The organism is Variovorax sp. 01N429, from assembly GCF_056399425.1.
The window spans coordinates 282,858-337,901 of the sequence record NZ_JBFTRG010000002.1 but is presented as its reverse complement, the minus strand read 5'-3'; the positions used below and the strand labels follow the sequence as shown (position 1 = coordinate 337,901).

Annotated in this window: 55 protein-coding genes (2 of these 55 running past the window's edge); 33 read left to right on the top strand and 22 right to left on the bottom strand. The window is 65.5% G+C overall.

Features of this window, described 5'->3' with window-relative positions:
• Both AC1DSF_RS04830 and AC1DSF_RS04825 read left to right on the top strand, forming a co-directional pair.
• Positions 1-161, top strand: the 3' portion of a protein-coding gene (locus AC1DSF_RS04830; protein ID WP_478123726.1) for a patatin-like phospholipase family protein. 1,048 nt of this gene lie to the left of the window's left edge; the window shows 161 of its 1,209 coding nt (coding positions 1,049-1,209); the start codon falls outside the window, past its left edge; the stop codon is at positions 159-161.
• 83 nt (positions 162-244) lie between these two features.
• Entirely contained in the window at positions 245-1,027 is a 783-nt protein-coding gene (locus AC1DSF_RS04825; RefSeq protein WP_478123725.1) for a 3-hydroxybutyrate dehydrogenase, read from the top strand.
• Here the strand turns inward: AC1DSF_RS04825 and AC1DSF_RS04820 are convergent.
• Positions 1,017-2,003: a bifunctional helix-turn-helix transcriptional regulator/GNAT family N-acetyltransferase gene (locus AC1DSF_RS04820; protein ID WP_478123724.1), complete on the bottom strand. Its 987-nt coding sequence runs from the start codon at positions 2,001-2,003 to the stop codon at positions 1,017-1,019. The two genes, AC1DSF_RS04825 and AC1DSF_RS04820, sit on opposite strands and share 11 nt — an antisense overlap.
• Before the next feature lie 186 nt (positions 2,004-2,189).
• Here AC1DSF_RS04820 and AC1DSF_RS04815 point away from each other — a divergent pair, with 186 nt between their 5' ends.
• Positions 2,190-4,550 (top strand): YgiQ family radical SAM protein, encoded by a 2,361-nt coding sequence (locus AC1DSF_RS04815; protein ID WP_478123723.1) that lies wholly within the window; start codon positions 2,190-2,192, stop codon positions 4,548-4,550.
• Between the two features lie 48 nt (positions 4,551-4,598).
• Positions 4,599-5,501, top strand: coding sequence for a hypothetical protein (locus tag AC1DSF_RS04810; protein WP_478123722.1), 903 nt, complete (start codon positions 4,599-4,601; stop codon positions 5,499-5,501).
• On the opposite strand, the gene AC1DSF_RS04805 is transcribed toward AC1DSF_RS04810, so the two are convergent.
• A complete protein-coding gene (locus AC1DSF_RS04805) occupies positions 5,498-5,947 on the bottom strand; it encodes a universal stress protein (RefSeq protein ID WP_478123721.1) in 450 nt (149 codons plus the stop codon). The two genes, AC1DSF_RS04810 and AC1DSF_RS04805, sit on opposite strands and share 4 nt — an antisense overlap.
• Positions 5,948-6,240: 293 nt before the next feature.
• Between AC1DSF_RS04805 and AC1DSF_RS04800 the strand changes: the two genes are divergently transcribed.
• The 3 genes from AC1DSF_RS04800 to AC1DSF_RS04790 all read left to right on the top strand — a co-directional run bounded on the left by AC1DSF_RS04800 (position 6,241) and on the right by AC1DSF_RS04790 (position 9,583).
• A complete protein-coding gene (locus AC1DSF_RS04800) occupies positions 6,241-7,260 on the top strand; it encodes an aromatic ring-hydroxylating dioxygenase subunit alpha (RefSeq protein WP_478123720.1) in 1,020 nt (339 codons plus the stop codon).
• 65 nt (positions 7,261-7,325) lie between these two features.
• The gene (locus tag AC1DSF_RS04795; RefSeq protein WP_478123719.1) at positions 7,326-8,531 is read left to right on the top strand and encodes an ABC transporter substrate-binding protein; all 1,206 of its coding nucleotides are present in this window, start codon (positions 7,326-7,328) and stop codon (positions 8,529-8,531) included.
• Complete coding sequence (locus AC1DSF_RS04790) at positions 8,528-9,583, top strand: xylose isomerase (protein WP_478182417.1); 1,056 nt, start codon at positions 8,528-8,530, stop codon at positions 9,581-9,583. Before AC1DSF_RS04795 ends, AC1DSF_RS04790 begins: the two co-directional genes overlap by 4 nt.
• Here AC1DSF_RS04790 and AC1DSF_RS04785 read toward each other — a convergent pair whose 3' ends face one another.
• Complete coding sequence (locus AC1DSF_RS04785; protein ID WP_478182416.1) at positions 9,584-10,393, bottom strand: TetR/AcrR family transcriptional regulator; 810 nt, start codon at positions 10,391-10,393, stop codon at positions 9,584-9,586. It abuts the gene before it with no gap.
• 219 nt (positions 10,394-10,612) lie between these two features.
• Here AC1DSF_RS04785 and AC1DSF_RS04780 point away from each other — a divergent pair, with 219 nt between their 5' ends.
• Entirely contained in the window at positions 10,613-11,326 is a 714-nt protein-coding gene (locus tag AC1DSF_RS04780; RefSeq protein WP_478123716.1) for a hemerythrin domain-containing protein, read from the top strand.
• A gap of 3 nt (positions 11,327-11,329) precedes the next feature.
• Here AC1DSF_RS04780 and AC1DSF_RS04775 read toward each other — a convergent pair whose 3' ends face one another.
• Both AC1DSF_RS04775 and AC1DSF_RS04770 read right to left on the bottom strand, forming a co-directional pair.
• Complete coding sequence (locus tag AC1DSF_RS04775) at positions 11,330-12,691, bottom strand: GAF domain-containing protein (RefSeq protein WP_478144456.1); 1,362 nt, start codon at positions 12,689-12,691, stop codon at positions 11,330-11,332.
• Positions 12,688-13,194 carry a hypothetical protein gene (locus AC1DSF_RS04770; protein ID WP_478123714.1) on the bottom strand — a complete coding sequence of 169 codons (507 nt, stop codon included), beginning with the start codon at positions 13,192-13,194 and terminating at the stop codon, positions 12,688-12,690. The genes AC1DSF_RS04775 and AC1DSF_RS04770 overlap by 4 nt, the downstream gene beginning before the upstream one ends.
• A 103-nt stretch (positions 13,195-13,297) precedes the next feature.
• Between AC1DSF_RS04770 and AC1DSF_RS04765 the strand changes: the two genes are divergently transcribed.
• From AC1DSF_RS04765 to AC1DSF_RS04750, 4 genes are all read left to right on the top strand, one after another.
• Positions 13,298-14,041 (top strand): NADPH-dependent F420 reductase, encoded by a 744-nt coding sequence (locus tag AC1DSF_RS04765; protein WP_478123713.1) that lies wholly within the window; start codon positions 13,298-13,300, stop codon positions 14,039-14,041.
• Positions 14,038-15,330 (top strand): NTP/NDP exchange transporter, encoded by a 1,293-nt coding sequence (locus tag AC1DSF_RS04760; RefSeq protein ID WP_478182415.1) that lies wholly within the window; start codon positions 14,038-14,040, stop codon positions 15,328-15,330. The genes AC1DSF_RS04765 and AC1DSF_RS04760 overlap by 4 nt, the downstream gene beginning before the upstream one ends.
• Complete coding sequence (locus tag AC1DSF_RS04755; RefSeq protein WP_478182414.1) at positions 15,327-16,226, top strand: aldo/keto reductase; 900 nt, start codon at positions 15,327-15,329, stop codon at positions 16,224-16,226. Before AC1DSF_RS04760 ends, AC1DSF_RS04755 begins: the two co-directional genes overlap by 4 nt.
• Before the next feature lie 65 nt (positions 16,227-16,291).
• Positions 16,292-16,768, top strand: coding sequence for a hypothetical protein (locus AC1DSF_RS04750; RefSeq protein ID WP_478182413.1), 477 nt, complete (start codon positions 16,292-16,294; stop codon positions 16,766-16,768).
• Here the strand turns inward: AC1DSF_RS04750 and AC1DSF_RS04745 are convergent, their stop codons facing one another.
• The 5 genes from AC1DSF_RS04745 to AC1DSF_RS04725 form a co-directional block, all read right to left on the bottom strand.
• On the bottom strand, positions 16,769-17,362 hold the full coding sequence (locus AC1DSF_RS04745; RefSeq protein WP_478182459.1) for a DUF2894 domain-containing protein: 594 nt from the start codon (positions 17,360-17,362) through the stop codon (positions 16,769-16,771). It abuts the gene before it with no gap.
• Between the two features lie 14 nt (positions 17,363-17,376).
• Positions 17,377-18,027 carry an OmpA family protein gene (locus AC1DSF_RS04740; protein ID WP_478123986.1) on the bottom strand — a complete coding sequence of 217 codons (651 nt, stop codon included), beginning with the start codon at positions 18,025-18,027 and terminating at the stop codon, positions 17,377-17,379.
• Positions 18,027-20,117, bottom strand: a complete 2,091-nt coding sequence (locus tag AC1DSF_RS04735) for a DUF802 domain-containing protein (protein ID WP_478182412.1) — start codon at positions 20,115-20,117, stop codon at positions 18,027-18,029. The genes AC1DSF_RS04740 and AC1DSF_RS04735 overlap by 1 nt, the downstream gene beginning before the upstream one ends.
• Positions 20,118-20,127: 10 nt before the next feature.
• Positions 20,128-20,808, bottom strand: a complete 681-nt coding sequence (locus tag AC1DSF_RS04730) for a DUF3348 domain-containing protein (protein WP_478182411.1) — start codon at positions 20,806-20,808, stop codon at positions 20,128-20,130.
• A gap of 103 nt (positions 20,809-20,911) precedes the next feature.
• Positions 20,912-21,802, bottom strand: coding sequence for a CoA transferase (locus AC1DSF_RS04725; protein ID WP_478182410.1), 891 nt, complete (start codon positions 21,800-21,802; stop codon positions 20,912-20,914).
• Positions 21,803-21,928: 126 nt separating this feature from the next.
• Here AC1DSF_RS04725 and AC1DSF_RS04720 point away from each other — a divergent pair, with 126 nt between their 5' ends.
• Positions 21,929-22,831: an SDR family oxidoreductase gene (locus AC1DSF_RS04720; RefSeq protein ID WP_478182409.1), complete on the top strand. Its 903-nt coding sequence runs from the start codon at positions 21,929-21,931 to the stop codon at positions 22,829-22,831.
• A gap of 21 nt (positions 22,832-22,852) precedes the next feature.
• Here the strand turns inward: AC1DSF_RS04720 and AC1DSF_RS04715 are convergent, their stop codons facing one another.
• The 4 genes from AC1DSF_RS04715 to AC1DSF_RS04700 are packed head-to-tail and all read right to left on the bottom strand — an operon-like array spanning position 22,853 to position 27,018.
• Positions 22,853-23,782 carry an EamA family transporter gene (locus AC1DSF_RS04715; RefSeq protein ID WP_478182408.1) on the bottom strand — a complete coding sequence of 310 codons (930 nt, stop codon included), beginning with the start codon at positions 23,780-23,782 and terminating at the stop codon, positions 22,853-22,855.
• Entirely contained in the window at positions 23,779-24,783 is a 1,005-nt protein-coding gene (locus AC1DSF_RS04710; protein WP_478182407.1) for an SDR family oxidoreductase, read from the bottom strand. The genes AC1DSF_RS04715 and AC1DSF_RS04710 overlap by 4 nt, the downstream gene beginning before the upstream one ends.
• Before the next feature lie 14 nt (positions 24,784-24,797).
• On the bottom strand, positions 24,798-25,718 hold the full coding sequence (locus AC1DSF_RS04705) for a bile acid:sodium symporter family protein (RefSeq protein ID WP_478182406.1): 921 nt from the start codon (positions 25,716-25,718) through the stop codon (positions 24,798-24,800).
• A gap of 16 nt (positions 25,719-25,734) precedes the next feature.
• Positions 25,735-27,018, bottom strand: a complete 1,284-nt coding sequence (locus AC1DSF_RS04700; protein ID WP_478182405.1) for a flavin-containing monooxygenase — start codon at positions 27,016-27,018, stop codon at positions 25,735-25,737.
• Positions 27,019-27,225: 207 nt separating this feature from the next.
• On the opposite strand from AC1DSF_RS04700, the gene AC1DSF_RS04695 reads away from it, so the two are divergent.
• Entirely contained in the window at positions 27,226-28,014 is a 789-nt protein-coding gene (locus tag AC1DSF_RS04695; protein ID WP_478182404.1) for an IclR family transcriptional regulator, read from the top strand.
• Positions 28,015-28,037: 23 nt separating this feature from the next.
• On the opposite strand, the gene AC1DSF_RS04690 is transcribed toward AC1DSF_RS04695, so the two are convergent.
• Positions 28,038-28,436, bottom strand: coding sequence for a DUF488 domain-containing protein (locus tag AC1DSF_RS04690; protein ID WP_478123700.1), 399 nt, complete (start codon positions 28,434-28,436; stop codon positions 28,038-28,040).
• 10 nt (positions 28,437-28,446) lie between these two features.
• Positions 28,447-30,291 carry a PhoX family protein gene (locus AC1DSF_RS04685; protein ID WP_478123699.1) on the bottom strand — a complete coding sequence of 615 codons (1,845 nt, stop codon included), beginning with the start codon at positions 30,289-30,291 and terminating at the stop codon, positions 28,447-28,449.
• A gap of 89 nt (positions 30,292-30,380) precedes the next feature.
• Between AC1DSF_RS04685 and AC1DSF_RS04680 the strand changes: the two genes are divergently transcribed.
• The 18 genes from AC1DSF_RS04680 to AC1DSF_RS04595 all read left to right on the top strand — a co-directional run bounded on the left by AC1DSF_RS04680 (position 30,381) and on the right by AC1DSF_RS04595 (position 48,724).
• Entirely contained in the window at positions 30,381-31,211 is an 831-nt protein-coding gene (locus tag AC1DSF_RS04680; RefSeq protein WP_478123698.1) for a crotonase/enoyl-CoA hydratase family protein, read from the top strand.
• A 40-nt stretch (positions 31,212-31,251) separates the two neighbouring features.
• Positions 31,252-31,476, top strand: coding sequence for a hypothetical protein (locus AC1DSF_RS04675; protein ID WP_478123697.1), 225 nt, complete (start codon positions 31,252-31,254; stop codon positions 31,474-31,476).
• A 112-nt stretch (positions 31,477-31,588) separates the two neighbouring features.
• The gene (locus AC1DSF_RS04670) at positions 31,589-32,377 is read left to right on the top strand and encodes a GntR family transcriptional regulator (RefSeq protein WP_478123985.1); all 789 of its coding nucleotides are present in this window, start codon (positions 31,589-31,591) and stop codon (positions 32,375-32,377) included.
• A gap of 16 nt (positions 32,378-32,393) precedes the next feature.
• Complete coding sequence (locus tag AC1DSF_RS04665) at positions 32,394-33,599, top strand: ABC transporter substrate-binding protein (protein ID WP_478123696.1); 1,206 nt, start codon at positions 32,394-32,396, stop codon at positions 33,597-33,599.
• Positions 33,600-33,614: 15 nt separating this feature from the next.
• Positions 33,615-34,487, top strand: a complete 873-nt coding sequence (locus AC1DSF_RS04660; protein WP_478123695.1) for a branched-chain amino acid ABC transporter permease — start codon at positions 33,615-33,617, stop codon at positions 34,485-34,487.
• Positions 34,484-35,482, top strand: a complete 999-nt coding sequence (locus AC1DSF_RS04655) for a branched-chain amino acid ABC transporter permease (RefSeq protein WP_478123694.1) — start codon at positions 34,484-34,486, stop codon at positions 35,480-35,482. Before AC1DSF_RS04660 ends, AC1DSF_RS04655 begins: the two co-directional genes overlap by 4 nt.
• The gene (locus AC1DSF_RS04650; RefSeq protein WP_478123693.1) at positions 35,475-36,251 is read left to right on the top strand and encodes an ABC transporter ATP-binding protein; all 777 of its coding nucleotides are present in this window, start codon (positions 35,475-35,477) and stop codon (positions 36,249-36,251) included. The genes AC1DSF_RS04655 and AC1DSF_RS04650 overlap by 8 nt, the downstream gene beginning before the upstream one ends.
• Entirely contained in the window at positions 36,248-36,958 is a 711-nt protein-coding gene (locus AC1DSF_RS04645; protein ID WP_478123692.1) for an ABC transporter ATP-binding protein, read from the top strand. The genes AC1DSF_RS04650 and AC1DSF_RS04645 overlap by 4 nt, the downstream gene beginning before the upstream one ends.
• Before the next feature lie 47 nt (positions 36,959-37,005).
• Positions 37,006-37,962, top strand: a complete 957-nt coding sequence (locus AC1DSF_RS04640; protein ID WP_478123691.1) for a tripartite tricarboxylate transporter substrate binding protein — start codon at positions 37,006-37,008, stop codon at positions 37,960-37,962.
• A 5-nt stretch (positions 37,963-37,967) separates the two neighbouring features.
• Positions 37,968-39,245 carry a 3-isopropylmalate dehydratase large subunit gene (locus AC1DSF_RS04635; protein WP_478182403.1) on the top strand — a complete coding sequence of 426 codons (1,278 nt, stop codon included), beginning with the start codon at positions 37,968-37,970 and terminating at the stop codon, positions 39,243-39,245.
• Entirely contained in the window at positions 39,242-39,754 is a 513-nt protein-coding gene (locus AC1DSF_RS04630; protein ID WP_478123689.1) for a LeuD/DmdB family oxidoreductase small subunit, read from the top strand. The genes AC1DSF_RS04635 and AC1DSF_RS04630 overlap by 4 nt, the downstream gene beginning before the upstream one ends.
• On the top strand, positions 39,744-41,075 hold the full coding sequence (locus AC1DSF_RS04625) for an MmgE/PrpD family protein (RefSeq protein ID WP_478182402.1): 1,332 nt from the start codon (positions 39,744-39,746) through the stop codon (positions 41,073-41,075). The genes AC1DSF_RS04630 and AC1DSF_RS04625 overlap by 11 nt, the downstream gene beginning before the upstream one ends.
• A 27-nt stretch (positions 41,076-41,102) precedes the next feature.
• The gene (locus tag AC1DSF_RS04620; RefSeq protein WP_478123687.1) at positions 41,103-42,071 is read left to right on the top strand and encodes a Bug family tripartite tricarboxylate transporter substrate binding protein; all 969 of its coding nucleotides are present in this window, start codon (positions 41,103-41,105) and stop codon (positions 42,069-42,071) included.
• Positions 42,072-42,074: 3 nt separating this feature from the next.
• Positions 42,075-43,778: a hydantoinase B/oxoprolinase family protein gene (locus tag AC1DSF_RS04615; RefSeq protein WP_478182401.1), complete on the top strand. Its 1,704-nt coding sequence runs from the start codon at positions 42,075-42,077 to the stop codon at positions 43,776-43,778.
• Positions 43,775-45,838 carry a hydantoinase/oxoprolinase family protein gene (locus AC1DSF_RS04610; RefSeq protein ID WP_478182400.1) on the top strand — a complete coding sequence of 688 codons (2,064 nt, stop codon included), beginning with the start codon at positions 43,775-43,777 and terminating at the stop codon, positions 45,836-45,838. Before AC1DSF_RS04615 ends, AC1DSF_RS04610 begins: the two co-directional genes overlap by 4 nt.
• Positions 45,835-46,449, top strand: a complete 615-nt coding sequence (locus AC1DSF_RS04605) for a cysteine hydrolase family protein (RefSeq protein WP_478144485.1) — start codon at positions 45,835-45,837, stop codon at positions 46,447-46,449. The genes AC1DSF_RS04610 and AC1DSF_RS04605 overlap by 4 nt, the downstream gene beginning before the upstream one ends.
• A gap of 2 nt (positions 46,450-46,451) precedes the next feature.
• Positions 46,452-47,864 carry an FAD-dependent oxidoreductase gene (locus AC1DSF_RS04600; RefSeq protein ID WP_478182399.1) on the top strand — a complete coding sequence of 471 codons (1,413 nt, stop codon included), beginning with the start codon at positions 46,452-46,454 and terminating at the stop codon, positions 47,862-47,864.
• A complete protein-coding gene (locus AC1DSF_RS04595) occupies positions 47,861-48,724 on the top strand; it encodes an isocitrate lyase/PEP mutase family protein (protein ID WP_478182398.1) in 864 nt (287 codons plus the stop codon). Before AC1DSF_RS04600 ends, AC1DSF_RS04595 begins: the two co-directional genes overlap by 4 nt.
• 22 nt (positions 48,725-48,746) lie before the next feature.
• Here the strand turns inward: AC1DSF_RS04595 and AC1DSF_RS04590 are convergent, their stop codons facing one another.
• Together AC1DSF_RS04590 and AC1DSF_RS04585 are read right to left on the bottom strand one after the other, a co-directional pair.
• Complete coding sequence (locus tag AC1DSF_RS04590; RefSeq protein WP_478123681.1) at positions 48,747-49,103, bottom strand: hypothetical protein; 357 nt, start codon at positions 49,101-49,103, stop codon at positions 48,747-48,749.
• Positions 49,104-49,185: 82 nt separating this feature from the next.
• Entirely contained in the window at positions 49,186-49,950 is a 765-nt protein-coding gene (locus AC1DSF_RS04585) for a sulfite exporter TauE/SafE family protein (protein WP_478144488.1), read from the bottom strand.
• Between the two features lie 115 nt (positions 49,951-50,065).
• Between AC1DSF_RS04585 and AC1DSF_RS04580 the strand changes: the two genes are divergently transcribed.
• On the top strand, positions 50,066-50,968 hold the full coding sequence (locus AC1DSF_RS04580) for a LysR substrate-binding domain-containing protein (RefSeq protein ID WP_478182458.1): 903 nt from the start codon (positions 50,066-50,068) through the stop codon (positions 50,966-50,968).
• Here AC1DSF_RS04580 and AC1DSF_RS04575 read toward each other — a convergent pair.
• The 4 genes from AC1DSF_RS04575 to AC1DSF_RS04560 all read right to left on the bottom strand — a co-directional run.
• On the bottom strand, positions 50,953-51,375 hold the full coding sequence (locus AC1DSF_RS04575) for a GFA family protein (protein WP_478182397.1): 423 nt from the start codon (positions 51,373-51,375) through the stop codon (positions 50,953-50,955). The two genes, AC1DSF_RS04580 and AC1DSF_RS04575, sit on opposite strands and share 16 nt — an antisense overlap.
• Before the next feature lie 17 nt (positions 51,376-51,392).
• On the bottom strand, positions 51,393-52,025 hold the full coding sequence (locus AC1DSF_RS04570) for a glutathione S-transferase family protein (RefSeq protein WP_478182396.1): 633 nt from the start codon (positions 52,023-52,025) through the stop codon (positions 51,393-51,395).
• Complete coding sequence (gene yghU / locus AC1DSF_RS04565; protein ID WP_478182395.1) at positions 52,022-52,921, bottom strand: glutathione-dependent disulfide-bond oxidoreductase; 900 nt, start codon at positions 52,919-52,921, stop codon at positions 52,022-52,024. The genes AC1DSF_RS04570 and yghU overlap by 4 nt, the downstream gene beginning before the upstream one ends.
• Positions 52,922-53,028: 107 nt before the next feature.
• Positions 53,029-55,044 carry the 3' portion of a hypothetical protein gene (locus AC1DSF_RS04560; protein WP_478182394.1) on the bottom strand. Its footprint extends 108 nt past the window's final position, so 2,016 of the gene's 2,124 nt are visible here — the last part of the coding sequence; the start codon falls outside the window, past its right edge; it ends in the stop codon at positions 53,029-53,031.

Sequence of the window (55,044 nt, the reverse complement as noted above, 5' to 3'; positions counted from 1 at the left end):
GGGAGGCCGGTCTTCGCGACATCCGCAACACGCTCGATCACCCCGAATGGCTGCAGAGCGCGTCTCAGACCAATGGCGTCACCACCTTCGACCTGACCGACCCCAATGCTCGGCGTGTCCGCCGCCCGATGAAGCTGCCGACGATTCCCGCTGGCCAATAGCCGCGCCATCAGGTTTGCCTTAAGTCGCGGCACGCAGATTGCACTCTCCTCTCACTCATCCCCCTTCAAGCAAAGGAAACTTCATGCAGCTCAAGGACAAGGTCGCTTTCATCACTGGTTCTGCCAGCGGTATCGGCAAGGAAATCGCCATCGTGTTCGCCCAGGAAGGCGCAAAGATCGTCATTGCCGACCTCAACAAGGAAGCCGCCGACGCGACCGCCGCCGAACTCAAGGCGACCGGCGCGCAAGCCATCGGCGTTGGCGTCGACGTCACCAATGAAGACCAGGTCAACGCGTCCGTCGAAGAGGCCGCGAAGGCTTTCGGCGGCATCGACATCCTGATCAGCAACGCGGGCATCCAGATCGTCCACCCGGTGGAGGAATTCACTTTCGCGGACTGGAAGAAGATGCTGGCGATCCATCTCGACGGCGCCTTTCTCACCACCAAGGCTTGCCTCAAGCACATGTACGCGCAGGGCCGTGGCGGCAGCGTGATCTACATGGGTTCGGTGCATTCGAAGGAGGCGTCGCTGCTCAAGGCGCCCTACGTCACCGCCAAGCACGGCCTCATCGGGCTGGCAAAGACCGTGGCCAAGGAAGGCGCCAAGCATGGCGTGCGTGCCAATGTGATCTGCCCGGGTTTCGTGCGCACGCCGCTGGTCGAAAAGCAGATCCCCGAGCAGGCAAAGACGCTGGGCATCACCGAAGAGCAGGTCGTGAAGAACGTGATGCTCAAGGACACGGTGGACGGCGAGTTCACCACCACCGACGACGTCGCCCGCGTCGCGCTGATGTTTGCGGCTTTTCCAACCAACGCGCTCACTGGCCAGTCGCTGGTCGTGAGCCACGGCTGGTTCATGCAGTAGTCAGCTTGAGCTCCCAGGTTTCGCCCACAAGCTTCTGGCCGAAACCTTCGTAAGGCTCCGACTTGACGAGCTTGAAGCCGCGCGCTGCGTAGATGCGGCGCGCGGCGGTCAGGCAACTGTTGGTCCAGAGAACCATCTTCTTGTAGCCCTTGTTGCGCGCGAAGGCAATGCATTCGTCCGTCAGGCGGGCTCCAAGGCCCATGCCCCGCGCCTTGGGGCTCAGGATCAGCATGCGAAGCTGCGCGGTCGCGGCCGATTTGCGAACGAGAAAGACGGCGCCCACCCGCTCGCCGTCCAGTTCGGCGATCCAGCAGCGTTCCCAGCCTGGCTGGAACTTGCGCAGGAACTGGCCGGCAATCTCGGCGACGAGGGCTTCGAAATCGCTGTTCCATCCGTATTCGCGCGCGTAGATTTCCCCGTGCTGCTGGACGACCCAGCCGATGTCGCCAGGACCGGGGTCGCGCAGCACGACCGTGCGTTGCGGACGAGGCTCGGCGCCGGGATCGAGCAGCGCCTGGACCGTGCTCATCGCGTCGATCAGCTTGTGCCGCTCCGATGCGGCCAGCGGTGCGAGCAGGGCGGCAGCTTCGTCGCGGGACTTCTGCTGCAGCGGCGCGAACGCCCGGTAGCCCGCCTCGGTCAGCCGCAGAAGGCTTTGCCGAGCATCCCGCGCGTGGGGCTCGCGCGTGAGCCAGCCCCGTGCCTCGAAGCGGCGCAGGATGCGGCTGAGATAGCCGCCATCCAAATGCAGGTCTTTTCCAATTTCGCTGGCCACAGGCGTTTGGCGATGCGCCAACTCGTAGAGAACGCGCACGTCGGTCAACGAAAGATCGCTGTCCAGATACGGGTCGAGCACGCCGATGCGACGCGTGTAGAAGCGATTGAATTGGCGGATTGCCTTCACCGCCGCTGCCTCGTGACCGAGGGAGGAAGTCGAAGCGGGAGCCGATGCGGGAGAGATTGTTTCGGTCGACATGCTTGCCATTGTCATCAAAGTACTTGACCAAAGCAATCAAATGCCTCGCTCGAACCAGACAGTTCGCATTGCCTTTGAGGCGACAAACCTACTCGGAAACCCTAAAATCGCGGGTTGCCCACAACGGGCCCACCCGGCCCGTAGGCCTCCAAGGCGGCATTGCCACCCATCGCCGCCCATACCCTGATGAATGCCCCCGTCGACGTCTCCTTTTTCACGCGCGCCGCCAAGCCGCTGACCAGCTACCGCAAATATTGGGCGGCACGATTCGGCACGGCCAAGTTTCTGCCGACTTCGCGCGCCGAAATGGACGCCCTCGGCTGGGACAGCTGCGACATCATCGTGGTCACCGGCGACGCCTATGTCGACCATCCCAGCTTCGGCATGGCCGTGATCGGCCGCATGCTGGAGGCTCAGGGCTTCCGTGTGGGCATCATTGCGCAGCCCGACTGGCAAAGCGCGGATCCCTTCAAGGTGCTCGGCAAGCCGAACCTGTTCTTCGGCGTCACGGCCGGCAACATGGATTCGATGATCAATCGCTACACGGCCGATCGCAAAATCCGCAGCGACGACGCCTACACGCCTGGCGACGTGGGCGGCAAGCGGCCCGACCGCGCGGCCATCGTCTATTCGCAGCGCTGCAAGGAAGCCTGGAGCGACGTGCCGATCGTTCTCGGCGGCATCGAAGGGTCGCTGCGCCGCATCGCGCATTACGACTACTGGCAGGACAAGGTTCGCCGCTCGATCGTGGTGGACGCCAAGTGCAACCTGCTGCTCTACGGCAATGCCGAGCGCGCCATCGTCGAGATCGCCCATCGCCTCGCCGCGCGCGAGCCGGTGCACCAGATCACCGACGTGCGCGGCACCGCCTACGTCCGCCGCGAAACGCCCGAAGGTTGGTTCGAGATCGACTCGACCAGCGTCGACGAGCCGGGCCGCGTCGAGGCGCACGTCAATCCCTACTTGATGGTGTCCGAACAGGCCAAAGCCAACGGCGCGACCTGTGCCAGGGAAGACGAGGCCGAAGCCGTGGCAGCGGCTGCCGAAGCGGCGGTTTCGGTCAACACGGCCGTCAATCCGGCCATCAAGCCGCTGACTTTCGTCCCCAATCCCGCGTTGCAGAGCCGCTCGCGTGTCAAGGTTCCGCCGCGCGACCGATCGGTGATCAGGTTGCCCTCGTACGAGCAGGTACGCGCCGATCCGGTGCTCTACGCCCATGCCAACCGCGTGCTGCACCTTGAAACCAACCCCGGCAACGCACGCGCGCTGGTGCAGGCTCACGGTGAAGGCACCACCGCACGCGACGTGTGGATCAACCCGCCGCCGATCCCGCTGACGACGGCCGAGATGGACCATGTATTCGATCTGCCCTACGCGCGCAGTCCGCATCCGCGCTATGCCGACGAGCATGGAAGCCACGACGGCGCGACCAAGATCCCTGCCTGGGAAATGATCCGCTTCAGCGTCAACATCATGCGTGGCTGCTTTGGCGGCTGCACCTTCTGCTCGATCACCGAGCACGAAGGCCGCATCATCCAGAGCCGCTCGGAAGATTCGATCATCAAGGAAGTCGAGGCGATCCGCGACAGCGTGAAGGGCTTCACGGGCACCATTTCCGACCTCGGCGGCCCGACGGCCAACATGTACCGCATCGGCTGCAAGTCGCCCGAGATCGAGGCGGCCTGTCGCAAGCCGAGCTGCGTATACCCAGGCATCTGCCAGAACCTGAACACCAACCACGATCCGCTGATCAAGATCTATCGCCGCGCGCGTGCGCTCAGGGGCATCAAGAAGATCCTGATCGGCTCCGGCCTGCGCTATGACTTGGCCGTGCAGTCGCCCGAATACGTCAAGGAACTGGTGCAACATCACGTCGGCGGCTATCTCAAGATCGCGCCCGAGCACACCGAACAAGGTCCGCTCACGAAGATGATGAAGCCCGGCATCGGCAGCTATGACAAGTTCAAGCAGATGTTCGAGAAGTTCAGCGCTGAGGCGGGCAAGAAGCAGTACCTGATCCCGTACTTCATTGCCGCGCACCCGGGCACAAGCGACGAGGACATGATGAACCTCGCGGTCTGGCTCAAGAAGAACGGCTTCCGTGCCGACCAGGTGCAGACCTTCTATCCGTCGCCCATGGCGACCGCGACGGCCATGTATCACACCAACAGGAATCCGCTGCGCAAGATCACTCGCGAGAGCGAGACGGTCGACATCGTGCGCGGCGACAAGCGCCGCCGCCTGCACAAGGCGTTCTTGCGCTATCACGATGCCAACAACTGGCCGCTGCTGCGCGAAGCCTTGAAAGCCATGGGCCGCGCCGACCTGATCGGCAACGGCAAGCATCACCTGATCCCGACATGGCAGCCACTGACCGACGGCACCTACCAGAGCGCGCGCCGCAAGAACTCGACGCCGGTCGCATTGACGCCAGTGAAGCCTGCCAAGGGCCGCATCCTCACGCAGCACACAGGGCTGCCGCCGCGCGATACCGGGGCAGGGCGCCCGAAGCCTTCCGCCGGCAAGCCGATTCGCAAGGGGCGATAGAAGCGCATCGAGGGGCGAAGGCGCGGCGGTTGTTGTAGGGTGTTGCCCATGAACAAACTGCCGGCAGCGATTCTTCTCCGCATCGGACTTTGGCTCTTTCTCAGTGTCATCTCGATGGGCGCGCACGCTGCGCTCGATGCGGGGTCGGCAGAGGCCATGCGCGAACTTCATCGCAGGCTCGGCGACCAGCTGGCCAACAGCCCCTTGAAACGCCCGATCGTCCTCGATTCGAAGGAAACCGACGGCGGCCTTCAAGGCGACGTCTACGGCGTCATCGATGACTCCATCGACGATGTTCGTCGCGCGCTGGAGCGGTCTTCACAGTGGTGCGACATGCTGGTGCTGCACATCAACAATCGTCGCTGCCGAGCGGCTCGCACGCCGGGCGGCGAGACAGTCACGCTGAGCGTTGTGCCGAGCTACGACAAGCCCATCGACCAGGCCTTCGAACTGTCATTCATGCATCGGGTCGTGCACGACTCGCGAGACTATCTGTTGGTCGACCTTTCCGCAGAGTCAGGGCCCATGGGCACCAGCCACTACCGCGTCCTGCTCGAAGCCATTCCCCTCGGCGAGCACCAGACCTTCCTGCACTTTGCGTATGCCTACGACCACAACATGATGGCGAAGCTCGCCACACAGGCCTATCTCGCCACCTTCGGCAGCAACAAGGTCGGATTCACGGTCGTCGGCAAGACAGCGGATGGCACGCCCGAGTACATCCGGGGGCTGCGCGGGCTGGTGGAGCGGAACGCGATGCGCTATTTCTTCACCCTTGATGCCTACCTCGACGGCCTTTCGGTGCCCGGGCCGGAGCGCGAGCAAAAGCGCCTGAACAGCTGGTTCCAATCGGTCGAGCAGTACCCGACCCAACTTCACGAAATCGACCTCGCCACTTATCTTGCGATCAAGCGCGAAGATCGCCAGCGCGACGCGCAGACTCCACGCTAGGGCCGCAGGATCAGCACCGGCGTGTGCGAATGCGTCAACACATGCAGCGTTTCGCTGCCCATCAGCACCCGCGTGATTCCACGCCGGCCGTGCGAGGCCATCACGATCAGATTGCAGTCGTGAACGCGGGCGCACTCGATGATGGCTTCGGACACCAGCTCCGACTGCATCACGACGGCTCGCGCGCTCTTGACGCCCCGCGCCTCGGCCTTGAGCTTGACCGCGTCGACCACGCGCTGCGCCTCGGCATCGGCCTCGTCTCGCAGCCGGGAGACTTCTGGCTGACTCAGAAGGAGCGAGCCTTCGAAATAGCTGGCCGGGTAGTGGTGAACCACCTTGACGACGGTGAGTTGCGCGCCCGTGAGGACGGCCAGCTCGATGGCGCCGTGGACGGCCAATTCCGACAGATCGGAGCCGTCGGTGGCAACGAGGATGCGTTCATACATGGCGAACTTCCTTGGGCGGGAGACGCCCGCCCCGCAATGATCAGATTAGTTCGCCGCGAGCCGGCCGGCAAGGTGCGCAGATACGTCTAGACGCAATTGCCTAGCGGCTTGGCGGCAACTCCGGCGGTGCACGGCCCCGGTCTGGTGCGAACCCGGTGCAAACCCGGTATCTCGATGCACCGAAATTAAGTAGTCTCTCCATGAAAATGTAGAAGTGACTTACTTATCGCTGGCATGGTTTCTGCACATCACTGCCGTCCAGCGACCTGCCGAAGAAATTTCGAGGACAGTACATGACCGCCTACGCCTACAACGCCTGGTACCCCCTTGCATGGTCTCGCGACGTCGGACGCGACATCGTCGCGCGTCGGGTTCTCGAGGAGGATCTCGCCGTCTATCGCACCGAGGACGGCATCGTCGCCGCGCTGGACGACGCGTGCCCGCACCGGCTCGCACCGCTGTCGATCGGCCGGCTGCGCGGCAATGCCATCGAATGCGCCTACCACGGGCTCACTTTCGACTGCGCCGGTCAGTGCGTCGCCGCGCCGGGGATGGCACGCATACCGCCCAGCTTTCACGTGCGCAGCTATCCGACTGCGGAGAGCATGGGCATGGTCTGGGTGTGGATGGGAGACCCGGAGCGCGCCGACCGCAGCCAGGTCTTTCATCTGCCGGAGTACGACGACCCCCACTACAGCGTGGTTGAAGGCGATGCGCTGCTGGTACAGGCCAACTACCTGAGCCTGGCCGACAACCTGTGCGACCCGACGCACGTCGTCTATGTGCATCAGACCACTTTGGCGAGCGCCGGCCGCGAGGAAACGCGGGTACAGCACGAGCGCCAGGGCAACAAGGTCGTGACCTGGCGCTGGGTGATCGATGGTCCGCTGATCCCACTGTTCGAAGGCCTGAAGGATTTCGGCGGGAACGTCGACCGCTGGCACTACTACCACTATCACGCGCCGAGCATCGCCGTCATCGACTTCGGCTCCGCGAAGACCGGCACCGGTGCACCCGAGGGCAAACGCGAGGACTGCATCCAGATGTTCGCGTGCCACTTCATCACGCCCGTCGATCAACGCACTTGTGTGCAGCATTGGCTCTGCTTGAAGAACTCACCCTCGGACCCCGTCATCGACGAGCGCCTGCGCAGCAACCTGCGGCTCGCCTTCAATGAAGACAAGCACGTGCTGGAAGCCATCCAGCGCAACGAAGACAAGCCGCGCCAGTGGCACCGCATCCAACTCGGCCTGGACGGATCGTCCATCAAGATGCGGCGCATCGTCGAGGAAATGGCTGCCGGAGACCGTTGAGCCGCGCAGCGTTCTGCTTTACGTCCTGCTTCATGTCCTGAATTCCCCCCCGAAAGGATCCCGCGATGAAATCCGTCATTTCCGCCGCAGCACGCGTCGTGGCTGCCAGTATCTGCATCGTCGGTGCGCAGGCCGGCGCCCAAGGGACGATCAAGATCGGCGAGATCAACAGCTACAAGGCGCTGCCGCAGAATCTGGTGCCCTACAAGCAGGGCTGGCAGCTGGCGCAGGACGAGATCAACGCGGCCGGCGGCGTGCTCGGCAAGAAGCTTGAGACAGTGTTCCGGGACGACAACGCCAACCCGGGCGATGCGGTTCGCGTAGCCGAAGAACTCCTCGCGCGGGAGAACGTGGACATCCTCGCCGGCGTGACCTTGTCCCACGTCGGGCTCGCGTTGACCGACTTCGCCAAGCAGAAGAAGGTCTTCTTCCTGGCGTCAGGGCCGCTGAGCGACAAGGTCGTCTGGGACAACGGCAACCGCTACACGTATCGCCTGCGCTCCGGCACCTACGCGCTCGCTACCTCGGTGATCGGCGAGGCAGTGAAGCTGCACAAGAAGCGCTGGGCGCTGGTCTACCCCAACTATGAGTACGGCCAGGCGGCAGTAGCGGCGTTCAAGGAGAACATGAAGAAGGCGCAGCCTGACATCGAGTTCGTCGCGGAGCAGGCGCCGCCGCTCGGCAAGGTGGACGCCGGCGCGGTTGTGCAGGCTCTCGCGGATTCAAAGCCAGACGCGATCTTCAACGTGCTGTTCGGCAGTGATCTCACGAAGCTGGCCAGAGAAGGCAAGACGCGGGGCCTCTTCGACGGGGTCGAAGTGGTGAGCCTCCTCACGGGCGAGCCCGAGTACCTCGATCCACTCAAGGGCGACGCGCCGGACAACTGGATCGTGACGGGCTACCCCTACGCCAACATCGATACACCCGAGCACAAGGCCTTTCTTGCGGCCTACCAGAAGAAGTACAACGACTATCCGCGTCTGAATTCGATCGTCGGCTATGCGACAGTGAAGGCCATCGCAGCCGGCGTTCAGAAGGCGGGCTCGACGGATACCGAGAAGCTCGTCGCGGCTTTCAAGGGACTGCAGTTCACATCGCCTTTCGGGCCGGTCGTGTTCCGGCCGCAGGACAACCAGTCGACATTGGGCATCTACGTGGGGCGCACGGCGGTCAAGGACGGCAAGGGCGTGATGCCTTCGGGCACTTACTTCGATGGCGCCAAGCTGCAGCCGTCCGACGAACAGATCAAAAAGCTGCGCAATCCCTCATGAGCGCAGTGCTTCCACCGATCGGCTGCAATGGTCGGGGCGCGCAGGCGTCATCGATGGACGCGCCTGTTTCGCTCATGGAGGCATCGGTCGAAGAGCAGTTCAGGCTCGTGCGGGAGGCTGGCGCTTTCGACTTTTTCGATCGGCTCCCAATGCCAGGGCAGATCGACGAGTATCTGCGCTGCGCCGAGCGCTATCGCCTGCCGGCTCATACCGCCAGTTGGTTCTATGCGTTGGAGCGCGACGAGCCGCTGCTGGCGGAAAAGCTTCGGCTTGCGGCGGCGGTGGGCGCAAGCACGCACAACATCATGCTGTATTGGCACGATGCGAACGGCCGTCCGATCGACAACGCTCGGGTGGTCGAGTTCTATCTGCGAGCCTACGACGAAGGCATGAGGCTGGGGATCGAACCGGCTTTCGAGTTTCACGTCAACATGTGGAGCGAAGACCCGCGGCGGGTCGCGCCGGTTGCACGTGCGGTGAAGGACCGCGGCATTCCGTTCAACTTCACGCTCGACTACAGCCACGCCATTTTCAAGATGGGAAATGCTGAGGAATTGGCGATCTGCGGATTGACCGACGATGTCGCTGCCGGACATGCAGTGCTCGACCCATTTCAACCCGGCAACTTCGTCGACCAGTGGCTCGAGATGGGCATCGTGCGTTGGCTCCAGGTGCGCAGCGTGGCGCCGAACGGGCCGCGCAACCGATGGTCGATCAGTGATTCTGCCGACATGGTGGCGGCGGTGCCCGATCACTCGATCTTTCCTTATCGAAGTGGCGAGCCCGGGCGCGGCATTCTCTATCCTTTCACCGCGCCGGCCGAAGGCGAATGGCATTCGCCATGGGACGAGAGACAACTCGACTGCACCAAGGAGGTCGTGCGCAAGGTATTGGCCTACCACCGCAGCCATGAAGAATCGCCGCTGCGCTGGATCACGACCGAGATGATCAACCTGCCCGACTACGCACACAACGCGCGCTTCTCGTTGATCGGCCAGAACGCCGCGATCGCGCGTTTTGTTCGGGAAGACTGGGCGCAGTCGGACGCCTGACTACTTTGCGTTCGACGCCGGCTTCTTCTTCGGCTTCGCGGTCTTCCTGGGCTCTGGTGAGGCGCCGTCGGCAGGCGCCAATGTCGCGAGTGCGGGCTGAGGCGTCAGCATGGTGAGCACCACGTCGCAGATGTGCGTTCGCCAAGCGGTGCGGCGCGGGCGGCTCATCAAGTCCGCGCCGAGCCACGCCGAACAGGTGTACTGGTTCGACAGATAGAAAAAGCCGAGCGACATGATCGTCATCAGCACGTGTTCGGATGACACGTCGCGGCGAAACACACCTTTGGCTTGTCCACTCTCGAGCAGGGTCTGCACCGTTTCGACGAGAGGGAGGGTGACCCGTTCGACCTGCAGCCACTGGCGGATGTGCTTGCCCCGCAGCAGGTTTTCGTTCATCAGCAGACGCACCAGGTTCGGGTGTGAAAGGTAGTGGTCCCACGAGTGAAGAACCAGTTGGCGAATCCCTTCCACAGGGTCTTCGGGGGAGACGAACTCGCGTTGCGCGCCGATCATGCCTTCGTAGATCTTGGCGAGCACCGCCTGGTAGAGCCGCTCCTTGTTGCCGTAGTAGTAGTACAGCATGCGGTCGACCGTGCCTGCGGCGGCGCTGACACGCTCGATGCGCGCGCCCGCGAAGCCATGCTCGGCGAATTCCTCGATGGCCGCATCGAGGATGCGCGTCTCCAGGAGATCGGTGCGCTCGCGCCGCAGGCGCCGGCGGGTGGGTCCGCCCTCCGCGGCGGGAGGCGCATCGTCCGCTCGCACTGCGCGGCGGCCGCTGCGAGCGGCTGAAGGTGATCGATCTGACACGCTGGGTTGCTCCCGTCGTCAAGGCACATGCACATGCACGGCGCTCATTCTCTCGCATGCATGCGACCGTACCCCACCTTGGCATACATCGCAATTTAAGGTTTGCTGAAGGATTGCTTAAGCATTTCTTAGCGGCGCGCCAAGGCTTGGATTCCTAGACTTCTTTCCCAGCAGGAGGGCGCATGGGGCGCCTCCGCTGAACCGGAATGAAGGACTCTCATGAACATCGATCCGCGCGAAATGCGCCAGGTCGCGGCGGTCTCGGAACCCCGCGTCGATCTCTACGTCGGCATCCACAAGGCATTGCGTGCGCTGATGGCCGACAACCTCCTTGCACTCGGCCGCATGGACTGCGACGATGATCTGGAGCTTGCGCAAACCACACAGCGCCTCCTGCAACTGCTGGAGATCTGCCGTTCGCATCTGCAGCACGAGAACGATTTCGTGCATGCCGCTCTCGAAGCCCGCGCGGCCGGCTCCAGCGCTCAGATCGCGCACGAGCACGAAGAACACGTTCAAGCCATCCACGCACTGGCTCGGCAGACCACCGCACTGCTGCAGTGCGACCCGGCCCGCCGCGCCGAAGGCACGCTTGCGCTGTATCGCGCGCTGTCGGTTTTCATCGCGCACAACTTCGAGCACATGCACGTGGAAGAAACAGCGCACAACGCTGTGCTCTGGGCGCGCTACACGGACGCCGAACTCGAGCAGATCCACGGCGCGCTCGTCGCCTCCATTCCGCCCGAAGAGATGATGTTCATCGTGCGCTGGATGGTCCCCTACATGAACCCTCGCGAGCGCGTCGTGATGCTGAGCGACATGCGCGCGCACGCGCCGGCACCCGCCTTTGCCGCAGTGCTCGACGTGGTGCGCCCGCACCTTACCGAGCGCGAGTGGGCCAAGCTCGGCGCCGGCCTCGGCTTGCCGGCCTGAATGTCAGCCGGCGATCTCCGTGAGCGCAACCGGCCGCTCGATCCGCAGGCTGAAGCGGCCGCGGCCGGTTTTCTCGATCCGCAGGTGAGGGCTGTTTTCCGCAAGCCGGCGTTGAAGCAGGACCAACCGCGCTTCGAGGTTGTCGGAAAGATCAGGCAGCTTGATGGCGGGATCGAGGCGGAGCTCGCGATTGGTGAAGTCGGTGCGGCCCTGCTGCGCATATTCGCGCAGCAGCTTGCCGAGGATGGCGCCCGCCACGCCCTTGATGAGATAGCTGTCGCCGATGAAGACGCTGTTGTTGGCCAGGTAGTGGCGCACGGGCGTGGGCGCGCCGCTGGCGGAAGGCGAAGGGGCGGGCACGGGCTCTTCCGAGGCAGCGGCCGGCTCGTCCGCGGCGCGCAAGAGTTCCAGTGCCGCGCCGAGATGGCAGGCGATGGCGACCAACGCGTCTTCGTCGTCGAAGCCGAAGCGCATGTCCAGCGGGCTTTCGACGAACAACGCCCCCAGCAGCCGCCCGCCCGAGACGATCGGAACAGCAAGCTGGCTGTGCGGCTCGGCCAGGCCCGGAAACGGAATCTCCGTGTCAAGCACGATGCCCGGCTCGATTTCGCGCATGCTGCTGCGCACAGCATGGCTGTAGCTGGCCGCATGGGTCACGTGGCTGATGCGAACCGGCGTGCGCTCGCGCGCGGCCACCCCGATCACACCATGACCGACCTCGATTTCCGAGCCGACGCCGGAAGTCGCGTAGCCGCAACTCGCCACGGTGTAGAGGCGCTGGGTTGCAGCGTCCAGCATGAGCACCATGGCGTGGCGCACGTCCAGGTGATCGTTCAGCGCCGCCAGTGCGGTCTGCAGCAAGTCATCGGTGGCGCTGCAGGCGGCGAGCCGCTCGGCCGCCCGGCGAACTCCGGCCAGAAGTCCGGGCCTCGGCGGCGAGGCCGCCACACGTTCGCCTTCAAGGCTTTCGATGGCTTCGACTTCGTACACGTCGGACCCGCGCAACTGGAAGACGCCCGCCATGCCCGAATGCGACGCGATGCCCGCGAGTTGTGCCTTCATGCGCTCGAACAGCGGACCGCTGGTTTCGGTTCGCAGGTAATGCAGGTGCAGCCGGTGGTATCTGGCAGTTGCAGGGTCGATCAGCAGTACGCTCGCGTACGGGTTCGCGAGGATGTTCTGCCTCGTCTTGTTGAAGAATTGAAAAGACAGCGCGACATGTCGCTCGTCCACGTAATAGACCTGCGAGATGTACGCGACATTGGGTGTGCCGTCCTCCGCGCACGTCGACATGATGGCCGGGATCGCCCCTTCGAAGCACGATCGGATCGCATGCAGCGACGGTGAAGGATTCACCGCGTTCATGGCGTGGCGGTCCCGGGCAGTGCGGTACCAGCCTTCGGGCCGGGCGTCTGGTCGAAGGCTGCATCGGGGCTGAACTGCACCGCCACCAGCTCGTCGAGCTTGAACGCCAGAAGCGTATGCACGAAGGGCAGGTCGCAGCCGACCAGGCTCAGCTCGTGTTCCATGGATTGCCCATAGCGCCGAAGCACCGGCAAATCGCGTTCCTCTGCGGCGCGGAGTTCAGCCTTGCTTGCCTTCACCTGCACGGTCCGGTGACTCACCGGCTCGCTGAAGACAACGGCGACTTCGCCGGTTGCCGCGATGTCCTGCAGAAGCTGCCGCGCATGACTGCGCGACACGAACACGGTAATTTCGGTCCCGTCCTGGGAAATGCTGGCGCCGACCGCGCGCATCACGCTGGGGCGAAGTGCGGCGTTGCGCGACGCGACGTTGGCTGATATGCCCTTGTCGATCAGCGCGATGTGCTCGGGGCTCAGCAGCGGACGGGAAAGTATGTCGGCCATGGGAGAGGATCGGCGGAGACCGGCATTTTGATGCAAAAGTTTGCGTTCCGGCGGAAGATGATGGGTCGCGAGCCAGCCCGGTTCGTCAACGCAGGAGGCTTCGATGGTCAGGCATCACTCCCTCGATCGCACCCGCCGCTCGCTGCTGGGCGCCGGCGGCGCATGGGTCGCTCTCGCGGCGTTGAAACCGCATGCCGCGTCGGCGCAGGCCGCGGCCGGCCTGCGCATTGGTGTCATCGGCTCGGGGCACATCGGCGGAACGATCGGCGGGCTCTGGGTCAAGGCAGGCCATCCGGTGATGTTCTCCTCGCGCCATCCGGAGGAACTCAAGGGCCTCGTCGGGGAGCTCGGTTCGCGCGCCAGCGCGGGCACGGTCGAGCAGGCGATCGCCTTCGGGGACGTGCTCTTCATCGCGGTGCCCTATGGTGCGCTGCCGCAAATCGGCAAGGACTACGGCGCTGCGCTCAAGGGCAAGGTCATGCTCGACGCCTGCAACGCCGTGTCGTCGCGCGACGGCACCGTGGCTGACGAGGTGGAGCAGGAAGGCATTGGTGTGGTGTCGCAAAAGTACCTGTCGGGCGCTCGCCTGGTGCGTGCGTTCAACACCATGTCCTACATGATCTTCGCGCGCGAAGCCCATCGCCCTGATCCGAAGCTGGCGGTCCCGATTGCGGGCGACGATCCCGAGGCAGTGAAGATTGCCGCCGGACTGGTGCGCGATGCGGGCTTCGATCCGGTCGTGGTCGGCAAGCTGGCCGACGCCCGGAAGTTCCAGCGCGGCGGCCCCGGCTACGGCCAGTCGGTCACGGCGGCCGAACTCAAGCAGAAGCTGTCGCTGGCGCCATGACGCCGCTCCAGCGCTGGCTGCGGCGGGCGGTTCCTGCGACCCCGCAGGAACTGGCGGCGGCGCTCTGGTCCTTCGGCTATTTCTTCGCACTGCTGGCCGGCTATTACGTGTTGCGGCCGTTGCGCGACCAGATGGGCATCGCCGGTGGCACGCGCGCGCTGCCATGGCTCTTCACCGCGACCTTCGTGACGCTACTGGCCGCGCAGCCGCTCTATGGCGCCTTGGTGGCCCGGCTGCCGCGGGCGCGCTTCATCCCGATCGTCTATCACTTCTTCGTACTCAACCTGGCGGTTTTCTGGCTGCTGCTGGAGCTTGGCATCGCACCGGTGATCGTGGCGCGCGTGTTCTTCGTGTGGGTCAGCGTCTTCAATCTTTTCGCGGTGGCGGTGTTCTGGTCGTTCATGGCGGACCTGTTCACCAGCGAGCAGGGCAAGCGGCTCTTCGGCTTCATCGGCGCTGGGGGCACTGCCGGGGGGTTGCTGGGGCCGGTGATCACCATCCTGCTGTCGGTACCGCTCGGCCCGCACAACCTGTTGATTGCGGCCATCGTCTTCATCGAAGTTGCGGTGTTCTGTGCGTACCGGCTGGAGCGCAGTGCGGGTTCGACGCAAGCCGCCCGGCGTGAAGATCATCGCGTGGGCGGAAGCGCCTTCGCCGCGCTCTCGGGGCTGGTGCGGTCGCCGTATCTGCTCGGGGTCGGCGCCTGGGTCAGCCTGCTGTCTTTCGGAGCGACCATCCTGTATTTCGTACAGGCCAACGTGGTCTCGGCGGCCGTACACGGGGCGGGCGCCCAAACACGGATCTTCGCCAGCATCGACCTGATCGTCGGACTCCTGACGCTGGCGACGCAGGTCTTTGCCACGGGCCGGTTCATGCAACGATTCGGCACTGGCATTGCTGCGGCCGCATTGCCGGCGGTGTACGTCGTCGGCTTTCTCGTATTGGCCTGGATACCGGGCCTGATGGTGGTGATCGTCTTCCAGGTCGCCCAGCGGTGGATGAATTTCGCCATCGCCAACCCGGCGCGCCAGGTGTTCTTCACGGTGGTCGGCCGGGAGGAAAAATACAAGGCGAAGAACATGATCGATGTGGTGATCTATCGAGGGTCCGACGCGCTCTACGGCTGGGTCTTCGACAGCTTGCAGGCGATCGGACTCAAGATCGGCGCCATCGCGTTGTGCGCGGTACCGGTGGTGCTCGCGTGGCTGCTCCTGTCGACGGCGCTGGGGCGCACGCAGGAGCGGCGCGCATCCTTGCAGGGCATCCGCGCGCAAGGGGATCTGCAATGACGACAGGACTGACACGGCGAGGTTTTTCGGCGCTTGCGGCGGCGGCTCTGCTGCCGCAGGTCGCACTTGCCCAGGACAAGCAGGGCTCAATCATCGAGAGGGCTATTCCGAGCACGGGCGAACGGCTCCCGGCGGTAGGCCTCGGCACCGCAAGAGTGTTCGACAGCGACGACGCCCGCACGCGCGACGCCGCAACGCAGGTCGTTCGGACTTTGCTCGACGCTGGCGGAAGGCTCGTCGATACGTCTTCTGTCTACGGAGATGCCGAGCAGGTGCTGGGGCAAGTCATGTCGTCCGGCAGCTGGCGCGACAAGATATTCGTCGCGACCAAGCTCGAAGAACCGGATGCGGCGGAGCTCGAACGCTCGCAGAAGCGCCTCGCGACGCGAAAGATCGATCTGCTTCAGTTGCACAACGTCCGCGATCCGCGCCAGTCGCTCGCCCGGTTCAAGGCGTGGAGGGCGCAGGGCGTTTGCCGCTACATCGGCATCACATCGACTTCACACCGCGACTTTGCGGCCATCGAAGCGGTGCTGCGGCGCGAAAAGCCGGACTTCGTGCAGATCGGCTATTCGCTCGACGACCGCGAAGCCGAAGCGCGCATCCTGCCGCTGGCGGCGGAGGTGCAAGCTGGCGTGCTGACCGCGCTGCCATTCGGCCGCGCGCGGCTGTTCCGGGCAGTTCGCGGCAAGCCGGTCCCCGACTGGGCGGCAGAGTTCGCGGGCAGTTGGGCGCAGTTCTTTCTCAAATACCTGCTTGGCGACGAGCGCGTCACGGCAGTGATTCCGGGCACTTCCGATCCGGCGCACATGGCTGACAACCTGGGAGCCATGCGCGGGCGGCTCCCCACTGCGGAGCAGCGTCAACGAATGGTTGCTTTTGTCCAGAACCTCTGACGTGAAATCCTGAAACTCGCAGGCGTCAGCCGAAGTCGAACATGGACTTTCGGCGGAGGTTCGCCATGAAGCGTCTCGCACAGGCCTTGATGATCATCGCCATGGCTGGCGTCACGACGAGTCTTGCCTTCAACGGCATGCAAGCAGGCGGTGGATTCCACGGCGGCGGCCGGGGCTGGGCGCCGGCTCGTGCTGCGCCGGGGGGCTTCGCCGGTGGCAACTTTGGCGGACAACGCGCTGTCGTCGTGCGCCCCGGCTTTTCGGGTCACCCTGGTTTCGCTCATCCGGGTTTTGCGCGCCCAGGCTTTGCCCGCCCGGGCTTCGTTCGTCCTGGTTTTGTTCATCCCGGTTTCGTTCATCAAGGCTTCGTTCACCGCGGCTATCCGTTCCGGGGCGCAGTGATCGTTGGCGGACCGGTGTTCTTCGGCCCGCCACCCGTGGTTTTCGTGAGCGGTGTCCCCGCTCTCTGGTATTGCCAGAACCCTCCCGGCTACTACCCGACCCTTCAGGACTGCCCGGTGGGCTGGATCCGGGTGCAGTAGTCAGCCCGATCGCGACCGAGCGCTTTTCTTCGGCGGGGCTTCCGCGCCCATCGCATTCGCCTGGTCGAGCCATGACAAGGTGTCGACGTACGCCATGAAGCGGTTCAGGTACTCCGGCGACAGATCGCGCATCAGGGTGAGCGATCGATGCACCAGGTGATGCGAGTTGAGGGGTCCGGCGTTTTCCGGCACCTTTGCCAGTGATTGCGTGAGTCGCCGATCGGCGCTCAGCTTCGACCAGGTGCTCCTGAAGTAGCTGAGGGTCTTCAGTTCGGAGGAAGCAGGAATACCGTGCAGCGTTTGGGCGTCACCTTCGCCTTGCGATGCCGCATGCCGTGCGATGTGCTCGACCAAAGCCGCAAGCGGTCCGCGAGAGGGTGGGCTCCTGTCTTTCGGTGATGAGGTGCCCTCTGCAGGAGCTCGCGCCTTTTCGACGTCGTCGCCGTACGCTGCCAGCAGTTTCGCAATCTTGTCGTCAAGGATTTGCCGAGCATCACCTTCGTGCGCCGCCGAGCGCTTGACCATCGCTTCGATGAGCCGGAAGCGCACGGGGTCGAGGCGATCGTCGCCTCGCTGCCGCCATGTATCGATCATCGCGATGGGATCGCTCACGGTGCCTTCGCGCTAAGGCTTGCGTTGGTCCGCTTGGGCGTCGGCGCCATCTCCACGCGGCGATTTTTCGAGCGCCCCTCGGGGTCGGAATTCGAGGCCACTGCCTGCTCGGAACCAAACGCCGCGGCAAAGACGGAGGACGATGGAATGCCTTCCTCGATCAATGCGCGCGTCACGGTGAGCGCCCGTTGCGCCGAGAGCTCCCAGTTGTCCGCGAACTGGCGGTTGCCGCCCCGTACCTGACGATCGTCCGTGAAGCCGCTCACCATCAGGATTTCTTCGCGAGACTGTAGATAGGCGGCGAGCGGCCCCGTGAGGGTCTTCAACAGTTGCCGTCCCTCCGGCTGCAATTCGGCGGAGTTGACCGCAAACAGCACGCTGCCGCTGATGCCGATGCGCCCGTTGTTCAGCGTGACCCGGCCTGCCGCCAAGGGGCCGGCCAGGGCCTTTTCGAGCGCCTGCAGCCGTTGCGCTTCCACCTGCTTCTGCTTGAGTTCGGCTTGCAGCCTGGACGTGAATTCAAGCTGCATGCCGATCGCGCAGACGAGGATCAACACGAAGGCGCCCAGCAACCCCGACATCAGGTCGCCGAAGACGGCCCACACGGGCACCGTCGGCTCCGCGCCGGCGTCGAGATCGTCCACCATCACGCTTCGCTGCCCACGGCCGAGCGGCTGCTCGCGATCTGCTGCAGGTCCTCGACGATCTGCTTCTGCGACATGATGCTCAGGTCGATGACTTCGCGCGCTTGCGCCACGTAGTAGTCGAGCTGTTCGTCACTGCGCGCAATCGACTTGCCGAGGGCGCCTTCGATGCGCTGCAGATGCGCCACCAGCTTGTCGTTCGACTGGCTGAACAGTTGCACCGCGAGCCCGAACGCCTCCCCCAGGCTCGCCACTTCGACGGCGCTGCCGGTGATCTGCGCGGCGACGCCGGTCATCTTGTCGGTCTCGGCTTCGATCTTGTCGGTGAAGCGGGTGCCGACGCGTTCCAGCAGATCGGCTGATGCGCCGACCAGCGCGTCGATGGCCGCGCGCTGTTCGGTGGAAGCGTGGTTCACGGCGCCGAGCAGCGTCTCCAGCGTTTCGAGGATGCGGCTGCGTTCGTCCAGCATCGCGTTGTCACGGGCCATGCTGTCCGACAGCTTCTGGCGCAATTCGGCGATCACCTCCGCTGCGGCGCGAGGCGCTTCCGAAGCGGCTTGCATGAGCTGGGCGATTTCGGCGATGGTGTTTTTCGCGTGGGCTTCGGTCTGAGCGGAGATGCCGATGGCGGTGTCGGCCAGCGTCTTGGAGATATCTTGTTGCTGGCGTTCGGTGCGCGCGCCCGCTTGCTGCCACTCTTCCTTCAGCGACACGGCAATGGCTTCGAGTGCATCGCTCCAGGCGGACAGCCGTTGCTGGTCGTGCGACGCCACTTCCGTCTGCAAAGCCGTGTGCGCCTGCGCGACGGTTTGCAGGAGTGAAGCCGAATGCTGCTCGAAGGTGGCCGCCGCCGTGGTCAGCGCGCGCCGCGTCTCGCTCGACACATCCTGGCTGACGCGCTCGTGTTGTTCGAGAGCGCTTCGCCAGTTGTTGGAGACGCCGTCGACCGCGGCTTCGAGGCGGGCGGAGACACCTTCGACCAGCGACGCCGAGCGCTGCTCGAAAGTCTCGGCGAACTGATCGAGCGAGATGCGCAGATCCTTCGATTGGGCCTCGCTCGCTCGCTGATGCTCGACGAGCGCCGATTTCCAGATGTCGGCGACAGTGGTCGTGCTGGTTTCGAAGCGGCTCGACAGCCCGTCGAGCTGACGCTGGACGCTTTGCTCGATGGTCGCGTGCAACGAAGCCGCTTCACGCGCGATGCCCGCCATGGCCGCTTCGACGACAGGTTGAAACGTCGCTCCGGCCACGCGAGCGCTTTCGGTCAGGCTCTGCTCCAGAGAGCGGCCCACCGACGACGCCAAGCCTGCATACGCAAGCTCTGCCTTGCCATGGAAATCGTCCTGCCCTGAGATGAGGCGCTCGTTCAGGGCCTGGCTTTGCCTTTCCATCGTCGCCATCATGAGCTGCAGCCGATCGACGAGTGCCGGCATCGCATGGCTCTGCTGCTGCAAGAGCTTGAACGACTCTTCGCGTTGATGCGCCAGCGAGAACGCACGCAGCGTGGTCGCGATGCGGGTGTCGAGAATTTGCGCGGCCTGAAGGCGATCACGCCGGCAGAGCGCCGAAAGAAGGCCCAGCATTGCGGACGCGGCCACGCCGGCGACTGAAGTGCCGAACGCCAGCCCCAGGCCCTTGACGGGCGCGGCGAGCGAAGAGCGGATGGCTTCGAGGTCCGTCGCGCTTTCCAGGGCCGAGCCGGTGCCGTTGAGCGTCACCACCATCCCGAGAAAGGTACCCAGCATGCCCAGCAGGACGAGCAGGCCTGCGAGGTAGGGGGTCAGCGCAGGGCCGGGCAAGCCGACGCGCTCGCCTTCGATGCGCAGCCGTACCGCATTGCGCAGGGAGGGGTGCAGCGTGCCGAGCCACTCGCCGAGGTCGGTCGGCGCTTGCGGCATGTCGGTCACGGCATGCGTCAGCGTGGCTGTTGCTTGATGAAAGCGGCGCAATTCGAGCGCGCCCATGAGGTAGAACGCGCCGACCAGCAAGGTGATCGCCAGGGCCAAGGGATTGGTTCCGATGTACCCGGCACCCACCCAGCACACGGCGGCCAGGCCCACAAGGAAGACGGCGTAAGAAAGATATCTGTTCATGTCGGCTTGGTTAGCTCGATCGAAGGGCTTCCAGCAGCCCTTCGATCGGTTGAAATCGAATTTCCAGTTCGGCGAGCAGCACGGCCTGCATGTTCTTGCGGAAGGCGTCCTGCCATGCGTCCGGCTGCGCTTCGTCCTCGGAAACCGGCGCCTGTGCCTGTGCCTGTGCAAACTGCCGCAAGCGCTTGAAGTGCTTTTCGAGCAGTCCCGGCACCGTTGCCAGCAAACGGTGCTCGTGTGGATCCAGGGCTTGCTCCATGACGGCGTCCACGGCGGCGAGCCGGGAGAGTGACGGTGACCTGGCTGCCAGCTTGGCGCGCAAACGGCCACGCAAAGGGCCGATGGCGACTTCCATGGCCTGCTGCCTTGAGAGATACCGCTGCTTGTACGGCGGGAAGTCGGCCCCGCTTGCGCCGCCTTCAGTGATCGCACTGACCAACGACGCGCGAATGCGGGCGCATTCCGCTTCTTCGGCGCTGGACGATCCGGAGGCTTTCGCAGGCGCTGCCGCGGGAGCACCATTGAGCACTGCGGAGAGCGAGATGGCGTCGGTCCAGCTGACCCAATGACTCAATCGATCCGCGAAGGCTTGTCGGGATTCAGGAACGTCGATGTCGGTCAGTCGAGCGAGCAAGCGAGTGAGCGCCGAGCCGGTGAAACCTGTGCGCCGGGACACTTGCACTTGCACCATGCTGCCAATTGGAAAAACCGAGCAGTCTACACTGCCGCGTCACCCGGGAAGGGCCGCCCAGAGTGCCAGCTCGGCGAATTTCTGTATCAATTCTGTTGCGGTATCAATCGGCCAGGGTGAGCAGCGGAACATCGCGTTCGCGCGCCATGGTTTCGAGGTCGGCGCGCGTGCGGGAGCCGATCCAGCGGGTGATGGCTTCGTGCGTTTCGGCGGCGGCCATGTTGGACGAAGCGGGCAGCCCGGCGGCTTCGCTCAAGCGTGCCGCGAAGTGCGGTTCGAGCGCGGCGACGGCCACGCGTCCGTCGGCGCAGCGATAGACGCGATAGCCAGCGTGAGCGCCGCCGACCGCGCCAGTCGGCTTCGTCAGCCCCCAGGTGTGCGGCAGCGCCAGCCAATCGGCAGCGGCGTTGAGGGCCACTTCCAGGCAGATTCCCGGCGCGTGCGGGCCGCCGGTGCGCAATGCGGATTTCAGCACGGCCTCGCTCGCCAGGAGCGCGCCGCCCATGTCGGCGTACAGTGTTGGCGGCAACTCGGTGCCGGTGACCAGGCCGACTTCAGCGAGGTAGGTGAGGTCGTGACCGGGCTCTTCGGCGCGATCTCCCGGGGCGCCGACGATCGCGACCTGCGACAGCCGCGGATGGCGTGCGTGAAGCGTGGTCCAGGCCAATCCGAGCTTGGCGAGCGCGGAGGGCCTGAACGATGTGAGCAGGACGTCGGTGTTCTCGAGTGCCGCGTGCAGGTGTTGCTGCCCGGCTTCGGTCTTGAGGTCGGCGACTTCGACCGGGACGCCTTCATGCAGCGCCGCATAGGCCGTGGGGTTGTAGTGGCCCATCGGATCGCCCGATGGAGGCTCGAGCTTGGTGCAGGTGGCGCCCATCGCACGGCACCGCATCAGCGCGGCCGGCCCGGGGAGGTTGAGCGCAAGGCTCAGCACGCGAACGCCGGCCAGCGGCGCGAAGGCTTCGGGGGATTCGGGGGACGAGTTGTTGGACATGGATTGATCCTTGATGGGTCCTCGGCAAGCCTTGGTGATGTCGCATTGGAGCTTACCGGCTTGTCGCGTCCGCTCTACGATGCGCGTGGCACAGCCCGTTTCGATTCAATCCCTAAGGAGACACGCATGTACCAGTCCGATCTCATGGCCGGCCAGCGCATTCTGGTGACCGGCGGCGGCACGGGCCTTGGCCGCGCCATGGCCGAGCGCTTTCTGGGTCTCGGCGCCGACGTGGCGATCTGCGGCCGACGGCAGAGCGTCTGCGAAGAAACCGCCGCCGAATGGCGCACGCAGTTTCCGGGGCGGCGCATCGACACCTTCGGCGTCGACATCCGCAATGCGCAGGCGGTGGACGAGATGGTCGAGAGCCTCTGGCAGTCCGGCGGGCTGACGGGGCTTATCAACAACGCCGCGGGCAATTTCGTCTCGCCGACAGAGGCTCTTTCGCCGCGCGCTTTCGATGCGGTCGCGAACATCGTTTTTCATGGCAGTTTCTATGTCACCCAAGCCGTGGGCAAGCGCTGGGTTGCCGAAGCGAAGGAAGGCAAGTGGAAGGCCGGCGATCCGTACCGCAGCGTGATGAGCATCATCGTGACCTGGGTCGACAACGGCAGCCCCTATGTCGTGCCGTCGGCGATGAGCAAGGCAGGGATCGAGGTGATGACGAAATCACTGGCCGTCGAGTGGGCGCGCTACGGCATTCGGCTCAACGCCGTCGGCCCTGGCGAGATCCCGACCGAAGGCATGAGCAAGCGCCTGAACCCCGGTGAAGAGCCTGGCGCACGCAGCAAGGCGCAGAACCCGATGGCGCGCACCGGCCGCATGAGCGAACTGCAGAACGTGGCTGCGTTCCTGATGGCGCGCGGCCAGTGCGATTGGCTGACCGGCCAGAGCATCATGATGGACGGCGGCAACGCGCTCGCGACCGGTGGCAACTTCTACGAGTTGAGGCAGTGGAGCGATGCCGACTGGCAATCGGCGCGGGAACGCATCGAGGCGCAGAACCAGAAGGACAAGGCGCAGCGCTAGCGTTCGCCTTGCGAGGCATCTTCAGGCAGGGCGGGGGCCTCGCAACCGGCCGAACAGGCGCGTCGCCAATCCCTGGTTGATCACCAGTCCCAGCAGCACGCCTGCCGTGCCGATCCACTGCGCCGGGCTCGGATGCTCGCCGAAGCTGATGGCAGCAGCGGCCAGCCCGACGACCGGCACCAGCAGCGAGAACGGCACGACACGGCCTGCCGGATGGCGCTGCAGGAGGCGCGTCCACATCGTGTAGGCCAGCAGGGTTGCAAACCATGCGAGGAACAGCACCGAGAGCACTGCGGCCACGCCGAGCCCGGCGAGTTGGTGCACCACGGTCGACGGACTGCTCATTGCCGCTGCAAGCAGCAAGAAAGGAATGATCGGCACCAGGCTGCTCCACACAATGAAGCCGAAGGGGTCGTAGCCCGGTGCCGCGCGCACCGCGAAACGCACCACGATGTTTGATGTCGCCCACATCAATGCAGCCGACAGCGTGAGCACGAAGCCGATCAAGGTCATCTGGCCCGGACCTTCTCCGTGCGCGGCAGCGATCAGCAGAAGTCCCGCAAGCGCGACGCCGAGGCCGAGCCATTGGCTGGCCCTTGCCTTTTCGCCCAGCAGAGGCGCCGCCAGCAGCAGCGTGAAGAAGGCTTGCGTCTGCATCACGACGGAGGCCATGCCCGCAGTCATGCCCAACTGCAATCCCAGGAACAGAAGTCCGAACTGACCCAGCCCTTGCGCGAGCCCGTAGGCCACGAAATAGCGCCACGGCAGGGGCGGACGGCGCACGAACATGAAGAGCGGCAACGACGCCGCGCTGAAGCGCAGTGCGCCCAGCAGCATGGGGTTCAAGTCCCGCAGCCCGATCTTCATGGCGACGAAGTTCACGCCCCAGATCAGCACCACGCCCAGGGCGCGTCCGAAGTCGCCGCGGCTGAGTCCGGCAGCGGGGGTCATGCGCTGACCTGCCGCTGTGCCTGCTCGTGCGCCGTGCGTGCGGCCTTGAAGGCGAGGAAGGCTTCCAGGCTCGTCTTGCGAGGCACATAGCCGAATTCGGATTTCAGCCGTGCATTGCACAAGACGGGCCTGTAGCGCAGGAAGTCCAGTTGCTCGGGTCCATAGCGCGTGATGCCCAGCCGCGATCCGATCGAAAGTGCGATCCGCAGCAACGGCGCGGGCAGGACCAGCATCGGCTTGTGCAGGATCGAAGCGATCTGCGACAGCGTGAGCGCACCATCGCCGGCCACGTTGAAGCAGCCTGCGCGGCCGGTAGTGATCGCGTGGACCACGCAGCCGGTGACGTCCTCGTCCCAGATGAAGACGAAGGGGCTGTCGCTGCCGCGGATCGCGAGGATGCGCGGCTTTTCGAACAGCGCGGTGATCTGGTTGCGCACGCTCGCGCCCAGGATCGTGCCGATGCGAAGCACCGTCTGGCGCAGCGCCGGATGCGAAGTGCGATAGGCGGCGAGCATCTCTTCGACCAGCCGCTTGTGGTGCGCATAGGCGAAGGCGTGATTGCCGCGCAGCGCCGTGTCTTCGTCGATCCATGCGGGGTTGTCCGCGTGGTAGCCGTAGGCGGCGCCGCTGGAGGACACGACGATGTGCCCGACGCCATTGGCAATGCAGGCTTCGAGCACGTTGCGGGTGCCCAGCACGTCCACCGAATATTCGAACTGCCGTGTGCTGTCGGGCCCCGGCGTCACGATCGAGGCGAGATGGACGACCGTGTCGATCGCGTGTTCGCCGAGCATGGTGCTGATCTGCGGCGCGCGCACGTCCTGCACGGCATAGACCACGCCAGGCACCTGGCGCGGCTTTGGCACTTCGCGGACATCCAGCGCGACCACGTGCTGGATGTCGGGCAGTTTTGCAAGCGCGGCAATCACCGTGCGGCCGAGAAAACCGTCGGCGCCGGTGACGAGCACGCGCCGTACCGCGATGGGCTGGGAGACTTCCATGGATCGATTCAGATTCAGGCCGAGCGCGCGGCCACAGTAGACAGGGGGCGACGCGCCCACCAGGCGGCGAGCGCAAGGCCCGCGACGATATCCCAGATGCCCCAGACCCCAGCGACGACCGCCATGCCGCCGAGTCCGCCGAAGAAGCTGAAGATCAGCACCAGCCCCAGGCCCGAGTTGCGGATGCCGACTTCGAAGGTGATGGCGCGGCGGTCGTGTTCCGAAACAGCTGCAGCCGTCGCACAGGCATAGCCCGTGCCGAACGCCAGGGTATCGTGCAGCACGACGGCGAGCAGCACCAGGCCCACATAGTCGAGGAAGTAGCGCCAGTTGCCGGCCACCGCCGCGGCGATGAATCCGATGAGGCACACGAAGCTGATGATCCGCACCGATTTCTTGATGCGCTCGGTAAGCCGTGGCAGCCAGTGTCCGAATGCGAGTCCGACCAAGAAGGGTGCGCCGATGATCGACACGATGTGCAGAACCATGTCCAGGGGATCGAGCGCGATGGCCTTCAGCAGCGGCGCCACCGTCTCATGCATGCCGCCCCAGAAGGCGAAGTTCAGAGGCATCACGATGATCGCGATCAAGTTCGAGATGGCCGTCATCGAAACCGAAAGGGCCACATTGCCGCCTGCCCGATGCGTGAGGATGTTCGACACATTCCCCGGCGGACAGCAGGCGACCAGGATCATGCCGAGCGCGATGCTCGGCGACGGCTTGAGAAGCAGCGTCAAACCGTAGGTCACTGCGGGCAGCACGATGAATTGCGCCGCGATGCCGCTCGCCATGGCCACGGGCATGCGCAGCACGCGCTTGAAATCGGCGACCCGCGTGTCGAGCGCGATGCCGAACATCAGGAAGCCGAGCACCGCATTCAGCAGCATCAGCGACGCAGGATTGAAGTTGAGGCGCACCTCGTCGACCGGGAGCATCGGCGGTTCGTCCGGATTACGCCAGTGCCGCCGAGGCTTCGCGCACCGCGCGGCGGTAGCTGTCCTTGTGGACGTAGTACGCCATGCGCTCGAGCTTCAGGTATTTGTAGCCACCGGAGAGATCCGGGCTCGGCCCTGCCTTGGCCTGCTTGAGCGCAATCGCTTTGGGGCTCCCCTGCGATTGCGCCTTGAAATAGCGGGCCACGAGTTCGGCCTGCTCATAGCGGCCTTGCCAGCCGATGCCGCTCGCCTCGATCATTCCGAGCACTGCCAGGTTGTCGAATCCCGGCGCGAAGATGTTCAGGTACAGGCGCGGCGCCATGCCTTGCCAGTTGAGCCATGCGCGATCGATGAAGGGGTAGTGCAGCTTGTAGCCGGTCGCGCAAAGGACGATGTCGTAGTCGCGAGCGCTGCCATCCTTGAAGCGCACCGTGTCGCCGTCGAGCCGCGCGATGTCGGCCCTGACGCCGATGTCGCCGTGGCCGATGTGATGCAGCACCAGCGAGTTGACCACCGGGTGCGATTCATACATGCGGTAGTCCGGTTTCGGAAACCCGAACCGCACCGGGTCGCCGGTGAACCACTGCAGCACCTTGGCGTCCATTCGTTGCTTGATCCACGCCGGCAACGGGCGCTTGCCCCCGAGCGTGTCCGCCGGCTTGCCGAAGATGTACTTGGGCACGAAGTAGTAGCCGCGCCGCACCGAGATGTCGACGCTCCTGGCGTAGTGCACGGCGTCGACCGCGATGTCGCAGCCGCTGTTACCGGCGCCGACCACCAGCACGCGTTGGTCCTTGAAGAGGCTCGCATGCTTGTAGGCCGACGTGTGGAGGAGTTGGCCGTTGAAGCGCCCCTCGAAGCGCGGCATGCTCGGTTCGGACAGCGTGCCGTTGGCGATGATCACGCCCTTGTAGTCGGCAGTCTCGATGCGGCCATCGCCCGCGTCGACGCTCACGCGCCACAGCGTCGAGGCAGTTTCGGTCACGGGCTCGACACGGATCACCTTGGTGCCGAAGCGAAAGTGCTGCCGCAGGTCGAAGTGATCGGCAAAGTCGCTGAAATAGCGTCGCAGTTCGGCATGGCTGGGATAGTCGGCCACGGTGTCCGCCATCGGAAATTCAGCGAACTCGGTGGTTCGCTTCGACGAGATCAAGTGCGCCGATTGGTAGACCGTGCTGCGTGGGTTGTCGATGTTCCAGAGGCCGCCCACGTCCTCGTAAGACTCGAAGCCCTGAAACGGGATGCCCAGCCTTTGCAGGTTGCGTGCGCCGGCGAGTCCGGACGGGCCGGCGCCGATCAAGGCGATTTGCTGATGAGTAGGCACGGGTGCAGACACAGGGATGGCTCGCGGGAAAGGAAAGACGAACAACGAAAGACCAAAAAAAGCGGGGAAGCGAAAAATGCGTGTGCCCGTTCGTTTAGGGCTTGCAGCTTAGCGAGGTTCAGTCAAAATCTCGAATTAATTCGAACATTCGTCTCGTATTTTGAGATTTGTCAGGGATTTTTCATGGATCATTCCGCCCCCGCGCCCGGGGAAGAAGCCGAGTCGGCCGCCACGCCGGGGCTGCGCCTGCTCCAGTTGCTCGAACTCGTGGCCGGCGAGGGCGAGCCCCAGGCGCTCAGCGATGTCGTTCGCATCAGCGGCCAGCCCAAGCCTTCCGTGCACCGCATGCTCCAGCAACTCGAACAAGGCGGTTTGCTCGCGCGGGGCAGCGACGGGCGCCGCTACGCCATCACGCCCCGGCTGATGCGTTTTGCTGAAACAGTGCTTCGCGGAAGCACCGCGACGGGCGTGCGCCATGCAGTCCTGCGGCAACTCGTCGCAGACGTGGGCGAGACCTGCAATCTCACGGCCTTGTCGGGTGCGGAAGTGATCTATCTCGATCGGGTAGAGACGGCGTTTCCCCTGCGGCTCGATCTTCGGCCCGGGTCGCGCGTGCCGCTGCATTGCTCTGCCAGCGGCAAGCTGTTTCTGGCGAACCTGCCCCGCGTGCAGCGTGATCGGCTCCTCGATGGGCTTCATTACCAGCGCCATACGTCTCACACGCTTTGCACACGCGAGGCGCTGGAAGGCGAACTCGACCGCATCCGCCGCGAAGGCCATTCGGTCGACGCCGAGGAATTCATCGAAGGGCTGGTGTGCGTCGCGGTGCCGGTGCGCGATGAGCCGCGCGGACATGTGCGATGCGCCGTCGCGCTGCAGGCTCCGGCGGTCCGCATGTCGCTCCCGGACGCCTTGCAGCAGTTGGACAAGCTGCGCTCGGCCGCGCAGGGCATCGCCAGGGCAACGCGCTGAAGGCGAATGCTCAGTCTGCGCGGCTAGCCCGCGATGTCCGCGCCGCGGTCCGCCAGCAGCGCGCGCAGGAACGACCGATGGCAGTGCGCCTCGTCCTCGCAATAGCAGCCGACGGACAGGTTGGTCTGATGCGACAGCGCTGCGAGCAGGTCCAGACTGCGGCTCGCGTCCGGCTCGGCCATTTCACTCTTGAACTTGCGGCCGAACGCGGCCCACTGCGCCGGCACCCCTGAAGCCTGGGCGGCTTGCGCCATCTTCATCGTCTCCACCGAAGGCGCGAGATTGGGGTACCAGACGTCATACCAGTTGTGGGAGGCAAATTCAGTCTTCGGCACGCCGCGCGGCGGGCGGCGCACCGTGCCGATTCGAAGACCCTCGCCGGGTGCTCGCTCAGTACCGAGCCTGACGATTCGGATGGCCATTTTTTTCTCCTCAGGTGCCGACGATACCGCCGTCCCGCCGCCGCACCACCACCGTGGCCGACCTCGGACGCGCGCTGCCGGGCGCGGCGCCATCGGGCCACGCGCTGTTGGGCACGTTGCTGCCGGATATGCGTGTCTCGCCCGGATGCTGGATGTTGACGAAGAGACTGCGGCGGTCGGGTGTCACGACGCAGCCGGTGATCTCGCAGCCGCCCGGGCCGACCAGGAAGCGCTTGATGCGCCCGCTCGCAGGGTCGGCGCAGAGCATCTGGTTGTTGCCGAATGCGGCCATCGGTCCCTTGCCGATGGTGCGGCCACCCATGTCGGTCTGTATCCACAGCAGGCCGCCGGCGTCAAAGTGCAGTCCGTCAGGGCAGCCGAAGATATCCGCGTCATCGTTGGGGTAGCGTGCGCCGGCACCGGGCACTTCGGGATCGCCCGCCAGCGCGAAATGGTCCCAGGCGAAGGTCGTACTGGCGGCATCGTGGCCGTCTTCGCGCCAGCGCAGGATGCCGCCGAAGATGTTGTTCGCGCGCGGGTTGGCGGCATCCGGCGCCGGCTGGCCAGGCCGGCCTCGCTGGCTGTTGTGGGTGAGGGTGACGTACACCTCGCCGGTGGCCGGATGCACGGCGATCCATTCGGGGCGGTCCATCTTCGTCGCGCCGACGATGTCGCCTGCAAGCCGCGCGTGGATCAGAACCTCGGCCTGGTCAGCGAAACCGCTCTCCCGGTCGACGCCATGGGCGCCGTGCCGCAGTTCGAGCCATCGGCCGCGCCCATCGGGGTCGAAACGCGCGACGTAGAGGCTGCCTTCATCGAGCAAACGGCTGTTTGCCGCGCTGCCGCCAGGGCGCACCTTATCGCGGCTCACGAACTTGTAGATGTATTCGAAGGCCGAGTCGTCGCCCATGTACACGGCGACCCGGCCGTCCTTCGTCACCGTGCAGGTTGCGCTTTCCTGGTGCTTGCGGCCCAGGGCGGTGCGCTTGACAGGCGTGGAGGTCGGATCGAACGGGTCGATTTCCACCACCCAGCCGAAGCGGTTGGCCTCGTTGGGATGGCGCGTGAGATCGAAGCGTTCTTCGAAACGCCAATACTCGGTCCACGAGTTTCCGCTCACGGTGCCGTAGCGGCGTTGCGCTGGCGTGGCCCGATTTGCCGACGCCTTCGGCCCGCCGAAGTAGGCCTGGAAGTTTTCCTCGCAAGTCAGATAGGTGCCCCATGGCGTGACGCCCATCGCGCAGTTGGCGAAGGTGCCGGACACGCGATCGCCCCCGGCGTTGTAGTCGGTGCGCATCAGCGGAGCACCCGCCGCCGGCCCGGCGATGCGCATGGGCGTCGCGCCGTGCACGCGCCTGGCGTACCGCGACGGAAGCACCTGGCGCCAGCCTGCGGGCGTGAGTTCGACTTCGATCACCGAGACACCCATCGCATGCAGCGACTTGCGCACTTTCTCAGCCGTCCATGGCTGCGCGCCGTCGGTATGGAGCAACTGGTCGTCGGTGTACTCGTGGTTCATCACGACCAGCCCGCGATCGGTGCGGCCTTCGAGCGCGAAGAAGTGCATTCCGTCGTGATGCATGCCCGCCTGCACTGCCTGATCGGCGGCGCTGTTGGAGGCGTCGGGCGCAAACGCCGGCATGGAGCCGGCGATGCCGGTCGGCGCTCCCCAGGGATAAAGCACCTGCGCCTCGTATTCAGGCGGCACGGTCACGGCATCGCGCAACGTGGCCTCCACCGCGGTGAAACCCAGCCGGCCGTCGCCCGGCGTCGCCGAGGCGCGTGCTTCGCCCAGCAGCGAAACAACGGCGGCTGCAGCGCCCGACTGGAGGAACCGGCGACGATCGAAAGGCATGGCAGAACTGTTGGCTGAGCGACACCGCGATCATCGCCGAGCGCCCATACTTCAGGCAAAACCTCAGGCAAAACCCAGGAGACTTCCCCATGAACGATCGCATCGAATCCATCCGCCACGCCGATGGCGTCGTCGAACTGCACTTGGCCCGCGCCGACAAGATGAACGCGCTCGACCCGGCAATGTTCGACGCACTCATCGACGCCGGCAGCCGCCTGCGGGACGACACCAGCGTGCGCGCCGTAGTCATCGCCGGCCGCGGCAAGGCGTTCTGCGCGGGGCTCGACATGGAATCATTTGCAAAGATGCAAGGGCAAGGCGGCGGCATCGTGGGTGAATCCTCGGCCGGCAAGGACCTGATCGAGCGAACGCATGGCATATCCAATGCCGCGCAGTACGTCGCCATGGTCTGGCGCGACATGCCGGTCCCGGTGATTGCGGCGGTGCACGGCGTCGCCTTCGGGGGCGGCTTGCAAGTGGCGCTGGGCGCCGACCTGAGGCTGGTCGCGGCGGACACCCGGATGTCCGTGATGGAAATCAAGTGGGGCCTGGTCCCGGACATGGCCGGCATGGTGCTGATGCGCGAGCTGGCCCGCAACGACGTTCTGCGCGAACTCACCTTCACCGGCCGCATCTTCTCCGGCGAAGAAGCGGTGCGGCTCGGCCTTGCCACACGCGTGGCGGCCGACCCGCTGGCCGAGGCGCTCGAAATGGCGCGCGAGATCGCCCGGAAGAGCCCCGATGCGATTCGTGCAGGCAAGCGCCTGCTCAACGCGGCCATGAGCCACAGTGCCGCGGACCTTCTGCTCGCCGAGTCCGTGGAGCAGAAGGCGCTGATCGGCAGCCCGAACCAGGGCGAAGCCGTGCGCGCCAACATGGAGCGTCGCGCACCGGTTTTCAGCAACGCGCAAGCGCTCTGAAGAAGCCGGAAAGCGCACGGCGCGCAGGCATACTCCGTCCGTGCCCATGCATCTTCTTCATCGCCTGGCAGCGCAGGAGCTGCCCGTAGCCGTCACGTCCGGCGCGCAGGTCGACGCCGTTCGCGTGCTGAGCCTTGCCGGCCATGTGAGGGCGAGCATTCCCAAACCGATTCGCACGCTGGAGGGCTACCAGCAGCCGCCGGCCGTCGTCAACGAGATCACGTCGCTCGGCCGAAGCATGCTCAGGCGCTTCCCGCTCCGCTAAGGGTTTGCCCGAACGGGGCGCGAGGCCGCGGCTGCGCTGGCAGACAGTTCGGCTGCAAATGTCCTATTGACGGAACAAAGGAACGCCGTGACGATTAGGGCCCATGTCCCAGATGCCACTGCCGAAGTACCACCAGATCTATCTGCTGTTGTGCGAGCAGCTCGCTGAGGGGCGCTTCGCCGACGGCTTGCCGGGCGAGTTCGCGCTGATGGAGGAATTCGGCGTCTCGCGCGTCACCGTGCGGCGGGCCCTCGAGAAGATGGCTGCCGATGGCCTGATTTCGCGCGAGCCTGGGCGCGGCACGCGACCGATCCGCACGGCGACGCCGTCAATGGGCGAGGGCGGCCAGGGCATCAGCGTGCAACGGGCCAACTTGGGCGGCCTGCTCGAAAACCTCGTCAGCATGGGGCTGCGAACCTCGGTCAAGGTGATCGATGTGCAGACCGTCACGGCTTCGGCGAGCGTCGCTGCCGCACTGCAGCTGAATCTGGGCGATGCCGTGCAGAAGGCGGTGCGCGTGCGATCGACACGCGAAGGCCCGCTTTCGCACATCACCACTTACGTGCCTGCCGAAGTCGCGCGCCAGTTCGGCCGGCGCGAGCTGGCACGCAAGCCGATCCTGGTGCTGCTCGAGGAGGCCGGCGTGCAGGTCGGGCGTGCGCACCAGACCATCAGCGCCAAGCTGGCCGACGCCACGCTGGCCCAGCACCTGGACGTATCCGTCGGCTCCGCGCTGCTGGCCGTCCGGCGGCTCGTCTACGACGCCAATGAGCGGCCCGTGCAGTGGCTGCACGGCCTCTACCGGCCCGATCGCTACACCTACGAGATGCAGTTGTCCCGCGTCGGCGGCATCGACGCCAAGGTGTGGGTCAGCAAAGAGCTTTCCGCGCAATTCATTTAACCAACGAGGAGTCCCCATGGAAAACCGCCGCCGCTTTCTGTCGCAGACCGCCGCCCTCGGCACGTCGCTCGCGTTTCCGCTCGTGGGGGGCGCGCAGCCCAAGCCCGTGCGCGTCGGCGTGTTGCACCCGGTCACGGGCGCGCTCGCCTATTCGGGCCAGCAATGCCGGCTTGGCGCGCTGATGGCGATCGAGGACATCAACCAGGCCGGCGGCATCAAGTCGCTGGGTGGCGCCAAGCTCGAAGCGATGCTCGGCGACGCGCAATCGCAGCCGCAGGCCGGCGCGGCCGAAGTCGAGAAGATGAACGAAGCCGGCGTTTCGGCCATCGTCGGCGCTTTCGCGTCTGCGATCTGCCTCGCGACCACCCAGGCCGCCGCCAAATACAACCTGCCGCACGTGGTCGACGTCGGCGTGGCCGACCAGATCGTCGAGCGCGGCCTGAAGAACACCTTCCGCTTCGGCCCGGGCTACAAGAAGTCGACCGAAGTGGCGATGGCGAATCTGCTGGTGCTCAACAAGGCTGCGGGCAATCCGGCCAAGACGGTGATGATCATTCACGAAGACTCGCTCTTCGGCACCGGCACGGCCCAGTTGCTCTCGCGCGAACTGCCGGGCTACGGGTTCGAGGTGAAGGAAGTCGTGAAGCACGCGAACCCGACGCGGGACTTCAACAACATCGTGCTGCGCATGAAGTCCGTCAATCCGGACATCGTCATACCGGCCAACTATTACAACGAATACGCGTTGCTGGTGCGCACGATGCAGCAGCAGAAAGTGCAGCCCAAGGCGATCTTCTCGGTGCTGGGCGGCGCCGCATCGAGCTACAAGTTCGTCAAGGAATTTCCGGAAGCGGCCAACGGCATCATCGATTGCAACCACTGGTTCAACCCCAAGGACAAGCGCTCGCAGGAACTGCGCAAGCGCGTCGAGGCCAAGGGCCAGTTCTTCAGCTACGAGGTCTTCATGACCTACACCGCGATGGGGCTGCTGGCCGATGCGCTCGAGCGTGCCAAGTCGAGCGACCGCGCCGCAATCATCGACGCGCTGGAGAAGAGCACCTTCTCCAATCACATCATGCCGTACGGCCCGACCCAATTCGTCAATGGCCAGAACGGAGGGGCACAACCGCTCATGACGCAGGTCGCGAAGAACGACATCAAGGTCATCATCCCGCGCGAGTTCCGCGAAGTGGAGCCCTTGTTCCCGCTGCGCTCGGCCTGAAGAAGACGAGGCAAGATGCTCGACTTCGGCATTCTTTTTCCGTCGGTGCTCAACGGCCTGACGACCGGCGCGGTCTACGCCTTGATCGCGCTGGGGCTCACGCTGATCTACGGAGTCTTGCACATCATCAACTTCGCGCACGGCGCCTGCCTGATGCTGGCGCTCTACGCGGTTTACTTCCTCAAGGAAAACTGGGGCATCGACCCTTACCTGGCGTTGCCGATTGTGGTGCCGGGCATGTTCGCGCTCGGCTATGCGCTGCAGCGCATCGTCATCAACCGCGCCGGACACGGCAAGGACGAGAACATCCTGCTCGCGACGCTCGGCATCGCGATCGTGATGGAGAACCTTGCGCTGATCTTCTTCAAGTCGGACACGCGCAATATCGACACCGCGTATTCGCTGAGTACGGTGGCGATCGGCCCCGCGATGATCGCCGTGCCCAAGCTGGTGGCCTTCGCGGGGGCGCTGGTGGTGTCGGCGGTGCTGTTCTGGATCATGGGCCGCACCGATCTCGGGCGGGCCATCCGTGCGGTGGCGAAGGAGAAAGAGGGCGCCAAGCTCATGGGCATCGACGTCGACCATGTCTATGCGGTGAGCTTCGGCATCGGCCTGGCCTGCCTCGGTGCCGCGGCGTGCTTTCTGCTGCCGGCCTACTACGTGAATCCGCAAGTCGGCAGCGGCTTCGTGCTTGTGGCCTTCACCATCGTGGTGCTGGGCGGCATGGGCAGTTTCGTCGGTGCGCTCGTCGGTGGGTTTCTTGTCGGGATCGTCGAATCGTTGGGCGGTCTTTACCTCGGTGAATCGCTGGGGCAGATCGGCATCTTCGCGATCTTCATCGGTGTGGTGCTGTTCCGCCCTGAAGGCATGTTCGGAGCCAAGGCATGAGCGGCACCAACGTATCTGCTGCGGGTTTGCGCCAGTTGGGCGGCATCGCGCTTTTCACCGTGGTCGTCGCGTGCATCCCGCTGGTGACTTCGTCGGGCGTGGCACTCAACTTCGTGATGATGGCGCTCTATGCGACCCTGATCGCGCAGGCCTGGAACATCCTCGGCGGCTTCGGCGGGCAGTTCTCGTTCGGGCATGCGCTCTTCTTCGGAACGGGTGCGTATATCCAGGCGATTGCGCAACTGCAGGGCGGCATCAATGCCTGGGCCGCACTGCCGATGGCGGTACTGGGCAGTGCGCTGGTGGGGCTCTTCGTGGGCGCGCTCACTTTCCGATACGGGCTCAAGGGCTCCTACTTTGCGCTCGTCACGTTGGCCTTCGCCGAAGTGTTTCGCATCCTGGCGTCGTCGGTTCCTTTCACCGGGGGCGGCGTCGGCCTGATGGTCCCGTTGCGGGAATCGGCGGCCAACCTTCAGTTCGCATCGCGCAGTGGCTACCTCTGGGTCGTGCTCGCCTTCGTGACGGCCGCGTTGCTGGTGACCTGGTGGCTGCGCAACGGGCGATTCGGCGCCTATCTGCAGGCGGTTCGCGACAACGAGGACGCGGCGCGTGCGGTCGGTGTCGATCCGTTCCGCGTCAAGCTGGCGGCCATCGGCATCTCCGGTGCGTTCATGGGCGCTGCGGGTGCGTTCTACGTGCAGGTGTTCCAGTACATCGATCCGGGCATTGCCTACGGTTCCGGCACGTCGGTGGAGGCGCTGGTGGCTGCGATCGTCGGCGGCATGGGCACGCTGTGGGGGCCGGTGCTCGGCGCGGCGGTGCTGCATGTGCTGTCGGACTTCACGCGCAATCTCTTCGGCGAATTGCCGGGGATCAACATGGTCATTTACGGCACGGTGCTGGTGTTGATCGTGATCTTCCTACCGCGCGGAATCGCCGGCATGGGGCTGTCGGTGCGTCAATTGTGGGCAGGGAAGGGGAGCCGTCATGACTGAGCCTTTGCTGGCCCTGAGTGGCATTTCGCGATCCTTCGGTGGATTGAAGGCGGTGCAGGATGTGAGCCTCGCAGTGCGTGAGGGAAGCCTCAGTGCCTTGATCGGGCCGAATGGCGCGGGCAAGACCACGTTGTTCGCACTCATGTCGGGCTTCCTCAAGCCCGACTCCGGCACCGTTCTTTTCGCGGGGCAGGACATCACAGGCCGCGATCCGCATCGGAACGCACTGCTGGGCATGACGCGCACGTTCCAGATCGTCAAGCCTTTCGCAGCGCAGACGGTGCGCGAGAACATCGCCGTTGGCGCTCACCTGCACGTGCGCAACCGGACCGAAGCGTTGCGGCGCGCGGAAGAGGTCGCGCACCGGGTGGGCCTGGGCGCCCAACTCGACAAGCCGGCGTCCGATCTCACGGTCGCGGGTCGCAAGCGTCTCGAGTTGGCGCGCGCCCTGGCGACGCAGCCGCGACTGCTGCTGCTCGATGAGGTACTCGCGGGCCTCAACCCCCAAGAGATCGCGGAGATGATGCCGGTGGTGCGCGGCATTGCCGAGGGCGGAGTGACCGTGCTGATGATCGAGCACGTGATGCAGGCCGTGATGAATCTCGCCTCGCATGTCTGGGTGCTCGCGCAAGGGCAACTCATCGCAGAAGGCAGCCCCGCACAGGTGACTTCGAACGACAAGGTGGTCGAGGCGTATCTGGGCCACGGCACCGCGGCGCGGCTGCGCAAGGCCGCGGCAGCCAATGCCGTGCATGGAGTCATCGCATGACGTCGCTGCTCGATATTCGCGCGCTGCGCGGCGGCTATGGCCGCGTCGAAGTGCTGCGCGGCGTGGATCTGCAGGTCAACGCCGGAGAGATGGTCGCGCTGCTCGGCAGCAATGGGGCCGGCAAGTCGACGCTGAACAAGATGGTCTGCGGCCTTTGCCCCGCCTGGAGCGGCACCGTGCGCTTCGACGGCCACGACCTGAGTGGCGCGCACTATCGCGAAGTGGTCAAGGCCGGGCTCATCCAGGTGCCTGAGGGACGGAAGGTTTTCCCGAACCTCAGCGTGCTGGAGAACCTCGAGCTCGGCTCGTTCACCCGCGCCCGCGAGCGCCGCGCTGCCAATCTCGACAAGGTCTTCGACATCTTTCCGCGGCTGAAGGAGCGCATCAAGCAGCACGCCGGCACCATGAGCGGCGGCGAGCAGCAGATGCTCGCCATCGGCCGGGGCCTGATGGCGGAGCCGGTGCTGTTGATCCTCGACGAGCCTTCGTTGGGCTTGTCACCGCTGCTGGTCGAAGAGATGTTCTCGCTGATCCGCCAGCTTCGCGACGGCGGGCTCGCCGTGCTGCTGGTCGAGCAGAACGTCGGCCAGTCGCTGGAGATCGCGGACCGCGCCTACGTGCTCGAAAACGGCAGCGTGCGGTTCTCCGGCCTTCCGCAGGATTTGCTGGGCAGCGACGAACTGCGCCGCGCCTATCTCGGCCTTTGAGCCGCAAGACATCGTTCATCGTTCACGCACAAGGAGGCACGAAGATCGTGAAACGCAGAGACATCCTGATTTCGTCCGTCGCCGCCGCACTCGGAAGCGGCGCGCTCGCGCAGGTGGGCAAGGTGCCGGTTCGAATCCTCGTCGGCGCACCTGCCGGCGGATCGACCGACACACTGGCCCGCACACTCGCCGCCAGCATGGGGCCGGCGCTCGACAGGACAGTGATCGTCGAGAACCGCGCCGGTGCCGGCGGCAACATCGCCGCCGAGGCGGTCGCCAAGGCCGCGCCCGACGGCAACACACTGTTGATGAGCTTCACCAGCCATGCGATCAACGCGACGCTCTATCCGAAGCTGCCGTTTGATCCGGTCAAGGACTTCACCGCGCTGACCTGCGTTGCGACGTCGCCGTCGATCCTGGTCGCTCATCCGTCGGTGCAGGCGAACAACGTGAAGGAGCTGATCGCGCTCGCCAAGGCCAAGCCGGGCGAACTCAACTTCGCGATCGGCTCCGTGGGTTCATCGCTGCACATGGCAGGCGAAGCCTTCAAGATGCAGTCGGGCGTGGACATCGTGAACATTCCTTACCGCGGTACTGCGCCTGCCGTGCAAGATCTGCTGGCTGGCCAGGTGCAGTTGATGTTCGCGGCAGTCGGCAATGTGCAGCAGCACATCCAGGCCGGAAAGCTGAAGGCGCTGGGCGTCACTTCGGCCAAGCGGCTGCCCGCTTTTCCCGATGTCCAGGCCATCGCGGAAGTGCTGCCCGGGTACGAATCGAGCGCGTGGTTCGGCCTCTTCGGCCCCGCGCACATGGCGCCGGACGTCGTCAAGAAGATCAGCGACGCGGCCCGGCATGCCATCAAGCAGCCTGACATGCAGCGTCGCCTGGAAGCCGAAGGCGCGATCCCCGTCGGCAATTCGCCCGAAGAATTCGGCGCTTTCGTGCAGAGCGAGATCAAGCGCTGGGCAAAGGTCGTGAAGTTTTCGGGCGCCAAGCCGGAGTGATCGCCATGGCATCCGAACGAATTCCAGCCCGGACATTGGCGCAGAAGCTCATCGCACGTGCGAGCGGACGCGAGCAAGTGGCCGTGGGCGAGATCGTGACCTGCGCGGTCGACATGGCGATGTTTCACGATTCCTCGGGCCCGCGCAGGCTCCAGCCGATGCTCGAGGAACTCGGCGCCCAGATATGGGACCGCTCGCGCGTCGTGCTCGTGATGGACCACTACGTGCCCGAGCGCGACGAGGATTCGCGCCGCATCGTGCGCATTGCACGCGACTGGGCCCGCGACCAGCAACTGCCTCACGTCTACGACAGCCAGGGCATCTGCCACGTGGTGGTGCCGCAGCACGGCCACATTCGGCCGGGCATGCTGTGCGTCGGCGGCGATTCGCACTCGCCTACGGGCGGTGCCTTCGGGGCCTACATGTTCGGCGTGGGCAGCACCGAGATGCTCGGCGTGGTGGTCACCGGCAGCATCTGGCTGCGCGTGCCCGAGACCATCCAGATGTGGTGGGATGGCGCATTGACTCCTGGCGTTACGGCCAAGGACATGATGCTGCACATGATCGGCCGCTTCGGCATGAACGGCGGGCGCTATCAGGCGGTCGAGTTCGCCGGGCCGGCGGTGAAGGCGCTGTCGATGCAGGAGCGGATGACGCTGTCGAACATGAGCGCCGAACTCGGCGCCCAGGCCGGGCTGATCGCGCCCGATGCAACCACCGCCGCCTTTCTCGCGGAAGCCGGCGCGCCCGAAGTGGACATGGCGCCCTGGTTCACGGACGAAGGCGCCGAGTTGACGCGTCATCGATTCGACGCGGCCACGCTGGAGCCGCATGTTGCCGCGCCACACAGCCCGGCCAATTCGCAAGGCGTGAGCCACTACGCCGATACGCCCATCGATGTGGCCTACATCGGCGCATGTACCGGCGCGAAGCTCGAAGACTTGCGTGCCGCTGCGCAGGTGCTGCGCGGGCACAAGGTTGCTTCGGGCGTTCGCTTGATCGTCGCGCCCGCCAGTATTCGTGACCAGGAGCAGGCGCGCGAGGAGGGTGTCTTGCAGGTGCTGATGGATGCCGGGGCCGAACTCTTTCCGACCGCGTGCGGCGCCTGTTCGGGCTACGGCGATCCGATGGGGGACGACATCACTGTCATCTCCACCACTGCCCGCAACTTCAAGGGACGCATGGGGTCGCCGACGGCGCAGGTCTATCTGGCCTCGCCCTACACCGTGGCTGCAGCGGCTTTGCGTGGCCGAGTGACCGATCCTCGCGAGGTGCTGCAATGACCGCCGGAACCAAGCACCGCGTCTGGCGCCTTGGTGCCGACATCGACACCGACGTGCTCGCGCCCGGCCATGCGATGAAACACGGCATCGACCGCATCGCGCAGTACTGCCTCGAATCCGTCCGGCCGGAATTCGCCCGCGAGGTGCGGCCGGGCGACGTGATCGTGGCGGGCCCCAATTTCGGCATCGGCTCTTCGCGGGAGCAGGCCGCTGCCGTGCTGGTTCAGCTCGGCGTGGCTGCGGTGATCGCCCCGTCCTACAGCGGGCTGTATTTCCGCAACGCGTTCAATGTCGGGCTGCTGCTGCTGACCTGCGCCGAAGCCGAATCGCTGCAGGACGGCGATCGCATCGAACTCGACACCCGCACGCCTGCCGTGCGCACCGCTGATGCGCGCACGCTCGCCTGTGAACCGGTTCCAGGATTCCTGATGGACATGGTCGATGCCGGTGGCTTGCTGCGGCTGCTGCGCCGACAGATGGCGGACGGAAGGAGAGCCGATGCGCACTGAGGACGATCCGCAACGCGCCGTCCTGCAGGCCACCGTGGCATTGCATGCGGCGCAGCCGGCCACGGCAGAGGCTGCGTTGCAGGCTCGGCGCCTGCTTGTCGATACGGTCGGCTGCGCGCTCGCGGGGCGGCATGCGGATGAAGTCCGGCGCCTGGAAGCGGCGCTGGCCGCTTGCGACCCCGGCGATTTTGCGTTCCCCGGCGGCCGGTTGCTGAGCGTGCAGTCCGCCGCGCAGGTCGTGGCCATGGCCGCGACCTGGGACGAAGCCTGCGAAGGCCACGCGCTCGCGCACGGCCGGCCCGGAGTGCCGCTGGTGGCGGCGCTGCTGCCGCTCGCGCTGCGGCGCGGAGCCAGTCTTGGCGAGTTCATCGACGCCTTCGTGCTCGGCTACGAAATCGGTGCGCGCTGCGGCGCGTGGCTGCGCATCCTGCCCGGCATGCATGTCGACGCGAACTGGCCCGCGCTCGGCGTGGCTGCCGGTGTCGCGCGGCTGCTGGGCCTGCCTCCGGCAGACATCATGCAGGCTGTCGACATCGCGGCCTGCCAACTGGCGACCAGCCTCTACCTGCCGGTGCGGGAGGGCCGCACTGCACGCAATACCTACCTCGGCCACAGCGCATGGCTGGGGCTGCAAGCGGCCTTCGCGAGCCTGGCCGGGATCGACGCACCGGCTGGTGCGCTGACGCACTACGCGCTCGAGCATTCGGCCGCGGCTGCGCAGCCGTTGCCGGACGCGGCGACGCTGCTGCTGCGCGACGCCTACCTCAAGCCTTTCGCGGCCGTGCGTCACGTGCACTATGGCGCGACTGCCGCGCGCCGCATCCGCGAACAACTGGTCCACGGCACCGCCGGCATCCGTCGCATCGTGCTGAAGGTGTACGAGGAAGCCATCGTCTATTGCGGCAACCGCGCACCGCGCACGCCGATCCAGGCGCAGTTCAGCCTGTCGTTCGGGATCGCAGGGATGCTGTGCTTCGGTGATGTCGATCCGTCGCTCTACGCCGCGCCGCGTTTTGAAGACCCCGAGCTCCGCCGCCTCGAAGCGCTTGTGGTGCTGGAGCCCGATGCCGAACTCACCGCGCGCAAGCAGCGCGGCGCCACGCTCACGGTGACGCACGACAGCGGCACGTTCGAAGAAGCCGTCAGGATCATCGCGGGCGACGCCGCCAGCCCGCTCGATCGCGCGGCGCTCGCCGCCAAGTTCACTCACTACGCCGCGCACAGCGTGGCCGGCCCGCTGGCCGCTCGCTTCTGCGACGGCGTGCTCGACGCTTCCGCCGACACCCCTCTCGGCGCACTGTGGCGGCAGCTCGCCGCCTGACCCGATCCACTCTCCCTGCCCACCACCATGAAACTTCTGCGCCACCTTGCCAGTACGCTGCTCATCTGTCTGCCGCTCCTCGCGGCGGCGCAGGCGGGCGACTTCCCGAACAAGCCGATCCGGCTGGTCGTGCCCTTCCCACCGGGCGGGGCCACCGACGCGGCGGCACGCCTCGTCGCGGTGAAGATGAGCGAGCACTGGGGACAGCCGGTGGTGGTCGACAACCGAGCGGGCGCGGGCGGCAACGTGGGCTCCGACCTCGTCGCCAAGTCGGCGCCGGACGGCTACACGCTGGTGATGGGCGTGACCGGCTCGCACGCCATCAACACCTCGCTCTACAGCAAGATGCCCTACGACCCCGTGACCGACTTCGTCGCCATCAGCCAGGTTGCGGTGGTGCCCAACGTGCTGGTGGTGCATCCGTCGGTGCCGGCCCACAACCTCGCCGAACTCGTGGCGCTTGCGAAGAAAGAACCCGGCAAGCTCAACTACGCGTCGCTCGGCAACGGCACGGCAGCGCACCTCGGCATGGAGATGCTCAAGGCCGACGCCGGCGTCGACATCACGCACGTGCCCTACAAAGGCAGCGCGCCGGCCGTGGCCGACTTGCTCGCGGGCCAGGTGCAGATGATGGTCGACGGCCTGCCGTCGGCGCTACCGCACGTCAAGGCCGGCAAGCTGCGCGCCATTGCGCTCACCAGCCTGCACCGTGCGCCCGCGTTGCCGGACCTGCCGACCATCGCGGAAACCTACCCGGGCTTCTATGCCGATGCGTGGTCGGGCTTGTTCGTGCCCAAGGGCACGCCGCAGCCGGTGGTCGACAAGCTCTCCGCGGAAGTGCAACGCATCCTGAAGCTGCCCGACGTGCGCGAGAAACTCGCCGGGCTGGGCGCCGAGCCCGTGGGCTCCACGCAGGCGGAATTCAGCGCGCACGTCAAGCGCGAGATCGACAAATGGGCCAAGGTCGTGAAGACCAGCGGCGCCAAGGTGGACTGAACCATGAACGACACACTCGACCCCGTCACGCTCGCCGTCCTGCGCGGCCGCCTCGAACAGGTGGCCGACGAGATGGACGCCACGCTCTATCGCAGCGCGTTCAATCCGATCATCGCCGAAGCGCACGACGCCTGCCACGGGCTCTATGACGCCACCACGGGCGACACGCTCGTGCAGGGCAAGTCGGGGCTGCCGGTGTTCGTCGGTGCGATGGCTTTCGCGGTGCGCGCGACCATGGCGGCGGCCGAGCCGCGCGGCGGCATGCGAGACGGCGACATATGGATCAGCAACGATGCCTACGACGGCGGCACGCACGCCAACGACTTCAAGCTGGTGCGGCCCTTCTTTCGCAATGGCAAGCTGTATTGCCACATGGCTTCGGCCGCGCATTGGCACGATGTCGGCGGCGCGGTGCCCGGCAACTACAACCCCGCCGCGACCGAATGCTGGCAGGAGGCGGTGCAGATTCCGCCGGTGCGCATCGTGCGCGGTGGTGAACTCGATCGCGACGTGCTTGCCATCCTGCAGGCCAATACGCGCCTGCCGGACAGCCTCTGGGGCGACCTCAACGGCCAACTCGCCGCGCTGGAACTGGGCGCGCGGCGGCTCAACGGTCTGCTCGACGAGTACGGCGATGACCTCGTGCTGGAGGCCCTGAGTGAGTTGCGCAGCCGTGCATTGCGTCTGATGCGCTCGCACATTGCGTCGTTGCCCGACGGCCGCTACAGCTTCGAGGACGTGCTCGACAACGACGGCATCACCAACGACCCGCTGACGATTGCGCTGGACATGACTGTCGCAGGCGACCGGCTGCTGCTCGACTTCTCCCGCACTTCGCCGCAGTGCGCAGGGCCGGTGAACATCTCGCGCGCGACCGCCATTGCGGCTTGCTACGTTGCGCTCAAGCATCTCTTCCCCGATGTGCCGGCGAATGCGGGCGTGCTCGATGCGGTGGACTTTGTCATCCCCGACCGGCTGGTGATCAGCGCCGAGAGGCCGCGGCCAGTCGGCGGCTACACCGAAACCATCCTGCGCATGATCGACGTGATCTTCAGCGCCGCGGCCAAGGCCGATCCGACGCGCGCCGTGGCGCAAGCCTACGGCACCATCAACGCGCTTTCGATCGCGGGACATCGCAGCGACAAGGGGCGCGAGGGCCAGCGCTGGGTGATGTTCAGCTTCTTCGGCGGCGGCCACGGTGGGCACTCGGGCGGCGACGGGCTTTCGCACGGCAACGCGCCGATTTCCACCGCGACGATTCCGCCGCTGGAAATTCTCGAAGCCGCATATCCGGTGCGCTTCACCGAATGGTCGCTGCGCGCCGACTCTGGCGGCGACGGCCAGTACCGGGGCGGCCTCGGCGCGGTCTATGAAATCGAACTGCTCGAAAAGGATGCCGAAGTGTTCGTCTTCGGCGAACGCGGCACCTCGCCACCGAAGGGAATCGCGGGCGGCGGGTCGGGCGCGGTCAATGTCTTTCGCTATGAAAACGAAGGTGCCTGGCATGAACCGCCGATGGTCTCCAAGATGCGCGGAATCCAGCTTGCGCGCGGCGAACGCGTGCGGCTCGAAACGCCAGGCGGAGGCGGTTGGGGCAGTGCGGCCGAGCGCCGTCCTGAACAGCGAGAACAGGATCGGGCCTTGGGCTACGTGACCCACGACACCGCGACCACCCCCATCTCTCCGCAGAAGAAGGCTTCCGAATGATACCCACAGGCAAATCCAGCGAATCCCTTGTCGTGGGCGTCGACGTCGGCGGCACGTTCACTGATCTTTTCGTGCTCGACGAGGCAAGCGGCACGGCGCGCATCGTCAAGGTGCCGTCCACGCGCGGCGAAGAGGCGCGCGGCTTCATGAACGGCGTGGCGCGCGTGGCCGACTCTGCCGCGGCCATTGCCACCATCGTGCATGGCACCACGGTCGGCACCAATGCGCTGCTGGAGCGAAAGGTGGCGCGCACCGGCATCATCACCACGCGCGGCTTTCGCGACGTGCTGGAAATGCGCCGCCGCGACCGGCCACAGACCTGGGGCCTGCGCGGCAGCTTCCTGCCAGTCGTGCCGCGCGACCTGCGACGCGAAGTGGACGAACGCGTGCTGGCCGATGGCACGCTGCATACCCCCGTCGACCTCGATCAGGTCCGCGCAGAGGCGCGAGCGTTGCTGGCCGAAGGCTGCGAGGCGGTGTGCGTGTTCTTCATCAACACGTACGCGAATCCGGAGAACGAAAAGCTCGCCGTGGCGGCCGTGCGCGAGATCTGGCCCAACGCCCATGTGACGTCCGCCAGCGAAGTGCTGCCCGAGATCCGCGAGTTCGAGCGATGCTCGACTGCAACGCTCAACGCCGCACTGCAGCCTGTGGTGGGCAGCTATCTCTCCCGGCTTGAATCGGATCTGCGCAATCAGGGCTTCGCGGGCGAATTGCTGGTGGTGCAGAGCAACGGCGGCGTGATGTCCCGCCAGACGGCGAGCGACTTGCCCGTGCGCACGGCGCTATCGGGCCCCGCGGCGGGCGTGATTGCATGCGCGGCGATTGCGCGCGCGGCGGGCTTTCCGAATGCGATCACGGGCGACATGGGCGGGACATCGTTCGACGTCTCGCTGGTCGCCAATGGCGAGGCCGCGCTGGCCGCGCAGACGGCCATCGAATTCGGCATGGTGATTCGCTCGCCGATGATCCAGATCGAGACGATCGGCGCGGGCGGTGGCTCCATCGCATCCGTGGATGCGAGCGGCATGCTGCAGGTCGGCCCCGAGTCAGCGGGCAGCGTGCCTGGGCCGGCCTGCTATGGGCGGGGCAACATGCGCCCGACCGTGACGGATGCCAATGTGCTGCTCGGCCGGATCGCAGCCGACCGGCCGCTCGGTGGTGGACTGCTTGCAGCGCTCGACGCCGAGAAGTCACGCCAGGCCATTGATGAACATGTGGCGCAACCGCTGGGTCTCGACGTGTACGCGGCAGCAGAGGCGATCCTGACGGTTGCGAATGCGCGCATGGCGGGTGCGATCCGGCTGGTGTCGATCGAGCGCGGCCACGATCCACGGCGTTTTGCCTACATGCCCTTCGGTGGCGGCGGGGCGCTGCATGTGTGCGCCATGATGCGCGAGGTCGGCGTCGGCACAGGCATCGTGCCGCGCTACCCGGGAGTGACGTCGGCGCTGGGTTGCGTGATTGCAGACATGCGCCACGACGCCGTACAGACCATCAATCGACCGCTTGCCGAACTCGACGTGGGCGAACTGCAACGCCGCATCGACGAACTGGCGGCCAACTGCCAGCGACGGCTGGATTCGTCGGGCGTGCGCTTCGACGAAGTCCGCGAGATCGTCGCGCTGGACATGCTCTATGCGGGCCAGACGCACACACTGCCGGTGGAACTGCCCGATGCGCGCAGCAAGCCGCTGACGACCGTTTCGATCCGTGCGGCGTTCGAGGCGGCTTATGCGTCCGCCTTCGGCCGTGTGCTCGACGGCATTCCGATCCGCGTGATGAACCTGCGCTATGCCCGCATCGGCGTTCGGCCCAAGTTCGATCTTGCGGTGCTGGCGCCCGAAGGTGTCGGCAGCGTCGAGCCGCTCGGCACGCAGCGCGTGTTCCACCACAAGCAATGGCACGATGCGCTGCGCTATGCGCGACTCGACCTGCCGGTCGGGACGCGCATCGACGGACCCGCGATCCTCGAACAAGCGGACACGACCGTGTGGCTGGAGCCCGGCTTTCATGGCGAAGTCGATGCGCACGGCAACCTGCTGGTGAGGCCTTCATGAGCAGCGGCGAACCGACCGCAGGGGCGAAGACGGCGCTGGTCATCATCGATCTGCAGAACGACTTCCTGGATCCGAACGGGGCCTATGCGCGCGGCGGTGACACCAATCCGCCTGCGCTGCTCTTGCCCGCGCGCGTCGCCGAAGTCGCAAGCGCGCTGAAGGCGGTGGGCGGCATGGTGGTGGCGAGCCAGTTCACGCTCTGGCCCGACGCCAAAGGCGAGCCGATGGTGTCGCCGCACCTCAAGGCCCTGCGGCCGTACCTCCGCAAAGGCGATTTCGCGCCCGGCAGTTGGGGGCAGGCAAATGTCGATGCCCTCAAGGGGCTGATCGACGTGACGGTCAGCAAGGTGGCCTATTCGGCTTTCTTCAACACTCAGCTCGACTGGGTGCTCCGCCGCGCCGGCATCGACACCGTGGCGGTCTGCGGCATCGTGACGAACGGCGGCGTCGCCAGCACGGTGCGCGATGCGCACATGCGCGACTACCGCACCCTGGTGCTCTCCGACGGCTGCGCGGCCTTCGGCGAAGAGCGGCACCAGACTTCGCTGGCCGACATGCGCAACGTGGCCGAGGTCACGGATTGCGCAGCTTTCGTGCGTGCACTGCGATGACCATGGATGAGTCTTCGCGGCGAATTAGGCGGGCGACCGCCTTCGATGCGGATGTGCACGTCAGCGTGGCCATCGTCGGCGGCGGCGCGTGCGGACTCACTGCGGCGCTGATGCTGAGCGACGCCGGCGTCGACTGCGTGGTGCTTGAACGCGACGCTGCGCCAACCGGATCGACGGCCTTGTCCTCAGGCTTCATTCCCGCGCCCGCGACACGCGTGCAGCGCGCGCATGGCGTGCCGGACGACAGCCCTGCGCGTTTTGCCGCGGACATCCAGGCCAAGGCGCATGGGCGAGCGGCGCCGGTGTTGGTCGAAGCGTACGCAAACGCCGTCGGGCCGGCCATCGACGCACTGCAGGAGCGGCACGGACTGAACTGGATCCTGCTCGATGGATTCCTGTACCCGGGCCACGGCGTGCATCGGATGCATGCGCTGCCGCAGAAGACGGGTGCCGCACTGATGGCGAGCTTGCAGGCCGCAGTGCAAGCGGCAGGCATCCCGGTCTTGACGCAGGCAGTCGTCGACACACTGGTGCTCGACAACGCCGAGCGCGTGATCGGCGTCGACTACCAGAGGCCCGATGGACATCGCGAATCGCTGGCTTGTGATGCACTGCTGCTCGCCTGCAATGGTTTTGGTGGCAATCCGGCGATGGTGCGATCGTTGCTGCCCGAGATGGCGGAAGCCAGCTTTGGCGGCCACGTCGGCAATGACGGCAGTGCGATCCAGTGGGGCGTCGGGTTGGGTGCTCGGTTGCGCGACCTTGGCGGCTATCAGGGGCACGGTTCGTGGGTGACGCCGCAGGGCGCGCTGATGTCATGGGCCGTGATGATGGAAGGCGGCGTGCAGATCAACCGCGAAGGCCGGCGCTTTCACGACGAGACGCAGGGGTATTCAGAGGCGGCCGTGCATGTGCTCGCGCAGCCGGGCGGCATTGCGTGGAACGTCTTCGATACGCCGCTGCTGGCACTTGCGCACGGCTTTCCGGATTTTTGCGAAGCGGAGGCAGCGGGAGCGCTTCGGCGTTGCGAGACGGTGGCCGATCTCGCGGCGTGCATCGGCTGCGAGGCTTCCGTAGTCGAACACACGCTGGCGACGTTGCAAGACAAGTCACCCCAGCCGGACGGGCGTGTCTTCAGCCGCCCGCTCACGGCGCCATTTTTCGCCGTCAAGGTGACGGGTGCGTTGTTCCACACCCAGGGCGGCCTGGACGTGGACGGCGATATGCGCGTGCTTCGGCAGGACGGTACTCCGTTCAGCAATCTGTTGGCGGCAGGCGGTGCCGCGGGCGGCGTCTCGGGCGACGAGGTCTGGGGCTATCTCTCCGGCAATGGGCTCCTGAGCGCCGTGGCCGGCGGGTACATCGCGGCGCATACGGCTGTTGCGCTCGTTCATTCAAGGGATTCATCCACATGACAAACAAGACATTGAGGGCACGCCTTGGCTCCAAGGACATCGTGCTGGCGCCAGGCGTCTATGACGCGCTGAGCGCGTTGATTGCCGAGCAGGCCGGGTTCGAGGCCTTGTACCTCTCTGGCGCCTCGATTGCGTACACGCGCCTGGGTCGGTCTGATATAGGGCTCACCACCTTCACCGAAGTCGCCGACACGCTGGCGCGCATCACCGAGCGCGTGAGCCTGCCCGTGATCGTCGATGCTGACACCGGCTTCGGCAATGCGCTCAATACGCAGCGCACCGTGCGCGGCTTCGAACGTGCCGGCGCGGCGATGGTGCAGATCGAGGACCAGACCTTCCCGAAGCGCTGCGGTCATCTGGACGGCAAGGCGGTCGTGCCCGAACGCGAGATGGTCGGCAAGCTGAAGGCGGCGCTCGATGCGCGCACTTCGAGCGACACCTTGATCCTCGCGCGCACGGACGCGGTCGCGGTCGAGGGGCTCGATGCTGCGCTCGATCGGGCCGAGGCCTACCTGGCATGCGGCGTGGACGCGCTCTTCATCGAAGCACTGCGCTCCCCCGAGCAGATGGATGCGGCCTGCGGACGCTTCGCGCAGCGGGTGCCATTGCTCGCCAACATGGTCGAAGGCGGCAAGACGCCCATTCAGGACGCGGACGCGCTGCAGGCGCACGGCTTCCGCATCGCGATCTTTCCCGGCGGCACCGCGCGGGCCGTCGCTCATACCCTGCAGGGCTACTACGCCAGCCTCCATGCGCACCGGACCACACAGCCCTGGCGCTCGCAGATGCTCGACTTCGATGCGCTGAACGAAGTCATCGGCACGCCGGAACTCATGCTGTCCGGCAAGAAGTACGAATAGCGCTCGGCGCTCGGCGCCGGCCTCAGGCGCAGCGCTCGTATACCAGCGCGAGATAGTCCGCGTGCCTGCGCAGCGCTTCGAGCTGCTGAAGCGTGGTTCCGGTGACTCGATCGTTCGGGTCGAACTTCACGGTCCCATCCGGCAGGAGGACGAAGTGGGTCTTGCCATGGGGCGCGCCGGGGATGCTGGCGGCATTGACGTAGCCGCAACCGGCGCCTGTGGCCCGGTTGAACTTCACCCCGGAAAAGCTCGCGAAGCCGTCTGGAAGCTGCTTTCGGACGTTCGTCTCGACGTTCCAGACCGGCATGTAGAACCACCACACAGCGATCGAGCTGACGAAAAGCGCGACGCTGACCAGGATCGATACAAGGGCTCGCATGGGCAACTCTCCTTCCCACCCGGATGCAAAAGCTGTAGCGTATTAGTACTTTGGTTTCTTTTCAATACCTTTGGTCCGGTTGCTATCCGCGCGCAACCATGTAGGCGCCCAGCAGCGCAAGCCCGATGAAGAAGCAGCGCCTGAAGATCTGCATCGAAAGCCGCGAACGCACCCGTTGGCCCACCGCCATGCCGCACAAGGCAGGCACCAGCATGGCCAGGGACGCGCCTGCAAGCGGCGCCGAATAGCCGTGCTGGCCAGCCAGGGCGACCGCAAGCGCGACGGTGGACGTCGTGAATGACAGGCCCATCGCCTGGATCAATTCATCGCGCGACAGGTCCAAGGCTTGCAGGTAGATCACCGCCGGGAGCACGAAGACGCCGGTGAGCGCTGTCACGGCACCGGTCAGCGCCCCCGTCACCGGGCCGAGCCAGCGTTGGCTTTGCTTCGACATAGGGACACTGCGACCCAGCAGCCCCCATGCCGCATAGGCTGCGAGGGCCACTCCGAGCGCAATGGTTGCTCCCGCTCCCGCCGGTGCTCCGAACCACCACCCGCCTGCCAGCGTGCCAGCGACGATGCCCAGTTGCATTCCGCACAGGCGCCGCGCGACCGGCACCACGGACCGCCAGGGTCGCAGTTGCCATACGTTGGTCACCAGAGAAGGCACGATCAGCAACGCCGCGGCTTCGGCGGGCGGCATCCAGAGCGCGAGCAGCGCCATCGAGAGCGTCGGCAGCCCGAGGCCGATCACGCCCTTGACCACCCCCGCGAAGACGAAGACCGCAGCGACGAGCGCCCACACGGAAAGACTGTGAGAGGAGAACACGGACAACATGGAATGCATGGAGAGCATCGATAACATGGTTGCGAGTCTCGCGAAAACGGCCGCTGCCGAAAATGCGGAATTCGCGGACGCATCCTCAGCCGTGGACTGAGGATGCTGTGCTAACTTGCTGCGCATGCGATTCGACCTCACCGACCTGCAGCTCTTCGTCAACATCATCGAGAGCGGCACCATCACCGGCGGCGCCGCGCAGACGCACATGACGCTGGCGTCGGCCAGCCAGCGCGTGATCGGCATGGAAGATTCGCTCGGCACGCCGTTGCTGCTCCGCGCCAAGCAAGGCGTGAAGCCGACCGAAGCCGGCCGCACGCTGGTGCACCATGCGCGGCTCGTGTTGCTGCAGACAGAGCGCATGCGCGGCGAGCTGAGCGAATACGGCGCCGGCCTGCAAGGGCACGTGCGCTTGCTGTGCAACACCTCGGCGATCACCGAGCACCTGCCCGAGGCGCTCAGCGATTTTCTGGCGCGCAACCCTCGTGTCTCGGTCGACCTCGAAGAGCAGCCCAGCATCGACATCGTCGACGCGGTGCGAGCGGGGCTGTGCGACATCGGCATCGTCTCCGATGCCGCCGACGTCGAAGGCTTGCAGCACTTCGTATTCCGGCGCGACGACCTCGTTGTGGTGGTTCCACGCGGACACAAGCTGGCACGACGCCGCCGCGTGACCTTGGCCGAACTGGTCGACTGCGAATTCGTCGGACTGGCGGAAGGCAGCCCGCTCGAGTCGCACATCGCGATGCATGCCAGGCGACTCGGCAAGCGCCTTTTCTATCGGGTGCGCGTGCGCAGTTTCGAGGGGGTGTGCCGCATGGTCGAACAGGGCGTCGGCGTCGGCATCGTGCCGAAGCTTGCTGCCGAACGCTGCGCTGCGCCGACGAAGACAAGCCGAATCGCCATCACCGACGCGTGGGCAGCGCGGCATCTGCTGGCATGCGTGCGCCGTGAGGAAGAACTACCGCTGAACGCCCGAAGGATGTTGGCCCATCTGCTGGTGGATGCGCCTCAGGAAAGAAAGTGAACGTCGGCGATCCAGTTTCGCTTTCGGCGTTGGAGCCGCAGCTCGATGCTCTCTCCGTCGAACGAGACAGGCGTGTGTCGAAGGAGGGACGGGGCCACGTTGTCGAACGCGTTCACGTTCACCACGGCATAAGTGTGTTCATCGATCGTGCTGGTCACCAAGGGCACGACGCCGCAGCGGGAACAGACATGGAAATCGGCCGTCCGCGTTCCGAAAGAATAGCTGGAGACCAGTGACCGATCGGCAATCGACACCCGGAGCGCGCCGCCCAGGTTCGACGTCCAGATGCCGCCGTGCCGGACGCAGAAGGAGCAGCCGCATGCACGCGCCGGAATTTCAGCGGGGTCCGGCTCCCACGTGAGCTCGAAGGAAATGTTGCCGCAGTGGCACCCACCTTTGACGATCATCGCCTTGCCCTCCTGCCCTAGAGTGACATCGACGCGCGCTGTGCCAGTGCCGAACGCCAGCGCAGCAGGTGAGGGTGCTCTTCTCCGGGCTTGACCTTGATGACGCGCGCGAAGTCCACCGCGACCACGGCCGTGATGTCGGCGATGCTCAGCCGGTCCGTGGCGATGAATTCCCGTTGTGCCAGTCGCTCATTCAGGTTGATCAGGAACTGCTGCGCCTTGGCAAACCCACGCTGCGCCAGTTCAGGGATCTGCTGGTAGTCCACAGGCCCGGGCAGCGCCCGATTGGCCATGGCGGGCGCGCTGTTGCGCAAGCCCTCTGCGATCGACAGAAGCCCCTCGAATTCGACGCGCCAGTTCCAGCTGGCGATCTCGGCCTTTTCCTCGGGCGTGCGTCCCAGCAGGGGCGGATCGGGATATTGAGCTTCGATGTAGGCCGTGATGGCGGCGTTGTCCGTCAGTCGCAATCCATCCTCCGTGAGCAGCACCGGCACCGTGCATTGCGGGTTGACGCGCCGGAAGGCGTCGCTGAACTGCTCGCCGCTTCTCAGGTCGACCTGGATCGTTTCGCAGGTGACGCCTTTCTCGGCCAGCAGGATCCGAGCCCTGCGCGGGCTCGGCGCGGTGGCGCAGTCGTAGAGGGTGATCATGTTTGTTTGTCCTGCGTGCGGGTGTCGAAGTCTGCGGCGTCGTGGCGCTCATGCAGTTGGCTTGTAGGTTGGCCCCAGGTGCGGTTGACCATTCGGCCTCGCTGCACGGCGGGCCGCCGGGCGATCTGGTCGGTCCAGCGCAGCACGTTCTTGTATTCGTGCACCTGAAGAAACTCGCCGGCCTCGTACAACTGGCCTTTGGCGAGCGTGCCGTACCAGGGCCAGATGGCCATGTCGGCGACCGAATAGTCGTCGCCGCCCACGTATGCGCTCTCGGACAGCCGCCGGTCCAGCACGTCGAGCTGGCGCTTGACTTCCATGGCGTAGCGGTCGATGGCGTACTCGATCTTCGTCGGCGCGTAGGCATAGAAGTGGCCGAAGCCGCCACCGAGAAAGGGCGCGCTTCCCATCTGCCAGAACAACCATGAAAGGCATTCGGCGCGCTTGGCTGTGTCGGTCGGGAGGAAGGCGCCGAACTTTTCGGCCAGGTGCATCAGGATGGCGCCGGATTCGAAGACGCGAACGGGCGTCGGCCCGCTGTGATCGATCAGTGCCGGAATCCTGGAATTCGGGTTGGCCGCCACGAAGCCGCTGCCGAACTGTTCGCCTTCATTGATGCGGATCAGCCAGGCGTCGTATTCGGCGCCCTTGTGGCCGAGTTCCAGCAATTCCTCCAGCATCACCGTCACCTTGACGCCGTTCGGAGTGGCGAGCGAGTAGAGCTGCAATGGATGGCGGCCGACCGGCAGATCCTTGTCATGGGTCGGGCCCGCGATCGGTCGGTTGATGTTGGCGAAGCGTCCGCCGCTTTCCTTGTTCCAGGTCCAGACGGTCGGCGGCGTGTAGGGCTTGTCGGGCGTGTTTGTTGTGTCGGGCGTATCGGTCGATTCATTCATGCGGTGATCTCCGGGAAAGCCTGAGGACTGTAGCGGCTAGTCCAAAAAAAAGCCCGCACGAGGCGGGCTTTCGGGTTGGGCCAAAGAGGCCGGTCAGATGGCAAGCATCAAGGCACGTTCGAGGTCGTGATCTGGAACGGCTTGCCGGGGACCGTCATGCCGCCGCCGTATTCCGCGGCTCCGCTGGTCGGGCATCCGCTGGGCTGCGGGCAAGCGCCGCCGTCAGAGAAGATCACCGGACCGTAGCGGTAGTTGCGAACCGCCTTGCCGCCGTAGTCGGTCACGCTCACCACGTTGTTCGCGTTGGCGAAGTTGTCGGCATCTTCCACGGCGATCAGGTCCGTCAGCTGGTTGTGCTGGATGGTCCGCACAATGCTGCCGCTGTTGCCGCCGGAGGCAAACCGTACCCAGGAGATCTTGTTGTCGCCGCGCGATCCCACGATCACCTGCTGATTCAGGAAATCTCCACCCCAGCCGCCCGGTTCACCCTTGGAGGTGGCCAGCGAGGTCGGATTCCGGCCGATGCCGCCGACCGTGCCCACTTCAGCGATCGCGCTTGCCGACCCGGTGGAAACCGAGGCGCCGGGTGCATAACCATCCAGGCTGTAGATGTGCAGCGTCCCGTCCTGCGTGGCAATCCAGGCGCGAGGCGAGCCGCCGAACAGCGTGGTCTTCACGGCCGTCGGGCGGTTGCCCAGCGACACCGTCTTGATCACGGTCGGCATCTGCGACGACACCTTGTCGAAGGTGTACGGCCACTGGTCGGCGCCTTGGCCGTAGTTGCTCGTGGCCCCCACGTTGGAGCTGAAGTACATGCTGTTGATGTAGCTGAAGAGTGGCTTCAGGTCGATGAAGGCCGCCTTCTGCTCCGACTTGGAAACCACCACCGCAACGCCGCCCTTGGCATAGCGGCCGTAATTGCCGCCGCCGCTCGCGAAGCTCTGCCAGTTGCTCGCCAAAGGCGAGTTGGGGGCGCCCATGAAGATGCCGCCGGGCAGCACGCTGCTGAACGGGTCCAGGCCGGTAGTGACCGCGATTTCGGTCGGTGCCGTCATTCCGGGAATGTCGACGTAGCCCAGCACCTTCATGAAGGCGGTGTTGCCCATGTTGGGCAGGCCCGGATAGACGCCGATCCAGTCGTTCCACCAGTTGTGCCAGGCCGAGTACGAGACGCCGTTGGACGTGTGGGCCGACGAATTCGATGCATCGCAGCCGTCGCACAATCCGGCCAGCGCCACGACGGCGACCTGGCCCTTGAGGGCGACCGTGTCCCACACCGTGACGAGTGCGAACTCGTTGCCGTTGGTCACTGCGACGCCCGTAGGCACCTTGTTGGCCGCCAGCTTGGTCGTGGCGTTGTTGCTGGCCGTGTTGCTGCCGACGGTGCCGAGCGTGCCGTTCTGGAACGCCACCACGCCTTCGGCACAGAAGCCGGCGCGACCCGAGCAGCGGCCGATGGCTACTGGATCACCAGTTGCGATGCCCGCCGCCTTGTAGTTCATGACGTTGGGCGAGTCGATGCCTTGGCCTGCCTGGTAGATCTGCCAGGGAAGCTGCGGCATCTGCGCGAACACGTTGTACATGTACCCGGAGACCTGCAGCAGGCTCACGCCGACGCGCTTGCTCGTGTCGTCGGCCGCGAACAACATGTTGGCCTGGTTCGTGGAGAAAAGCCCCGCGTTGCCCGACACAGGTCCGCCCACCGACCAGAAGAAGGGAACGTTCTGTGCCGGAGCATTGAGCTGGGTATCCGGCCGCTTGGTCAGGGAAGGACCGGAGTTGGCGGTGCCGTAGCTCGGCGCATCGGGACCGTAGCGATAGGCGATACCTGCATCCTTGCTGAGCTGGGCCGCCATCTGCACGTACGAAGACGGGTTGACCGCAAGGTTGGAATCGACGATGTCGCCGCTGGCGGCAGGAGCCGGTGCTGGGGCGGGAGCCGGAGCGGGTGCTGGAGCAGGTGCGGGCGCCGGAGCCGGAGCCGGTGCTGGGGCGGGAGCCGGAGCCGGAGCCGGTGCTGGAGCAGGTGCGGGCGCCGGAGCCGGTGCAGGCGCCGGAGCAGGTGCCGTCGAATTCCGGCGACGCCATTTCTCCAAATCGGTGTCTTTTGCATCCGGTGCGGT

Coding starts and splice junctions, on each gene's coding strand:
- AC1DSF_RS04825 (WP_478123725.1), top strand. CDS start 245: ATGCAGCTCAAGGACAAGGTCGCTTTCATCACTGGTTCTGCCAGCGGT.
- AC1DSF_RS04820 (WP_478123724.1), bottom strand. CDS start 2,003: ATGTCGACCGAAACAATCTCTCCCGCATCGGCTCCCGCTTCGACTTCC.
- AC1DSF_RS04815 (WP_478123723.1), top strand. CDS start 2,190: ATGAATGCCCCCGTCGACGTCTCCTTTTTCACGCGCGCCGCCAAGCCG.
- AC1DSF_RS04810 (WP_478123722.1), top strand. CDS start 4,599: ATGAACAAACTGCCGGCAGCGATTCTTCTCCGCATCGGACTTTGGCTC.
- AC1DSF_RS04805 (WP_478123721.1), bottom strand. CDS start 5,947: ATGTATGAACGCATCCTCGTTGCCACCGACGGCTCCGATCTGTCGGAA.
- AC1DSF_RS04800 (WP_478123720.1), top strand. CDS start 6,241: ATGACCGCCTACGCCTACAACGCCTGGTACCCCCTTGCATGGTCTCGC.
- AC1DSF_RS04795 (WP_478123719.1), top strand. CDS start 7,326: ATGAAATCCGTCATTTCCGCCGCAGCACGCGTCGTGGCTGCCAGTATC.
- AC1DSF_RS04790 (WP_478182417.1), top strand. CDS start 8,528: ATGAGCGCAGTGCTTCCACCGATCGGCTGCAATGGTCGGGGCGCGCAG.
- AC1DSF_RS04780 (WP_478123716.1), top strand. CDS start 10,613: ATGAACATCGATCCGCGCGAAATGCGCCAGGTCGCGGCGGTCTCGGAA.
- AC1DSF_RS04775 (WP_478144456.1), bottom strand. CDS start 12,691: ATGAACGCGGTGAATCCTTCACCGTCGCTGCATGCGATCCGATCGTGC.
- AC1DSF_RS04770 (WP_478123714.1), bottom strand. CDS start 13,194: ATGGCCGACATACTTTCCCGTCCGCTGCTGAGCCCCGAGCACATCGCG.
- AC1DSF_RS04765 (WP_478123713.1), top strand. CDS start 13,298: ATGGTCAGGCATCACTCCCTCGATCGCACCCGCCGCTCGCTGCTGGGC.
- AC1DSF_RS04760 (WP_478182415.1), top strand. CDS start 14,038: ATGACGCCGCTCCAGCGCTGGCTGCGGCGGGCGGTTCCTGCGACCCCG.
- AC1DSF_RS04755 (WP_478182414.1), top strand. CDS start 15,327: ATGACGACAGGACTGACACGGCGAGGTTTTTCGGCGCTTGCGGCGGCG.
- AC1DSF_RS04750 (WP_478182413.1), top strand. CDS start 16,292: ATGAAGCGTCTCGCACAGGCCTTGATGATCATCGCCATGGCTGGCGTC.
- AC1DSF_RS04745 (WP_478182459.1), bottom strand. CDS start 17,362: ATGATCGATACATGGCGGCAGCGAGGCGACGATCGCCTCGACCCCGTG.
- AC1DSF_RS04740 (WP_478123986.1), bottom strand. CDS start 18,027: ATGGTGGACGATCTCGACGCCGGCGCGGAGCCGACGGTGCCCGTGTGG.
- AC1DSF_RS04735 (WP_478182412.1), bottom strand. CDS start 20,117: ATGAACAGATATCTTTCTTACGCCGTCTTCCTTGTGGGCCTGGCCGCC.
- AC1DSF_RS04730 (WP_478182411.1), bottom strand. CDS start 20,808: ATGGTGCAAGTGCAAGTGTCCCGGCGCACAGGTTTCACCGGCTCGGCG.
- AC1DSF_RS04725 (WP_478182410.1), bottom strand. CDS start 21,802: ATGTCCAACAACTCGTCCCCCGAATCCCCCGAAGCCTTCGCGCCGCTG.
- AC1DSF_RS04720 (WP_478182409.1), top strand. CDS start 21,929: ATGTACCAGTCCGATCTCATGGCCGGCCAGCGCATTCTGGTGACCGGC.
- AC1DSF_RS04715 (WP_478182408.1), bottom strand. CDS start 23,782: ATGACCCCCGCTGCCGGACTCAGCCGCGGCGACTTCGGACGCGCCCTG.
- AC1DSF_RS04710 (WP_478182407.1), bottom strand. CDS start 24,783: ATGGAAGTCTCCCAGCCCATCGCGGTACGGCGCGTGCTCGTCACCGGC.
- AC1DSF_RS04705 (WP_478182406.1), bottom strand. CDS start 25,718: ATGCTCCCGGTCGACGAGGTGCGCCTCAACTTCAATCCTGCGTCGCTG.
- AC1DSF_RS04695 (WP_478182404.1), top strand. CDS start 27,226: ATGGATCATTCCGCCCCCGCGCCCGGGGAAGAAGCCGAGTCGGCCGCC.
- AC1DSF_RS04690 (WP_478123700.1), bottom strand. CDS start 28,436: ATGGCCATCCGAATCGTCAGGCTCGGTACTGAGCGAGCACCCGGCGAG.
- AC1DSF_RS04685 (WP_478123699.1), bottom strand. CDS start 30,291: ATGCCTTTCGATCGTCGCCGGTTCCTCCAGTCGGGCGCTGCAGCCGCC.
- AC1DSF_RS04680 (WP_478123698.1), top strand. CDS start 30,381: ATGAACGATCGCATCGAATCCATCCGCCACGCCGATGGCGTCGTCGAA.
- AC1DSF_RS04670 (WP_478123985.1), top strand. CDS start 31,589: ATGCCACTGCCGAAGTACCACCAGATCTATCTGCTGTTGTGCGAGCAG.
- AC1DSF_RS04665 (WP_478123696.1), top strand. CDS start 32,394: ATGGAAAACCGCCGCCGCTTTCTGTCGCAGACCGCCGCCCTCGGCACG.
- AC1DSF_RS04660 (WP_478123695.1), top strand. CDS start 33,615: ATGCTCGACTTCGGCATTCTTTTTCCGTCGGTGCTCAACGGCCTGACG.
- AC1DSF_RS04655 (WP_478123694.1), top strand. CDS start 34,484: ATGAGCGGCACCAACGTATCTGCTGCGGGTTTGCGCCAGTTGGGCGGC.
- AC1DSF_RS04650 (WP_478123693.1), top strand. CDS start 35,475: ATGACTGAGCCTTTGCTGGCCCTGAGTGGCATTTCGCGATCCTTCGGT.
- AC1DSF_RS04645 (WP_478123692.1), top strand. CDS start 36,248: ATGACGTCGCTGCTCGATATTCGCGCGCTGCGCGGCGGCTATGGCCGC.
- AC1DSF_RS04635 (WP_478182403.1), top strand. CDS start 37,968: ATGGCATCCGAACGAATTCCAGCCCGGACATTGGCGCAGAAGCTCATC.
- AC1DSF_RS04630 (WP_478123689.1), top strand. CDS start 39,242: ATGACCGCCGGAACCAAGCACCGCGTCTGGCGCCTTGGTGCCGACATC.
- AC1DSF_RS04625 (WP_478182402.1), top strand. CDS start 39,744: ATGCGCACTGAGGACGATCCGCAACGCGCCGTCCTGCAGGCCACCGTG.
- AC1DSF_RS04620 (WP_478123687.1), top strand. CDS start 41,103: ATGAAACTTCTGCGCCACCTTGCCAGTACGCTGCTCATCTGTCTGCCG.
- AC1DSF_RS04615 (WP_478182401.1), top strand. CDS start 42,075: ATGAACGACACACTCGACCCCGTCACGCTCGCCGTCCTGCGCGGCCGC.
- AC1DSF_RS04610 (WP_478182400.1), top strand. CDS start 43,775: ATGATACCCACAGGCAAATCCAGCGAATCCCTTGTCGTGGGCGTCGAC.
- AC1DSF_RS04605 (WP_478144485.1), top strand. CDS start 45,835: ATGAGCAGCGGCGAACCGACCGCAGGGGCGAAGACGGCGCTGGTCATC.
- AC1DSF_RS04600 (WP_478182399.1), top strand. CDS start 46,452: ATGGATGAGTCTTCGCGGCGAATTAGGCGGGCGACCGCCTTCGATGCG.
- AC1DSF_RS04595 (WP_478182398.1), top strand. CDS start 47,861: ATGACAAACAAGACATTGAGGGCACGCCTTGGCTCCAAGGACATCGTG.
- AC1DSF_RS04590 (WP_478123681.1), bottom strand. CDS start 49,103: ATGCGAGCCCTTGTATCGATCCTGGTCAGCGTCGCGCTTTTCGTCAGC.
- AC1DSF_RS04585 (WP_478144488.1), bottom strand. CDS start 49,950: ATGCATTCCATGTTGTCCGTGTTCTCCTCTCACAGTCTTTCCGTGTGG.
- AC1DSF_RS04580 (WP_478182458.1), top strand. CDS start 50,066: ATGCGATTCGACCTCACCGACCTGCAGCTCTTCGTCAACATCATCGAG.
- AC1DSF_RS04575 (WP_478182397.1), bottom strand. CDS start 51,375: ATGATCGTCAAAGGTGGGTGCCACTGCGGCAACATTTCCTTCGAGCTC.
- AC1DSF_RS04570 (WP_478182396.1), bottom strand. CDS start 52,025: ATGATCACCCTCTACGACTGCGCCACCGCGCCGAGCCCGCGCAGGGCT.
- yghU (WP_478182395.1), bottom strand. CDS start 52,921: ATGAATGAATCGACCGATACGCCCGACACAACAAACACGCCCGACAAG.